The following is a 57,671-nucleotide window of genomic DNA, read 5'->3' as shown; positions in this document are numbered from 1 at the left end:
CGGGCGTCATCGCCGGTGTAGCACACGACGGTGCCATCGGAGGTGACATAAATATTGCCCGACTCGTGCTTGAAGCGGCCGGCGGAGGTGTGCTTGACGGGCACAGAGTTGGGATCAAGCGGATCGATTTCTACCAAGTAGCCAAAGCGGTTGATCTCATTGGGCTGCTTGGCCAGGTCAAAGCGTTCATGCAGGCGTTCCCACTGGCGCAGCGTTGGGCCTTCCTCGGAGCCGAGGCGCTCACAGTACTTCTTGGCCTGCTCATCTTTGACGTCTTGGTAGTTGGCAAAGTAAGGCTCGAAGTTTTCCTCACCGGAAAGGTAGGTGCCCCAAGGAGTCATGCCGCCGGAGCAGTTGGCAATGGTGCCAAGCACCGTGGTGCCCTGGGGGTCATCTTTGGTTTTTACATAATCGGTGCCGGCGAGCACACCCTGGATCTTCATGGGGGTGGTGGCGGTAATGCGGCGATTTAAGGGGCCAAATTCGCGCTTGAGCTCGCCTTTATCGCCAACCTTGGATACTTCGAGCACGCTTTGGCCGTGATTGGCCAGGCCGATATTGATTTGCTCATCGGTGGGATTATCCACGTCGTAGCCAGGGAACATGTGCGGCTCGGTGGTGTATTCGTGGGAGCACACATACACCATGCGGTTGTCGTCGCTGGGGTGATCCATCAGCCCGGCGAAATCATTATTAAAGCCGAATTGGCGCTCGGCATTGGCCGCGGTTTGGTTGTTGATGTCGAATTCCGGCACGCCCTCGAACATCGGATCACCCCAGGCGATCAGCACGTTCTTGTCGTAGCCTTCTGGTACAACAACCTCGTCTTTTTTATTGGGCTCAACCACAGGGAAGTTCATGCCCTGCGGAAGCGTGATTTCGGCCTTGCTGGTGTTTGCTGCTGCAGCGCTGGTGGTGCCGGAGCTGCTTTCAGATCCGCAGGCGGCCAATACCTGGGAGCTCGCAAAGGTGGCCACGGCGAGACCGGAACCCTTGAGCACCCCGCGCCGGGAAATCACGTTGCCAAAATATGGGTTATCCGATTGGTTGGTTGGTTCCCCCAAGCATGCGTTGCCGCACTTGTATTCGCAGGTCGTTGCGGATCGGCTGGACTTAAAGGTGCTCAGCAGGTTCAGGCCTTTGATCGCCATGAGGGGTGCTCCCTTGAGGTAGTTGAACTTGGTCCAGCCACAAACCTATGAGCGTTAGGTGTCATCCCAATGTGAAGAAGGTAAAAGCTCGGTGAACTTTTGAGCTTTTCGACGCCGCCCTACTCACCCCCGGCGAACATCACCGTATTATCCGGGCCGAACTCAATCCCTGCTTTGCTGAGGTCCGTGGTCACTGCCACGATGGCGGCGTCGAGCGCCGCCACGGTATCCATCTGTTTAGACCCTGACCAGAAGCGGACTTCCATCGTGGCCATACCGTCGGCCACTTGGCGCAGCACAGCAACTGGTGCCGGTGATTCGAGGATGCCTTCAACACGATCAAGCGCCTTCACAGCTACTTCGCGAGCTTTTTCGAAGTCTTCTGCATGCCGAATTTTCACGTCGAAGTTGGTGCGTACCCACTCATGCCGGGTTTGCACCGTCACAATGGAGGTGTGCACGGTGCCGTTTGGAATGAGCACCTGGCGCCCGGAGAACGTGCGCACCGTAGTGGTGGAGAGGTTGATGTCGGTGATCGTCCCGGCCACATCACCGATCTGGATCTGATCACCCACCAGCGGGGTTTCGCGCATCAGGATCACCAAGCCAGCGAAGGTGTTTCCCAAAACCGTTTGGAAGGCGATACCGGCGGCGATGGACACAACGCCCAAGCCGCCGATCAGGTTCACGGGCTTCACCGACGGGAAGACGTAGGTGATCGCGGCGGCGATGGCAAGCGCAATCACCACCCACTGAGCAATGGAAGAAAACGCCCGTGCTGATGCTTTGGTGCGATGCGCAATCTTGACGAGCGCCTTATTCAGAATGAATTTAACGATCCACCCGATCACGGCGCCGACGGCAATGATCACCACTCCGATGCCCAAATCGTGCCATGTGAGGGATTGCACGGCCTGTTGCACCTGGTCTGTGGGGTTATCTGCGGCAAGGATCAAAGACATGCCAGAATTGTAATATTTTTTCGATATTAAGCAGAAAGCTACCTGCACCGGGGGCGTCGAAAAGCTTTGGTGCAGGTAGCTAGCGAGGGCAAAAATTACTTCTGCCAGCCGATGTTTTCTAGGGGCACGTCGCCGAAGGCCATGGAGCCGTAGTTGGCAAGATCCTCCTTAACAGCGGCGAAGGAAATCTGGGTGAGCAATGGGATGGTGCCGAAGCGAGCGAGTGCATCGACCTCAATCTCATTGGCTCGCTTGATCTGTTCCTCGCGGGTAGGCAGCTTCTGCATCTCGCGAATCTGCTCGTCGATCTCGGGGGTGCCGGTGTGCGAACGGTTCAGACCGGAATCAGAGAGGTAGAACTGACCGAAGTACGCAACCTTGTAGGGGTCGGAGTCGGACACTGCCATGGGGAAGATATCAAAGTCGGTGCTCTGCAGGATCTTCGAGAACTCGCTGCCGGGATGGATCTCGATCTTCATGTCCACACCAACGTCCTTGTACATCTGCTGCAAAGCCTTGGCGCTGGCGTTCAACTGCTCAGACTCGCCAACCAGAACGTAGCGCACGCTGAGTGGCTTTCCGTCCTTCTCACGGATGCCGTCGGCGCCTTCCTTCCAACCTGCTTCATCCAGGAGCTGCTTGGCCTTCTCGGGATCGAAACCGGCAACCTTGGAGTAGTTGTCCTCGTAGCCTTCCTGGAAGGAGTACAGAGCGAAGGAGCCTGGTGCACCGTCTGCAGCCGGCAGACCCTGGTACCAAATCTTGGCAAGCTGATCGCGATCGGTGGCATCCGCCAGTGCCTCGCGAACCTTGACATCCTTCAGAATGTCGGACTCGCCGTTGAAGAGATTGAAGTTGATCTTCGGCAAACGTCCGATGCGGATGTCCACGCCTGGCATGTCCTTCACGCTGGCGTAATCGTCCTTGGAGCCTGCACCAACCGCGTCGATTTCGCCGTTCTTGAAGGCATTCACTGCGGCCTTGCTCTCCATCTGGCGGAAGATGCGCTTGTCCAGCTTGGGCTTATCGCCCCACCACTTCTCATTGGGCACGAATACTGCGGTGCCCTTGTTGAAGTCCACGCTTTCTACCTTGAAGGGGCCTGCACCCCACTCAGGGTGGAGCTTCTTCAAGTAGTCGTTGTAGTTCGCCGGATCAGCCAAGGCTGGGTGAGCGATGGTGTTGAACAGACCCTGCCACCAGGGGTAGGTGCGCTCGAAGGTCACCACGGCTTCCTTGTCGTTGGCACCCTTCGTCACAGACTCGATCTGCTCGTAGCCGTCAGTGGAGCTGGGCGTGTACGCCGGGTCCTTGCCGTTGTTAATCTTCCAGGTGGTTTCCCAAGCGCGCCAGTCGATCGGAGTGCCATCGTTGTAGGTGGCCTTCTCGTTGATCTTGTAGGTGAGCTTGGTCTTGCCGTCCTTCGTCTCCTCCTTGATGTCGGTGACGTAGTTCTTGTCGGTAGAGAAGTCACCTTCGGGGGAGTAGTGCACGGTCCAGGGGTTGTACCAGCGCCACAAAGTTGTGGTGTAGGCGGTGCCGTCCGCGTGGAATGGGTTTTCCTGTTCCGAGAGCTCACCAATGCCGGTGGTCAAGGTGCCACCGTCTTTGATGTTGTCGCGATCCTGGGGGTTGTAGTCCGCGGTTTGGATATCGGAGGCAGTCTTCTGATCAGAAGTACCGCCACCACCGCAGGCACTGAGCGCCAGGGCTGCGGCGGAGATGAGCGCCGCCAGCTTGGTGGCTGGTTTTTGAAGCTTCATAAACCTGCACCTTTCTCATTTGGATTGGACAAGAGGGGAAATGTTGAGTTGTGGGTTTGTCACTGCCGGGATATCCGGCAGCCGAGGCACCGGGTGCGATCAGCGGAAGTGACAAGCTTGGAAGTGGTCCGCGCCAACGGAGCGCATCTCGGGACGTTCATCCTGGCACCGCTGCTGCTCGGAACCGCTGAGTGTCTCCCGCAGCGGGCAACGCATCCTGAACGGGCAGCCCTGGGTTTTCTCTGCAGGTGAAGGCAAGTGATCGCTCAGCAAAACGCGTTCGCGATTGCGTTCCGCCTCCGGGTCTGCCAGCGGAATCGCCGAGAGCAGCGCCTGGGTGTACGGGTGCTTGGGGTCGTCGAAAAGCGCATCTGTATCGCCTTGTTCCACGAACTGCCCCAGATACATCACCGCGGCGCGATCCGAAATGTGGCGGATCACTGAGAGGTCATGGGCCACGAAGAGGTAGCTCACCCCAAGGCGCGCCTTCAGCTCGTCGAGCAAGTTGAGCATGCCCGCCTGGATGGAAACGTCGAGGGCGGACACTGGCTCGTCAAGCACAATGAGCTTGGGTTCCGCCGCCAGGGCGCGAGCCACGGATATGCGCTGACGCTGGCCGCCGGAGAAGTGTCCGGGGAATCGGTCAACGTGGCTGGGATTAAGGCCCACCAGTTCCATCAGCTCGTAGACGCGCTCGGTGCGGTCGCCTTTCCATTCCAGGGCGTCCAGCGGCTCACGGATAATGTCCGCCACGGTCAGACGCGGATCCAACGCGCCCATCGGATCCTGGAACACGATCTGAATGTCGCGTCGTAGAAGGCGGCGTTCCTTCTTGCTTATCGACGCCACGTCCTGGCCGCCCAAGGTGATCTTGGTCGGCTCGCTGGGGTCGAGATCCATGATCTCCAGCAGCGTGGTGGTCTTGCCTGAACCAGATTCGCCAACGATGGCGAAGCACTCACCCTCGCGAATATCAAAGGAAATGTCATTGACGGCGTGGACTTCACCCACGGTTCGCTTGAGAAACGCTCCCTTGACTAGCGGGAAGGTTTTGGTGAGGTTCTGCACGTCAAGCACCACATCGCGCTGTTCGCGTGGCACCTGGGCCAGGTCGCCTTCGAGCAGTGGTGGGGTGGGGAAGATTTCCTGGCCCGCGATCTTGCCTTTTTCGATTTCCTGAGCGCGCACGCAGGCTGCCTCGTGATCCTCGGCGACGGGAAGCAGCGGCGGCTCGGTGGCCAGGCACGCCTCAGTAGCCGCAGGGCAGCGAGGCGCGAAGGCGCACTCGTCCGGCAGGTTAATCACGATGGGCGGATTGCCCTCGATGGTGGTCAAGGCGCTCTTCTCGCGCTTGGTTGCAGAAGGAATGGAGCCGAGCAAGCCCACGGTGTAAGGCATTTTGGGGTTGGCGAAGAGATCATGAACCTCCGCCTTCTCTACCGGGCGGCCCGCGTACATCACCATCACTTCATCTGCGGAACCGGCCACCACGCCCATGTCGTGGGTAATCATGATGGTGGCAGCGTGGGTTTCTCGCTGCACCGTTTTGATGAGGTCGAGGATCTGAGCCTGAATGGTCACGTCGAGTGCGGTGGTGGGTTCGTCGGCGATGAGCACCGACGGATTATTCGCGATCGCGATGGCGATGACCACACGCTGGCGCATACCACCGGAGAACTCGTGGGGGAACGCCTTTGCGCGGCGTTTAGGATCCGGGATGCCTACCAAGTCGAGCAGTTCCACGGCCATATCCCATGCCTTTTGCTTCGACACTTTTTGATGACTGCGGATGGCCTCCACCAACTGCGTTCCCACATCGAACACGGGAGTGAGTGCAGAGAGCGGATCCTGGAAGATCATGCCGATTTCCTTGCCGCGGATGCCTGCCATCTCTTGGTCACTCAGGCCAAGGAGCTCACGGCCATTGAGCTTGGCGGAACCAGAGATCTTGGCATATTCGGGCAGCAGACCCATCACAGCCAGGGATGAAACAGATTTACCCGATCCCGACTCGCCCACGATGCCCAATGTCTGGCCTGGGTAGAGGTCGAAGGAAACTCCGCGGACGGCATTGACAGCACCGGCTTCTGAGGGGAACGTAACTTCAAGGTTGCTTACGGAAAGCACAGGAGCATTCATGATTTAAGCCTTTCCAGCAGCGGCGGAGTTGGGATCCAGGGCGTCGCGTAGACCGTCGGCAATGAAGGCCATAGAGACGGTCAAGAGCGTGAGCACGGCAGCCGGGAAGTAGAACTCCCAAGGCGAGGCAATGAGCGAGTTGGCGCCGGTTGAAAGCAGAGTGCCAAGTGAGACGTCGGGGATTTTCACACCGAGGCCAAGGAATGAGAGGCCGGTTTCGCTCATCACGGCGCTCACCACACCGAGGGTCATGTTGATCACGAGCAGGGATCCGATATTGGGGATCAGGTGACGCAGCACGATTTTGCTATTGCTTACGCCCATGTAACGGGCGGCTTTGACGTATTCGCGTTCGCGCACCGAGATGGACATGGACCAAATCACACGCGCTGCGTACATCCAGCCGAAGGCGATGAGCACGACGATTAACAGCTTCCAATCGCCGCCGGAGCCGGAAACTAGCAGGGCGATGATGAGGAAGGAGGGGATAACCAGCAAGAAGTGGATCGTGCCCAGGATGATGCGCTCGGGACGTCCGCCGAGCAATGCGGCGGTGGTACCAACGATTGCGGAGATGACCGTCGTAGCAACCGATACCGTCACGGCGATGGTGAGGGAGCGGCCTAGACCGTGGATCACCATGGCGTAGAGGTCATTGCCTGAGGAGCTGGTGCCAAACCAGTGATCGCTGGTTGGAGGGGAGCTCAGTGCCGTAAAGTCAGCTTCGTCGAAGGCGAACCTCGTGGTGAAGGGGCCGATGACGGCGAGCAATACCAGTAGGAAGAAGATCACTGCGCCCACAACTGCCATCTTGTTGCGCAGGAAACGCTTGAGGTAGAGCTTGTACTTGCTCATCGGGCGTGCACCGCCAACGTGAGCACGTTCGATTCCTGCCTGGGCACTGTTTACCTCGGACTCAGTGACGGTGGAGATCAAGCCCTGGTTTCCGGGATTGCTGCCGACGGTGACGTCGTTGGTTGGGATCGCGTTGGGCGAGAGGTCCTCGGCGCGGTCGGCGCCTTCGTTACGGTATTCCTTACGCATGATTAGTTCACCCGCACTCGTGGATCGAGGATGACAACGAAGATGTCGGAGAGGATGGCGCCGACGGCGGTCATCAATGCGCCGAAGGCGGCCACTGCGACCACTCCATGAATGTCGTTCTTCTGGATGGTGGACACGAAGTATTCGCCCATGCCCTTCCAGCCGAAGATGGTCTCCGTCATGATGGCGCCGGTGAAGATGCCCGGTATGGAGAAGGCCACGGTGGTTGCAACTGGGATGATCGAGGTGCGAAGCGCGTGGCGTCGAACGGCTTGGGCGCGAGTTAGGCCCTTTGCGCGAGCCGTTCGCACGTAATCGGCGTTGATGTTGTCCAGCAGCATCGAGCGCTGCAGAAAGTGGTAACCGGCGTAAGAAATGAACACCAGTGAGACGGTGGGCAAGATGAGGTGCTGGAGGAAGTCAAGAAGCCTGGGGAAGAAGCCCTCCACGCCCACTGAGCTTGAGCCGGTGACGTAGAAGATGTTGCTGCCCGTAGCTTGGTTGATCTTGATTGCCACCCACACCACCAGGATAGATGCCACTACAACGTGAATATTCATAGTCACGATCGAGGTGAACTGGAAGATGCGGTCGCCGGCCTTGTATTGGCGTGATGCGGTAAACACACCGATGGATACACCAATAATGACCGAGAGGATCGTGGCGAGCAGCAGGAGCTGGGCAGAAACCCAGATACGGTAGGAGAGCTGCTCATTGACTGAATCGCCAAGCGGCGACTTGCCCCAATCCCAGTGAAACAGAACGCCGCTGAGCCAATCCCACCAGCGGTGGAGCAGCGGTTCCTTATCGTTGAGATTGAGTGGATCGAGGATGCCGTCTACTCGTTCCTCAGGAATGGGCGGCCGCCTTCCGGCATAGTTCGTTCGCGGGTCGAGGAATGTTGATGCCAGAAAGTACGTGATATTGACCGCGACGAAGATCATGGCTACCCAGCCGAGGATCTTCTTTGCCAAGTACTTAATCATGGTGTGGTTACCTGTCTTTCACTGCGGCGAGGGTTTGCCGCCTGATGAGCTTGCGAAAACGAGAACCGTTACCTGGATCTCAGGGGCCAGATCCTGTGAGTTGCGGCATATCCATAGCGAGAAATCTACCAGGTTTCTGTGATGAAGGTTAAAAAAATGTGAATTAGCGAGGTTGTTGACAATGGTGTGGCAGCTCAGGTGATGAATAAATTTCACAACAATGTCGAGTGCCAAAATTCTGATGCGGAAAACGCGGTCAAAAGTCGAGAGTTTTTCAAGGGCGCGAGGCATGGAATATGAGAACGCCCGCGCGAAAGCCGCTGGGATCAGGGCTTTCGTGCGGGCGCTTTAAAACTGATTAGGTTGGCTGCGGTTGGAGGTGCCTAGTGGTGACGCTTACCCCACCATTGCTGCACGCTCATGGGCTTGTGACCGGTGAGTTTCTCAACATCATCGGTGACCTGCTCGAGCTCGCCCTTAGCGATAGCGGTGTAGGTGGAAATCCAAGCGTCTACCTCCCATTCTGGAGCACCATAGTGTGCGCGTGATGCACGGGCCTCCTGCAACGTCTCATCGACAAAGCGCACCGACTCGTCCAGGTGATCAGTGGCAATGGCGGCTACTTCCTCTAAGCTCAGCGCCTCGGGACCGGTGAGTGAGTAGACCTTATTGCGGTGCTCTTCCGAGCAGGAAAGTACCGCAGCCGCGCTTTCGGCAACGTCCTCTCGGGCAACGAATGCGGCTTTGCCTGAACCTGCCGGACCCCGAATGGCACCATCGACGATAAAGCCTTCCGTGGCCTCGGTATAGAAATTGTCACGCAGGAAGGTGAAGTCTATGCCCGACTCGCGGATGTACTGCTCAGTGGCGAAGTGCAGTCGAGCATGGTCAAACGTTGCGTCCGCTGCTGCGCCGAAAAACGAGAGATACACAATATGGCGCACTCCCGCTGTAACTGCAGCGTCAACGGCATTTCGGTGGAGCTGTTCGCGGTCGGCTCGTTCCGTGGTGGAGACGAGAAACACTACGTCCTGATTCTTGAATGCATCCGCGAGGCTGGAGGGCTCGGCAAAGTCTCCGTACGTCCAACCCTGCTCGTTGCGGGGTCTGCGTGAAAGTCGAGTGATGTTTGTTTTGGGCGAGAGTTGTTCTAGACGTTGAGCTGTCTGGCTGCCGATGAATCCACTTGCGCCCGTAATAAGAATATTTGTTGTCATGACAGCTAGGTTAGCGTCGAAAAGCTCTTTATGGTTTTTTGGGGCCACATCCCAGTGGGGTGGGGGTGAAAGTGAGGGGGAGTTACCCCCGTCATGGGAAATGCGATTGAGTAAATATCCATGGAAAGTTCGAGGAAAAGCACAGTTAGGTGCCCAGGATCGAGTGAGGGGGGATTGAAGTGGACTGGTGATGGGAAAAAAGTGATTGACCGAGAGGTAAGCCTTGCCTAACCTACTTGCTATGCGCGGCTAGGTAAGGCTTGCCTAAAATATCCTCCGCGCGTGTTTTCCGAAAGTGCGGTGCTATCGGCGCACTACGGCGGAAAAGAATCCCGTATCCCTCTCCGAAGGAGCACTTCGAAACATGAAGCGCACAAATTTCAATCGTCGAGCGGCAGCTGGACTCCTTTCGGCGACCATGGCCATCACGCCATTCATGGTCGCTGTTCCAACTGCAACTGCAGATGACACTCAACAGTGTGCCCAGATCAAGATTCGGCCGGGACGTGGTGCCGGCGAGTTGAGCATGGACATCTCGCGCAATTACAAGCCAGGCGAGGTAGTCACCATCAAGGGCAGCGGATTTGAGCAGCGTCCGGCTGAGGTTGGCTCGTTTGCTTTCAAAATCGACGACAACCAAAACAAATGGCCTGTCGAACAGCCCGATACTCGTTTCGACCGGATTGACACTCCCGCAACAGATATTTCGATCGATGCGGCATCGATGCTCTCTGCGGACGGAAGCTTTGAAGTCCAGGTCAAACTGCCTGAAAATCTGAAGGACGGCGCACACGTGATTCGTGCGCTCACCGGTAACGATGGAGGCACTGCGACTTCCGTCCCCATCACCTTCACCGTCAATTCTGGAGCAAACGACGGGCACTGCGGAACCCTCGTTGAAGGCGAACCCGCTACCGGGGACGAGTCCAAAGACACCGGATCCACGGAACAGCCCGCAGTTGAGCCCTCGGAATCTGCGGCCCCTACCTCTAAGCCGGATACTGGCGAGACTAAAGACCAGGACCAGACCTCCGCCAGCGCAACCGTGCGCGACGTAGCCAACAATGAACGGGCGAAGACGGTTACCGCCAATGTTGCCCTTGAAGGATTCGCACCTGGAGTAACCCTCACGGCCAAGGTCAATGGTCAGGCAGTCTTGTGGGGTACCGGCCGGAATGCAAGCGAGAACCCCATCGAGGTCGGTGCCGATGGCATGCTCGAAGCCGGTATTACGCTCCAGCCAGGTAGCGCGCCGGCGGGCAAACACACTCTGATCGTTACTGCTTCCGACGGCAAGACCGCCCAGGCCGAGATTGTGACGACTGCCGGAGTACAGCTTGCCTCCACGAGCGCCAATTCGGAAACGACCGTCACGGTCTACAACCTGCCCGATGGCGCAGTTGTGACCGAGATCGGCGCCAAGGGCAAGGTCTTCCACAAGGCGAATGAGGTGGAGGCCAAGAATCACATCGCAACGGTTGAAGGCGTAAAACTTCCCAAGGACGCACCCGTTGGTGAGCCTGTGTTCGTTCGCTTTGTTGTTGATGGCGAACAGCAAACTGCTACTGGTGCGAAAATCACCGCCGACAACTCTCCTGTGGCAGCGGACTCGTATTCCAGCACCTCAGCGCAATTGCCCACCGGTCTGTACCAAAGCGCGGTAAACGCCAGCACCAATGAGTTATTTGTAACCCGAGCAGTGGGGCGTCCTCCGATCAAGGAATCCACACTGTTCAAACTAGATGCCACCACGCTCGCTGTGAAGCAGCAGGCCACTCCCGCCGTAGTGGATGCCGATCATCCGGACAAGGGAGTTCACGCCGTGTACGGCATTGGTTTGGACAACCAACGAGGTTTGGTCTGGGTAAGCAACACTCGCTCGGGTTCGGTTGCTGTGTACAAGCAGTCCGACCTTTCCTTGGTCAAGCAATTCCCTGCGGGCATTGTTGAGCACGCGAGGGACATTGCCGTGGATGAATCCACGGGTAAGGCATACGTGTCTTCACCGACCGGTAATGGTGTCATTGCAGAAGTGAGCTTGGATGGAAGCGTTCGTACCATCGCAATCGGTGATGGGTTCGGCGGCACCATGGCTCTAGCGCTGGATCAAAGCTCTCGCACTTTGGTCACGGTTTCTCTGAACCAGCCAGCGGCTGCCTTGATAGATCTCGCTTCCGGCAACGTGACAAGGATTGACTTGCCAGAAGGGCAGGTAGATCGCGCATCAGGCGTTGCCTGGGATGCAAAACGTGGCAACATCTTTGTCGCATCACAAGGAAGCTCCAATGTTGTTGTCTATAACGTAAACGACAAGAAAGTCGTCGCCGAAGTTCCCACCGGCGCCGGAGCGCTCAACGCGGTGTACGACCCGGTCAATGACCGTGTGTACGTCACGAATCGCGTCGGTGGCACGGTGACCGTATTGGATGCCGAATCGTTTGAGATCTCTGCCAACCTGCCAGCGGGTGCCAATACAAACCACACCGCGGTAGCGAGCAATGGTGTGGTCTATACGGTGCAAAAGGGTGCAACCACTAATGAACAGGGTGAATCCGTGAACCTGGTGTACCGATTTGCACTCAATGAGTCGACTACGCCCGACGAAGGCAACAGCTCCACGACCGAGCCGACCACCCCGGGAGACAGTGGTAGCGCTTCGGAGCCCACCACACCTGGTGACGGCGGAACTTCCGAGACCGAAGTGCCTGACAACGGAAGCACGACTCAGCCAAAACCGCCAACTCAACCTGAGCCGGAGGATCCTGAAGGCGGTTCCAGCGTGTTCAAGCCTTCACGCATCCTGTCCTTCGTGGTGTCTGCAGTGTCCTCCTTCCTACCCATCAAGTGGGTAGTAAAGGTCACCGTTTCCTTCGGACTTCCCTCCTGGCTCACCCAGTGGTGGCCCCGCTAGTTCTTAAGAATTGAGCGCTACAACCAGCTCTCAGTATCGGCTCTAGCTGGTCACTGTCGCATCTGGCAGTGATCAGCTACGCGCCGTATTTCTTTAGCCAATAAATCTGAATTTTTAGCGAATGACGAAACAAATGACTATTTACAGCCGAATGCTTCCCCGTCCATTAGCCCTATTCATTGCTCTTTTCATTTCCAGTGTGCTCGTGGCATGCGGTGCCCCCTCCACGGATTCTGGTCCAACATCCAGTGGTGCGACGCGCGTGGTGCAGGATGCAGACGGAATCGACGTCATCGTGCCCGAGCATCCAGAAAAAGTAGTTACATTCTCGGAACCCACCTTGGATGCGGTTTTGGCACTAGGGGTCAGGCCTGCTGGAACGGTCGCCGGTCGCGGTTTGACCACGGTTCCGGCGTACCTCCAGGAGGCCGCCGGGGACGTCCCGATTGTCGGCAGCGTGGGGCAACCAAATTTCGAAGCCATCGGAGCACTAGAGCCAGACCTCATCCTTGTGGACGGTACGAGCGTGAATAACAATCCCGATGTCATGGAGGCGCTCGCCCAAATTGCCCCCACGGTGATGGCTGGGTACGCCGGCGGTGACTGGCGGAAGAATTTCGCCATCGTTGCGGACGCGTTGAATAGGAATGACGAAGGTGAGAAAGTCCTACAGGACCACGATCAGCACGTCGCTGAAGTATCCGCTCGTCTTGAACCATTCAAAGATAAGACCTTCTCGATTGTCCGCTGGCAGGGCAGCGGTGCCTCCCTCATCCTGAAGGAACTTCCTGCAGGACAGTCCTTAGAAGAATTGGGGCTAAAAAGACCAGCGAACCAAGACAAGTTCGGTGGAGGCCATTCGGAGCCTGTATCCAATGAGAATCTGGGTGAAATTGACGCTGACTACATGTTCTTCGGAACCCTCGGCGGTTCTTCGGTCGCTAACCCCAACGCAGGTGGCAACGCAGATGCAAACGCTGCAGATGTTTCGCTCGAAGATGCAAAAAAGGTGCCGGGATTTGAACAGCTCAATGCGGTTCGCTCAAATCACGTGATTCCGGTAGAGGGTTCTGCATGGACTTCAACGGGCGGTCCGTTGCTGGCTCAAAAAATTGTTTCGGACGTTGACGCTCTGCTGGTGCAAAACGAAGCTATGCAGCCCTAAAACGATTGGTCACATCAATGAAGATCGATGCTCAAAAATACCTTGCGCACGCGGTACACCCAACAGCGCTCAAGCGAAGTGCAGTGCTGGCAGTGGGCCTTATTACCGGAATGGCGACACCCGTCGGAGTCACGCCTTTAGGTGCCACCGCCCACGCTCAGACCTCCCAATGCCCGTCTGGAGACGCTCCAACGTTTGAGGCCGCAACTGAAGCGGATGCGAACAATGCTCTGCGAATCAAGGGTGCCGGTTGGTGCAATGCAGAGGGCTTGGGTGGCGCCAAAATTGCGGTTAAGCTGGACGAAGGCAGCATTAACCACCTGGATACTTCCCTGCACGAGAACACGACGATTTGGCATATCATCGAGGCTGGAACCGATGGCAGTTTTGATTTAGATATGCCCCTTCCGGATGGCACCGAGTCGGGAAAACGTGGTTCCAAACCAGCCTTTGGCCCCGGTGAACACTCAATTCGCCTGCTATCAGGCTCTCTCCAGGACGGCGATGTCCGAGCCACGCTGCCGTCGCCTGCACAAAAGCAAGAGGGCAAAGGCCGTTTTGTGCTCGGTGAATACAAGCCTAATGGCGTTCCTGATGTGGTCTTTCACTACGAAAATGATTTGACCACGGCGACAAAAAACGGTGTTAGCGTTCACCAAAAGGGCGATTCGCTGGAAGTGACCGTCGAATCCAGACCTGCCGGTGATTGGGTCTATCTGTCTGCTTACAACGAATGCGGCCAGACCAACGATCCCTATGGCGAGCAGTGGTTCCAATTGAAGCAAGGTTCGAAGGTACAAGTTCCCCTTAAGCCTGTCGACGCTCTTCGTGGCAACGTAAAAGTTACCGTTCAGGACGGCAACCGCGGCGGTGGACAGAAACTGATTGGTTGGGATTACCTCGATAAAACAGGCAAACGCCCTGGATGTGCTGAACCTGCTGCCCCAGGGAATGAACCGGCCGAAACAACGTCGGAAAAGCAACCACCTTCCCGTGCGCAGGAAACACCAGCAAGTCAAGATGAGGCCAAAGAAGAAGTTCGCTCCCAGCAGGCGAGTACGAACGATGGAGGCAATGCGGGGACGTCGAAAAGCTCTCAAATGCCAACAACGAACCCCGAAAATACCATCGTGCTCGGGCCAGAAGCAGAAGCCACGTACGGCGGCTATAGCGCCATCGATGATTCTTTCAATGGGGCAGAAGCTGGAAGTTCTTTTGATAGCGGAGGAAGCGGAGAATCTTCTGGCAGTGGATCGAACCCCAAGCCAGACCACGATCCGGTTGCTCCCGTTGCGCATGCGAAAGATCTCAACGACAACAACGCAGGCGAAATCGAGGCCAGCATCGAAGACACAATTCTTTCCCTCCATGCCCAAGAGATGGCAGCAGGAGATTGGGTGTACCTCCACTCCTACAACCCTGAGCCTAAGGCGCTCGGATGGGTGCAGGCAGACATCGACGGAAACGTTTACGTGGATATTGCAGCATTGCAAACGGGCTCGCCAAAAATCACTCTGACCAGTGAAGAAGATGAGCTACTTGGGTGGGTACTCATTGAACTCGACGATGCGCAGAATGCTCGTCGGGCTTCCGTGAAAACCGCTTCCTCTGACCTGCCGCTTATGGATGGTCGAGATTGGGCGCTCATCCTCGGGGCTTGTTTGCTCGTCGCAGTTGCAGCGGCTGGGCTGGCGCTTGGCCGTCGAACGCGAGGCTAGAACAACGGTGCTACGCAATTCCGCTTTCTAAGAAGGACGTTTAAACAACATGGAAATGAATTTGAAAGGGCTCGCCGCGCGGTTGCTGAACAACCTTTTTGCCATCTGCGCCGCCAGCCTATTGTTCCTCGCGCCCGGGCTGGTGCCAGAATCGGCAGCGCTACCACCCGGCGGCGCGAACAATTCCAACACGGGAAACAGCACTTCAAGCGTTTCTCCAACGACCGTGCAGCGTTGCGGCTCGATTAACTATCAACTTCGCAATTTCGCCCCCAACACAATGGTGAGCGTGAAATTCGATGATGGACAACTGTCCAGCCAAGATCAGTCACAACAAGGAGCCGGCGTGGTTGCCCGGCAAATGAGTGACGGCAGCGGAAGCGTCTCCGGCACCTTGAACATCAGTTGCGACTTCCCCACGGGAACTCACTGGCTTCGATTCCTTGCAACCGAACGCAAAGGTGATTCCGAGCGTGAAACGCTGGGGTGGAGCAATCGCAGTCCCAACTTCACGGTCGTGGACAAAAATGCTGGATCAGCCAACAAAGTTCCAGCACAACGGGGCAGCGCCAACGCAAACCAAGGCTCGGGTAACAAGGCTCCCTCGCGGGGAAACACGCAAGGAAGCAATAACCAACAGCAGCGCCAGGCGCAAACCAATGGCTCAAAGCAGAGCAACCAGAGTGGCAATGGAGCTGCTGCACCGCAAGCCAAAAATTCTGTGAAATTGCAGCGTGGTGGCGCAAATAGTTCGGGAGCCGCGTCCACTAGTGGGTCTGGTGCTAGTGCCGGAAGCCAGGGGAGTGGAGATGAGGGCGATGTGGCAGATGGGGATTCATCCTTGGCCGTGATCGAAGGTGACGCAGGCGACGCAGATCAGGCTGCTGCTGAAAACGTCAATGCCGAACTCAGCGCTGCCGCGAGCGGACGCAAAGACCGAGCGCCGCTCATGGGCTTCATTATCGGCATGGCCGTTTTGATCGTTGGATTCTCCGGCATCGCTGCTTGGTTTGTGGTGAGTGAAAAGCGTAGGCGCGCCGATGCAGCTCAGGCTCAGGCCTTTGCTGATCTGCAGAATATGGATGCTCAAACCGATTTCACGGTCCAAGGAACCGAGCGGGAGCCCACGCACCCCAGCACCGCGATGTTTGAACCCCAAACCTATGACCCAAACGCTGATTACGGGCCGCCTCGAGGCCACGATTCACGAGGCCGATGAACACTCAGCAAGCTGCAATGATCAGCCGCACTAGCAGCGGCCGAAAAGTGATGTCCGCCTGCGTGCTGGTGGCGCTTATTTTCGTAGGAATTGTGATCTCCATGACGGTAGGCTCGAACCGCTTATCGCTGACCACGGTGCTAAACGCACTGCTGGAACCTGACGGTTCGTTTGAATCGCTGGTAGTGACTCAGCAGCGATGGCCCCGAACGTTGCTGCTCATCGTGGTGGGAACGGCGCTTGGTACCGCCGGGGCTTTGATGCAGGCTCTCACACGCAACCCACTCGCGGATCCAGGCATCCTAGGCGTCAACGCAGGAGCTTCCCTTGCTGTGGTTGCTTCTGTCGCGTTGTTTGGACTTTCCTCTATCAGCTCTTACGTTTGGTTTTCCTTTATAGGTGCTGCCTTTGCATCCGTAGCTGTGTATCTAATAGGCAGCGCTGGCACAGGCAACGCTGGCGCAGGCAGCCCGACGAACCCCTCGCGATTGACGTTGGCCGGAGTTGCTATCACTATGGCGATTTCCGCCGTGGTGCAAGTGATGATCCTGACCAACCAGGCAGCGTTCAATGAGTTTCGATTCTGGGCTGCTGGATCCGCCCAAGGCCGAGGCTTCAATGTGCTCTACGCTGTGTTGGGCTTTATCCTGTTCGGCGTCTTCATAGCCATCGCTGTCACACCGGCTCTCAACGCAATGGCTCTCGGTGATGCAGCCTCTACAGCGCTAGGTGTGCGTGTGGGAGTTGTTCGTGGTGTAGTCATGCTCGCTGTGACGCTCCTAGCCGGAGCTGCGACTGCGGCTATCGGGCCGATCATGTTCGTGGGGCTAGCCGTGCCATTCTTGGCGCGCCTGATCGCAGGCGCAGATTGGCGCTGGATTGTCGCACTCTCTGCCCTGGCCGCACCAACTTTTTTGCTCTTCGCTGATGTATTGGCTCGGATCATTGTTGCGCCGAACGAGGTCGAGGTTGGGTTGGTGTCTGCGCTGATTGGTGGACCGATCTTTGTGTGGATTATCCGCCATTCGAGGGTGACCGCTCTATGAGCAAATACAAGCTTGTTGAAGTGAACCTCCGGCGCTCAAGCCCCTTCTTGCTCCGCATCGCCCCCCGCAGCGTATTCCTAATGACCGGGCTGTTTTGCGTACTGTGCGCACTGGGGGTTTCTGCTCTGCTGATTGGCGACTACGGCATTTCCGCCGTAGAAGCGGTGAGGGCGCTTTTTGGGCAATCGCAGGATCGCCTGGCTATCTACTTTGTCCAGCACCAACGAGCACCGAGGCTCATCGCCGGGATCCTCGTTGGCGCTGCACTTGGAGCTTCCGGCGCCATCTTCCAAACGCTCTCCGATAATCCCCTGGGTAGCCCTGACGTGATTGGTTTCAGCACCGGTGCGGCGACAGGAGCACTGATTCAGATCATCCTCTTTTCAGCGACTCCTACTGGTGTTGCTATCGGAGCAATGTGCGGTGGTCTGTTCACCGCATTGACCGTGTACGGGCTTTCACTCGAGCGAGGGGCGAAAGTTGGCGGGATCCGGCTCGTGCTGATCGGTATTGGAGTTTCTGCCGTTTTGCATGCGCTGAACTCCCTGCTGATTGTTCGTGCTTCCTTGGCAAGTGCACAAACGGCAGCTCTCTGGCTTGCTGGCAGTCTCAATGCTGTGCAACTCGATTCCATTGGGTTCTACATCGTGGTCATCGCGCTGGGTCTTCTATTTGCTTTCATGCTGAGCCGTCCGCTGGACGCGCTTACGAGTGGAGACGAGATTGCCACCGCAGTGGGCGTCGACGTGCAGCGAAGAAAGCCGCAGCTCATTGCGGTTGGAGTTGCATTGGTGGCGGCAGCAGTAGCGATTGCAGGACCAATAGCGTTCGTCGCACTATCAGCTCCCCAGATAGCAAGGCGCCTGTGCCGCTCCGGTACTAGCGAGATCTTTGCTTCCGCTTTGAGCGGGGCGGTGATTGTGGTCGGCTCAGATATTGCTGCCCAGCGCGTATTCGCGCCCACTCAATTACCCGTAGGGGCGGTCACCGGGGTCCTCGGTGGGGCGTACCTCGTTTGGCTATTGATCTATCAAACCAGGAGGATTCGTTGAAAGGCACGACACCATCGATATTCCAGGGGCAAAATTTGCGGAAACCTAGCAAGGCAGCCCCAGCAATCGCTGTACGCGGCCTCTCCAGCGGCTATGGCAAAGGCGTTCATGCGCGAGAGATCCTCCACGATATTAGTCTGGACATTCAACCTGGAAGCTTCACCGTTATTGTCGGGCCGAATGCTTGCGGAAAATCAACTTTGCTCAAAACTATGGCGCGCTTGTTGCCGGCTTCGGCAGGCGTCATTGAGGTTGAGGGCAGAAAGCTTGGCAGTTTTGGCACCAAGGAGCTGGCACGCGAAATGGCATTTCTGCCACAGTCTCCCATCACCCCTGAATCGATCGTGGTGAAAGATCTGGTGAGCCGAGGACGCTACCCCCACCAGGGGCTGATTCGGCAATGGTCGCGAGCAGACGAAATTGCAGTGCAAGAAGCGATGCGCCAGGCCGGGATTGTTCAGCTGCAGGATCGCCTGGTGCAGGAGCTATCAGGTGGCCAACGGCAACGAGTGTGGCTGGCGTTAGTGTTGGCGCAACAAACACCAATCGTGCTGCTTGATGAGCCAACCACCTACCTCGACGTCACCCATCAACTGCAGGTGCTAGACGTGGCCCGGGATCTGCAGCGCGCCGGGAAAACGGTGGTCGCTGTCTTGCACGAGCTTTCTCTAGCATTTCGTTATGCCACGAATCTTGTGGTGATGAAAGAGGGCAATGTTGTTGCATCCGGGCCGGTGGAACACGTGGTGAGCCCCGAACTCGTTTCCGACATTTACGAAGTAGATTGTGAGCTACTTTCGGATCCTCGCACAGGTCGGCCAGTCCTGGTTCCCTACACGCTGGGCCTTTAAAGGATTGGCCAAGCAGAAGATGCCACTTTTTCAACACCTGCTGCTTGGCTCAGCACCTCCTTAACTGCAATCCAAGCCCGAATCGTCCAGAAGTCTGGCAATCACTGCTAGCGTTCGTGGGTGCACCATTTCTGGGTGCGTCGCGTCGAGCGGATGTATGCACAATTGTGCGCAATGTTTGGTCCAGCGCTTCGGATCCCGCACACTCGCTGGTGCCAATTGCGCCCCTGGTGCTGGGTCGCCTGCGGCCTGGACCATATGCATGGTTCCAGCGTAAAAGCCGGTGCGATGTTCACGCATCAGTGAGGCATTATGTTGAACAACCTCGGTCACGATGCTGAGGAATTCCTCTGGCAAATGCGCAAAAGGCCCCCGGCTTTGTTGGAGTTCCGCCTGCAAGATCTGTTGGGCACGTTCCGGTTGGCCAGCGGGCAGTGCAATGTGGTCTAGTCCGGCCATGGTTGCGATCCCCTGGAGCTGCTCGATTAAGCTCGGTGGATCTAACCTCGCCCAACCCTCAGCAGGGTAGGCGTCGAGTAGCACCACTCGACGGCACTTCAGTCCAAATTCTTCGCTGCGGTGAGCAATTTCCTGTGCTAGCACGCCACCTACGGACCAGCCCACGAGGTCAATATCTTCGACACCGGTGCGCTGGCACATTGCGCGGATATCCTTTGCGGCGCGGGTGGCGGCGTCGCAAAGCGTTTTGGGCATCTGATCCAGGTGCTGGATTCCTGGAGCTTGGCAGGCATACACCCCGCGGGGCGAATCGAGGTGCGACACCAATCCGGCATAAGACCAACCTAGGCCACCGGCGGGGTAGAGGCACACTACGGGCACACCTGATTGATGCGCTCGAAGTTCCAGCCATGGCGCGGTGGCGCCCTCACTGAGCGAGGCGGCGCCTGCTGTAGAACGGATGAGGTTTGCTAGGCCTTCGACGGTAGGAGCTGCGAAGACGTGCGCAACCCGGATGCTCCCGCCGAGGAAATTGGCCAATTGGATAGCTTCAAGTGAGGTCCCACCCAGATCAAAGAAGTTTGCTTGAACAGCCACGGTTGGTAGACCCAGAATCTGGGAAAATGCCTGTTGCACCCGAGCAACGTGGGCATCATCTGAAAGCCTGGTGCCTTCGGCCTGCCGGATTGCAGGTCGCGGTAGTGCGTTCCTATCGAGTTTGCCATTCACTGTCAGTGGAAAGGACGTAACTTCCAAAACAAAGTTCGGCACCATATACGCTGGCAGCGCCTCTGTGCAGGCTGCTCGAACCACCGTGGCCAGCTCTGACGGATCGCGGTGCTCATTAGCGTCACGGACGATGTAGGTGACTAAGAGCTTGGAATCTTGAATTACAGTCGTCGCCTCTGCAACGCCATTGATTCGCTGCACCAAAGTGGTGACCTCGTCGAGTTCAAGGCGCTGGCCTCGCAGTTTCACCTGGCCATCATTGCGCCCCAAGTAAAGTAAAGCGCCGTCTTCCCGCCAACTTGCAAGGTCTCCCGTGCAATACATCCGCGGGGTCGAGTCATCGGTCTGCTGCTCAGCATTGAAAGGATCCGCGATGAAGAGTTTGGCGCTGAGTTCCGGTTGCCCTAGATACCCCTTGGCTACTTGCACTCCGCTGAGATACAGCACGCCTTGAGCGCCGGGCGGCAATGGTTGTTGCCACGGGTCGAGCACATAAGTCTTGGTGTTCCAGACGGGTTTGCCAATCGGGATTGTGGATTCTCCTGGCTCCACGGTGTGCGCCGTAACGTCGATCGTGGCCTCAGTGGGGCCGTAGAGATTGTGGACTTGAACCCCGAGCAGATCGATTGCAGCGTGTGCTAGATCCGCTGACAAGGATTCGCCAGAAGTGATCAGGTGCTGCAACGTGGGTATTTCGATTGCATTCGTTTTGACCTGGGCAAGAAATGCACTAAGCGCGCTCGGAACGAAATGGCAGTGGGTCACTCCGGCTTGATGCAGGTGTGCCGCAATAGCGCTTGGGTCATGGTGCAAGGTCTCAGGCAGGATCGCGCAAGGAACATCATGGATCAGGGGGAGCAGAAATTCCCAGATTGAAACGTCAAAAGAGCTTGGTGTTTTCTGGATGATCCTAGCCCCCGCTTCGCGGTACATTGCGTAGTAATCAACCATCCACGCCAATCGATTGAGCACCCCTCGGTGCGGCACTGCAACGGCCTTAGGGGTGCCCGTTGATCCGGAGGTGAACAACACATACGCCATGTCCTCGGGTGAAATCGGAAGCTCTTGTTCGAGCCAAGGTGGATCGTCGGGAAGTGGAGTCAAGCCCAGGCGGAGGTCATCGGTTTCAAGCACAAGCTTCTCGACGCCACCTCCAACGCCATCCATGCGAGGTGATCCCATCGCTGATGCCCGCACCACCATGAGCTGCGGTTCGGTGCGCTCCAGCATGAACTTTTGCCGCGCAATTGGTAATTCGGGATCAATTGGCACCCAAGAGGCGCCGATCAATAATGCAGCACCGATACTCAGGCTTAATGCTGGGCTGCGTGGTAGCCCCAACGCCAGCATATCGCCGGCTCGCACTCCCTTCGAATACATTTTATGGGCGATCCTTGTCATGATTCCCCATGCCTCAGATGCAGAAAGCTCTTCGCCGTTGTAGAAGAACAAGGTAGGGGAATCTTCATGTGCGCACTCGAGTGCCCGTTTCCTGTTACGCCGGGCTAGGTCGCACAGAGTGGCGTTCGGTTCGTACCCTAGTGGACGGTCCGTCTGATTGAACTGTTGTATCGTGAGGTCGATTTCATCGGGTTGGGCGATGCTGATTGATCCAAGTGGGGCCGAGAGCGAAAGCGCTGCGGCTTGCTCGAAGAATGCTGCCACACGTTCGACGTGTGCACGCACTCGGTCCGCATCATCTTTCGATCCTCTGGTCAGCAACAAGCAATCCCAACCTCCGTCCTGGGTTGACTGGAGGATCCACTCGCTTTCGGCAATCGGCCCCGCACTCAGGGTGCGAATTTGCGCAAGATGCTCACCAAAGTTGAACACGTCGGAAAAGGGGCGGAAATTCAGCGAGGGGCCGGTAATTCGTTGAGAGGGGTCACTGAGCCCGTGCAAACGGCGAATATCTTCGAGCCGCACGCTGGAATGTTTGCGCGCATCGGCAATCACCCGAGCAGCATCGGTGAGATTCTGTTCCAGTGAAGTTGGCGCGAAACTGCAATGGAGAGCAAGTGGCATCACGGTGGCCCGTGGTGCGAAGGCAACTTTGGGTGCTCCAAAGGGACGGTTCATCATTGGCAGGCCGAGGGTAATAGCCTTTGCATACGTCATCGACGCTGTGTAATGAGCAAGGAGTACACAAGCGATATCTAGTTCCGTGGCACCGGCCTGCGTGGCGAGCTCGCGCAATTGTTGGCGCACGCTGGAAGAAATATGTGTTCGTGCGCTCAAGCTTGAACTGCCATTGGCGCCAGCATTGAACAGTGCCGGAGGGTTGGCCTCCAGTGGCTGTTCTTTCCAGAACTTCAACGCGGAATCCAGAGCATCAGGCTTGGTATTTGGTTGTTCTGTGGGGCAAGCAAAGGGGTTGTCAGGCAATGCAGTATGGTCCGCGATCGCAGAGTAACAGCGGGCAACCCAGCCGATGAAAGTGTTAAGCGCGAACCCGTCTGCGACGATGTGATGGACCCGCAAGACCCAAACGACTGTCGCGGGTTCGTCGAAAAGCTTCTGCTGGCCCAGGAAATGTTGAGCGAGTCCGGCTCCGGATATCTCAGTAGAAGTGTCGGGTGCCTTGTCGAGCAACGTATGCGCCCAAGAGGCAAGATCTTCGATATTCATTTGATTCCGTAGCTCATCCTCATCGATGAAATCGATTTCCGGAGATTCTGCCCCGTATTCGACTCGTGGTTCTCCGTGCTCGGAGTAAAAACGCGCTTGGAATTCAGGAATCTGATCACTGCAGTACGTAATTGCCTGCGCCAAGATATCGATGTCAGCGCCTACCCAAGTGCCATCGCTACGACGCGATGGAGGAAGCACCACTAATTCAGCGCATTGGCACGCTTGTGGTGCGCTGAGATTGCTAAACCACAGAGCTTGCTGCTCAGGCGAAAGCGACGATTGCATGAAAACGATCCTTTTGTATCAGGCGGCTATTGACGATTAGTGAGTGCGCGAATCAGTAGTTCAATGAGGTTTTCTCGCCACCAGCAGTAGTCATGGCCGCCATCTTCGACAGTGGAGTGAATGATCCAACCAGCCCGCTGAGCAGCAAGTGCCAACAGGGCAACGCGAGGGAGGAGAGGGGTCTCGCGAGCCCCCACAGCGAGATAAACCTCGGGGGAATGAGCAGGTGCATCGACTGAAAACCGCTCACTGATCCAATCCACCGGCCGCACGCCAAGGCAGCCGGGATTGGCGTGCTGAGCAGGTTCCCACCACATGGAAGGAGACTGCGCAATAACCGAAGACACGGCTGCAGGGAACAGAGTTGCGCCAAGTAATGCGAGAATGCCCCCGAGGCTTTGACCTGCGAGTACCACCGGTGCCTGGACATTGATGCTGATTGGGGATGCTTCGGCGCTCAAAGTTTCCGATGCCCAGCGAGGAGCCCAAGCTAGGACGCGCTCAATGAAATCAACGTTTCCTCCTAAGACCTTCTTGCGGTCGGAAATGCTGTTCACCCCGATACCGACAACTGCGCAAGGGGGCAAAAGACCACTCGAGACTGCGGCGTCGAGGGCATGATGTAGCTCAAATCGCGTGAACCAGGAGTCTGCATCAAAGAGGATCACAAGCGACGAAGGATTGGCCGGCGCGAGTTCTGGTGCTGGCGTCCACAGGAACACAGGCCGGCATCCAAGCAGATCTTGGTTGTGTTCACGTAACGAGCCCGGCATCAACTCTGCTGTTTCAAGGCAGGCGGGTTGGGTGTCAGGCCATTCGGCGAAGAACTTGGGCTCGGATGCCCCAACGGCTGCGAAATGGGAGAGCCCGTAGTCCATTTGAGCCGTTAGGGGCAGCCTTTGAGCCTGCGGATCCCTAAGGAGAGATTCCTTCCCGTGGATTGAGTTCCTATGCGTAGGCGTTTGGTCATCGCCACTGACGCCGAAACCATATGAGCCTTGATACGTCGGTGCGATGGTCAATGTTCGCACCCACCAACTTGTTCCTGGAACGCGCCTCATCGTGCCTTGTTCAAACAGGTGCTTGTCTGTCAGCCGATTGAGAAAGAGGTGGACGTGCGGCTCACGCCCATCATCTCCGGTAGGGGTGTGCTGAAAGAGAAAGGTGTACCGGTTGCTCGAGGGCTGTTCTAAGGGCGTCCCCTGAGATGCAAGCACCTGGATGACGAGGTCCGCCAAGCGCGAATCGAAGGCAGCGAGCGCCAGTAGATCGGCTTCGTCCGCGAACGCTTGATGCTTCTTCAGCGAAATGCTTCGTGCCATTAGGTGCTAAGCTCCTCGATCCACGCCTTCGCCGTGGCTAAGGACATGAGAGTTTGGAAGTCCACGGTGATACCTGAAGCACGCCAGGTTTCGATCAGCGTGATCATTCGCAAAGAATCGAGTCCCTGCTCGGGCAGTGGGCGCTCCAAATCCAGTCGCTCCTCTGTGATATTCAAGAAGCGCGCAATGTCGCTGATGACCTGTTCTTTGGTCAAGTATTGGGGCTGTGATTGATTCATCAGGCGTCTCCAATCGAGGCGTTGTTCGTGACAGTTTTGGCCAATGCTTGGCGTAGCGCTTTTCGGCTGATCTTTCCCACAGCCGTAGTGGGAAACTCATCCAGCACACGAAAGGCATCAGGGATTTTGTAGTGGGCAAGGCCACGTGTTTGAAGATGCTGGCGCAAAGCTGTTTCCAGTGGTTTGGTCCCGTTCGATTCCATGTCGGTATCAACAGCTAACAAGATGAAGGCGCAGCTTTTTTCTCCAAGAAATGAGTCTGGGATCGCCACTAGCGCCGCGTCCTGCACCGATGGGTGAGTGATGAGGTGATCTTCTACTTCTTCAGCAGAGACCTTCTCGCCTCCGCGGTTGATTTGATCTTTGTCCCGACCCTCCACGACCAGGTAACCATCTTCTCGCAAGCGGACAATGTCGCCGGTGTGATAAAAGCCGTCGGACCGGAAGCTACTGGAATCCACTCCGCCCAAATAGGCCCGAATCGTATAAGGCCCACGGGTCAGCAGATGCCCGCGCTCTCCTGCGGGTACTCGGCCCCGGCGTCATCGACAACGAGAATCTCATCATCTGGACTGATTGGCCGGCCTTGGGTGTGAATCACGCGATTTTCCTCGTCGTCGAGGCGGGTGTAATTCACGAGCCCTTCCGCCATGCCAAAAACCTGCTGAAGTTTGCAGCCAAGTGTTTCTGATACCCTGCGGGCGGCCTCCGGAGGAAACTTTGCACCTCCGACTTGCAGGACTTCTAGGCTTGAAATGTCCTTCTGCAGCAGAGGGATGATGTTCATCCACGTCATTGCCAGTGGTGGCACCGCTGCCGTCATCGTGATGCCTTCAGCTTCGATGACGTCAGCCACTGCGGTTGGAGAAGGGTCAAGCGTGAACACGACAGTTCCTCCAGCATGCAACACACCAAGGATGCCGGGTGAAGACATAGTGAAATTGTGGCTGGCCGGTAGTGCCACGAGAAAACGAGTGCGCCTGTCCAGTGCGCAGATGTTGGCCGAAGCGCGCACCGAATATAGGTAGTCAGCGTGAGTACGGGGGATCAGCTTTGGCAGACCGGTAGTACCGCCAGAAACCTGCAAGAACGCCACTGCATTCGCCGCGACGCTGCTGGCAGGCACGTCTATTTGGTGTTCTTCAGCGTTAAATGAGCCATCATGGATCAGCGTCACGAGCTCGGGGTAGTCTTGGGACAATTTGAGGGCAAGTTCGCTGTGGTTGTACCCAGCGTGAGCAGTGGTGGTGATGAATGCTCGCGCGCCGCTTGCATTGATGAAGTGCTCGATCTCGCTGCGTCGATGAGCTATTAATGCGAAGACGGGCAGTGCTCCGATACGGAACAATGCCAAAACATCGATGAGGTACTCCACAATGTTGGGGAGCTGAACGACCACGCGGTCGGATTCCCGGATTCCAGCTTCAAGCAACGTTTCGGCACGCTGGTTGCTAGCAAGAAAGAGATCGCGATAACTCAAGCGGACGGCATTGCCGGTGCAATCTTGGCCGACAAGCGCTTCGGCATCCCCAAAACGCGCGGCCAAGTTTTCCGCGAGCTGCGAAAAGGTTTCTTCTGTCCAATATCCTGCTTCGCGATACGCGATCTCGAACGCCGATGGGTACAGCGATCCTGGTGCGGGGATTTGCACCTGAGGAATCTTCTTGGGGTATTGCGCGTGCGGCTGGCTCATGCGAACACGTCCTTGCGATTCTCGCTGATTTGTAGTTGCTCTAGATCAAGCCCCAATGCCCGAAACACCGGACCCAGTTTTGCCGTTGTTTCTTGGACCTCATCGTCAGGCAGGGAGGCAGCGACGATGCCGCCACCGGAGCGAGCATGGATCCGCACGGAAGCGTCCTCACCTTTCTGGGTAAACACCGTGGCGCCGCGGATTGCGACGCGCCAAGCGCCGTCTCCTCGGGCGTCAGTCCATCCCACGGCGCCGGCGTAGAAACCCCGGTGAGGCTCTTCATTTGTGAGGAACTCACAGGCGCTTTTCTGAGGGAATCCGGAAACAGCGGGCGTGGGGTGCAGCATCGCTGCGAGTTCCAATGCGGAGGCTGGTTCGCCCCTCAACGTTCCTCGAATCGGGGTGCCTAAATGCCAGGTATGGCTTGTGGCGGTGACGCACGGCGATGCTGGAACTTCAAGCGAGGTGCAGTAGTTACTCAACGTTTCAGCTATGTCGGCGGTCACGAATGCATGTTCGTGGAGATTCTTTGCAGAAAGTTGAAGCTCAGTGGCGCGAGCCTGATCCTGGACGGGATCCTTGCATCGTGGAACCGTGCCCGCCAAGGGCAGAGCCTCAATGTGTCGTCCCTTGCGCGCGATCAGCAGTTCTGGGTTGCTGCCGACAAAAAACGCACCGCAGTAGGGTTCACCGGCTGGCTCCAAGGTGACCATGTGCCCTTGGCCATTGGGGTTGCTCTGTAGAAAACGGCGTACCATCCACCAGGGGTCACTGACTCTTTGTGCGAGTTCGGACTCACACAGTCTGAGCTCAATTCCGCGGGAGAGCACCACCTTTTGCATCTGGCCGCTCAGGATTTTCTCGACTGTCGCTGCGATTCGATCCCGATGTTGGTTGGGTGTGAAGTCAAAGGAAACGTCTGCCACCGACGATCGCCGGGAATCAGTCGGCGGGAGGGAGGCGCTTTCGATACTTGAGGCGGGCAGGGGGCCTGAGCGGCGTTGAGAGTCTGGGCTGAACAAACTCACGGCATCTCCTTGGTGAAAGGGGAGCGCGCCTACGACCAGGGTCTCTTGCCCAGTCTTCAGAGCCTGGATCGCTGCTTCCACGCTGCTGAACTTTTGGGAAATGCCACGGGTGATCAGGGTTGAATGTTCATCGCAAAAGACAGCGGAGGGTGCGCTAGATTCAATAGATGCGCATGAGCTCACGATGCCGCTCCAGCCCGCGCCTTTGCGCCGAGGTGATCGAGCGCCTCTTGGCTAGCGATGACCTTGCCACACCTGCTTGCCACCCAATTCAGAGTGCGAGCGTGATCCTCTTCGCTAAAGTCTGCGATGGCGTCGCCCACGAGGAACGGTTGGATGTCATTCATGAAGGCATCAACCGCGCTGACTTGGCAGCCCATGTGCCCGTACACCCCGGTGATAATCAGTTGATCTCGGCCTTCGAATGCCAGCGCGTGACGCAAGTCGGTTCGTGCGAAGGCGCTGTAGCGCCATTTGGTGACGATGTGGTGATGTGCGACGGGGCTGAGCTCCGGGATAATGGCAGCCTCTTGCTCCGTTTGCATTCCCTCACCCCAGAATTCGCGCAAAAGACCTCGTCGTGGAGATTTTTGCTCGGGTGGCTGAACGGAATAAAAGACGGGAACTTCGGCGGCATCGGCTGCCGCGATGAGTTTTTGGATCGCCGGAATCACCGTAGCGATGGGCTCTTGCTCGCGACAATAGGCGTCGATGAAGTATTGCTGCATGTCATGCACGAGTAGTGCTGCGCGTGTTGGGTCGATACGCCAGTGTTCGGCGGTGTTCCGATTTTCGAGCAGAGCCAAGGGGTTGGAGGGGCAGAGCGGATAGCCATTTATTGGTGGAATGGGCATATTGGGGTGAACCTTTCTGAGAACGGTGAAAAGTTTGGCACTAGCTATCTAAAGGTGAAGATGGCCTCACCTAAGCGTCGAGGGTTGCGCCGCCGTCGATTCTGAGGTCGTGCATGGTGACGTGCTGGGCTTCTGGGCTGATGAGCCATGCACAAGCGCGAGCTATGTCTTCCGGAGCTGCGACGCGCTGGAGCGGAATTCCCAGGCGGAAATCGTCAGGGGAGCCCGCGATCACTTCCGCGTGACGATCCATTAACTCTGAGGCAGTGCCTGCTGGGTCATTCCATAGGCTTCTCAACATTGGGGTGTCTGTCGAACCGGGAGACACTATGTTGCAGCGCACCCCGAATGGGGCGAGTTCCAGAGCCAGAGTTTTGACCCAGTTGGTAGCAGCGGCCTTAGTTGCTCCATAGGTTGCCATTCCTTTGCGTGGCACCGAGCCTGCGTTGGAGGAAACGACCACGATTGCGCCGCTTCTACGTTCCTTCATCTGGCCAGCGATGGGTGCACATGTATTGATCACGCCCAAGAGGTTCACCGCGATACTGCGGTTGATCTGATCTCGATCTGGCAAAAGGGCGGAATCTGGCTCCAAGATGCCTGCAGTGTGAATGAGAAAGTCCACCGGCATGGGCAATTGTTCTAAGCCGAATTCGACGCTCAGGGGGTCGGAAACGTCGACATTGGGCAGATCCCAGCGGCTCACGCGGTATCCACACTCTTGGAGCAGCTTGCATACTGCGGAGCCGATGCCGCCGTTGGCTCCCGTGACGAGGCAGTGCGGTTTCTGCCGGGGAAGATCTGAAGGCTTCGATTGCATGAGGTTAGGCTAACCTATACATCTTTTGAATGAAAGGTGGGGAGGGTTCGATGGGACGTCGAAAAGCTCTTTGCACCTGGTGGGGTAGGTGTGGTTGAATGATCGGGTTGCCGACGCAGGTCGGTCATTTCCGCTGTTTTCCGGGTGGAGTGGCCGAGACCCCTCGACGCTGCGGGTGAAAGCTCAAAGTGTTCGCTGTAAGCGCTGCTTATGTGGAAGGCAAAAGAAGTACCCGACCGCGTGTGTCAGTTCGGAAATCTGCCACACATCAAATCCAGGTCAAGGAGACCCATAGTGATTCAGCAAGAATCGCGTCTGCGGGTTGCCGATAACACTGGTGCACGTGAAATTCTGTGCATCCGCGTCCTCGGTGGCTCCACCCGACGCTTCGCTGGCATTGGCGACACCATCGTCGCCACCGTGAAGGAAGCAACCCCCGGCGGCAACGTCAAGGCCGGCGAGGTTGTGAAGGCCGTGATCGTTCGCGCGAAGAAGGAAACCCGTCGTCCGGACGGCTCCTACATCCGCTTCGACGAGAACGCAGCCGTCATCATCAAGAACGACAATGAGCCCCGCGGTACCCGTATCTTCGGCCCAGTGGCTCGTGAGCTTCGCGAAAAGAAGTTCATGAAGATCGTTTCGCTCGCACCGGAGGTGATCTAATAATGAAGATCCGTAAGGGCGATATGGTCCTCGTCATTTCCGGCCCCGACAAGGGTGCCAAGGGCAAGGTCATCCAGGCTTTCCCCAAGGAAGACAAGGTCCTCGTAGAGGGTGTTAAGCGCATCAAGAAGCACGTCGCTAACTCCGCTCCGGAGCGCGGCGCTGAATCTGGTGGCATTGTGACCCAAGAGTCCAAGATCCACGTTTCCAACGTCATGCTCGTTGACGCAGAAGGTACCCCCACCCGCGTGGGCTACCGCTTCGATGAGGACGGCAAGAAGGTCCGTGTCTCTCGTCGTACCGGGAAGGACATCTAATCATGAGCGAGAACTACACTCCCCGTCTGAAGACCCGCTACCGCGAAGAGATCCGCACCAAGCTCAATGACGAATTCTCCTACGAGAACGTCATGCAGATCCCCGGTGTGGTCAAGGTTGTTGTGAACATGGGTGTGGGCGACGCTGCCCGCGACTCCAAGCTCATCAACGGCGCTTTGGAAGATCTCACCTTGATCACCGGCCAGAAGCCTGAGCTGCGTCGCGCCAAGAAGTCCATCGCGAACTTCAAGCTGCGTGAAGGCATGCCTATCGGTGCCCGCGTCACCCTGCGTGGCGACCGCATGTGGGAATTCCTCGACCGCCTGCTCACCGTCGCGCTGCCCCGCATCCGCGACTTCCGCGGTCTTTCTGACCAGCAGTTCGACGGCCACGGCAACTACACCTTCGGCCTGACCGAGCAGACCATGTTCTACGAAATTGACGTGGACAAGATCGACCGTCCTCGTGGTATGGACATCACCGTGGTCACCTCGGCCACCAACAACGAAGAAGGCCGCGCCCTCCTGCGCGAACTTGGCTTCCCCTTCAAGAAGAACGAGAACTAAGCTTCGTTGCACTGAAACCCCGCCCCGTGCGGGGTTTTCTTTTGCCTTTTCAAGCTTCTCGACGCCCCCGTGCCCTTCGCTTTTCGCTTCCAAGCACCGTGCGGGTAATGTACGCCTGCGTGTTACGCACCATGCTGAAATCCAAAATCCACCGCGCGACGGTCACCCAGGCGGATCTGCACTACGTGGGATCCTGCACCATCGACGCCGATTTATTGGAAGCCGCCGACCTGCTCGAAGGCGAACAGATCGACATCGTCGACATTGACAATGGCAACAGGCTCACCACCTACGCAATCAAAGGCGAACGCGGCACCGGCATCATCGGCATTAACGGGGCTGCCGCTCGGCTCATCAGCCCCGGCGACCTCGTCATCATCATTGGTTACGCGCAGTACAGTGCAGAAGACCTTGAAGATTATGCCCCGCGCGTGGTGTTCGTGGATGAACACAATCGCCAGATTTCACTGGGGGAGGACCCGGCAAACGCTCCCGAGGGATCAGGACTCAAGGACCCGAGGTTGCCGGAATAGCTCTTTGGCGCCCGCCTACCACATCGCTTGTTGTTCCGGGCTCAATTTCACGTTGGACATAGCGGGTTACCCCCGATAACTGTAAGGCGAGCGCTTCAAGGGGTTCGGGACGCCCGATTTTGTGCGCTGAGCATGGCAAAGGCCGCACTTTCGAATCGCCAACGCTGTTTGGAAGTGAGGGCCCAATATTTCTTGTAAAGCACCCCTCAAATCATGGCCTAGCAGGCAATACGCTTGAAACCGTGACCTCTTGCGCTTACTTTTCCATCCTCTGCCTTCCATCGAGGCATCAGGTAACTGTGCGCGTAGGTGGTTCACCCTCCAGGAATGAGAGCGCTTGCGCTGTCGCACTGTCCTGGCCACGTTTTGCTTCCACTTGAGATGTGAAGGGCGAATCCCATGTTCTCCAGCACTAGACCTCCTCTTTATAGTCCCAAGCGCAGAATCGCGATCAGATCTGCCATCGTCCTGGTGCTCGTGGCACCGCTGCTCGTGGCTGCTGCATGGATGTGGTCGATGTGGGATCCCTCCCACTATCTGGATGAGGTAAAGATCGCCGTGGTCAACGAAGATGCGGGCGTGGTGCAGGACGGTGCCAAGGTGAACTTTGGTTCTGATATTGAGCAGGGTTTACTGGACACAAGCTATCTCAACGTCGATGCCATCAGTGTTGAGGAAGCCGACAAAGGCATGAAAGACGGCGAGTATATCGCCACAATCTCCATCCCCCGCGATTTTTCGCGCAACGTTGCCACCGTGATTGATCAGAAGCCGAGGCAGGCCGAGGTAATTATTTCTTACAACGATCATTACGGCACCAACACACCGCTGCTGACCTCTGGGCTCATCCCCGGCATCCAAGCAGGCATCCAATCCGGTATTACGGAGGGCTACAGTAGCGAGATTCTGAAAGGAATGAATCAACTGGGCGCCGGGCTCAAGGAAGCAGCGGACGGTGCAGTGCAGCTGGATGATGGTGCGGGACTGCTCAAAGACGGCACCGAGCAGGGCATCGATGGTGCTCGCCAGCTCAAGGATGGCACGAGCCAGGTACGTGATGGCGCCGGGCAACTCGATGATGGCGTTGCGCAGCTATTAGATGGCACCCATCAGCTTGGCGACGGTGCCGCGCAAATCGACGCCGGCGTTGGCCAACTCACCGATCGGCTCATTCCTCTGGCCCGCCAGGCCGGCGCTGCGGCTGATCAAATACGCCCGGTGGTTGCTGCGCTACGCCAATTGCAATTGCACCAGGAGGCGGATCGGCTCCAAAACATTGTGGATTCGTTGGGCAACCAAAGCCCTCAGGGTGTTGCGAACCAATTGCAGATGCTCAAAGACGGCACCGCTCAAATGAGCTACCAGCTCAACAACCCCGGCGCGGAGTATCTCGGCGGGATGTTGCAGCTTAAAGATGGTAGTGCACAGCTTGCGCAAGGCACCGTGGAGCTCGACGATGGCATGGGGCTCATGCTTGATGGTACCTTCCAGCTTGACGACGGCGTACGCCAGCTCAAAGACGGCACCTCGCAACTGCGCACGGGCCTGGTCGATGGTGCTCAGCAGGCACCCAAGATCAGCGACGTCGGCGCGTCTTCACACCAGATGGCTATTCCCGTGGTATATTCGCAGGACTATCAGCACCCGGTGCAAACTCTCGCTGACATCAACGATCCCACCTCTAAACAGCTCTCCGGCGGCGTCACCTTTATCCTGATCCTTGTTTTCGGCTTCTTGTTCATGGTGCTGTTGAGCATGTTGCTGCCGCAGACGCTCGGGCGCGCCCGACGAGAGCGCGCAGCGGCTAAGGTTCTTGGCGGTTTCGCCATGGTGTCTGTGCTCAACACTGCGCTGCTGGGCCTGCTGGTATGGGTAGGTGCGCAACTCGGGTTCTCGGTGGCTCACCGCGCCGCCTTTGCCTTGGGTTTGATGATTGTGGCAAGTAACGCCACCGCTTTCTTCCAGATGCTTCGCATCACCTTCGGCCGGCTCATCGGCGGCACACTCGCGTTGGGTTTCTTTGCCTATGGTGTGTTCTGCTTTGGTGGCGTGTGGCCAATCCAGCTCACCCCGAAGCCCCTGCGCTTGTTGCATGATCTCCACCCGATGACTTACGCCCGTGAGATCTTTATCGCCGGTGTTGAAGGTGATATTGATGCCACCTACTATGGCGCGGCAGCAATCCTGGTGTTGCTTACCGTCGGCTGCTTGGTGGTCTCCGTGCTGTTGTTGCGGCGCCGGGATCGCGCAATTGCCGCGATGAACCCGACACAGGAAGGTGATCTGCTGAACGCTTGATGGTGTAGGCAAGCGGAAAGCGGCTGCGAGGTTTTCGCAGCCGCTCCTTCTCGCTACGGTCTAGGAATCAGGTACAACCCCGCGTTCTTTTCCACTGAATATTCGATGGGCAGAACGTCAAAGCGGTCTCCGTCGGCGTAGACGGGCATGTCTGGCATTTCGATGCGGATATGCTCCGCACGGTACTGGCTCAGTCCATCTTCGCCGCGAATATTGCCACTGTAGATCTTTGGAAATTTCCGGGCCACACTGTAGCGGTTCATCCTGCCGAGCACTGTGAGATCCAATTTGCCGTCGTTGTGGCGCGCATCGGGGCAAATCTTCATGCCGCCACCGTAGGATCGGGTATTGCCCACCGCAGCGAGGGTGATGGGCTCGTCTACCTCTAACGCACCGTCGAGGTAGATCTTGCAGGGGATGGAATGAAAGTGCAGGAATTCCAACACGATGGCGGTAACGTAGCGCGCCGAACCTTTTGGCCACGCAATGCTATTGGCGCGTTCGGTCACGATGGAATCGAATCCCTGGGTGACGCAGGTGCCAAAAAGCCGCTCACGCCCATCGTCAGTGCGCATCTTCCCGAGGTCGGTGCGAACCGCAACGCCATCCACGATTAGTTCCGCCGCGCGTTCGGGGTCTAGCGGAATGCCATATTCGCGAGCATGATCATTGCCCGTACCTGCTGGAATGATCCCCAGTGGCACATCGGTGTGCGCCTGTGCCTGAAGAGCGAGGTTGATGAGGCCGTCGCCGCCGCACACCACGAGGGCGTCGATACCGGAGGCGAGCGCTTCGGTGGCAAGCTGTGCGGAGGCCTCGGGGCTTGAACCTGCGATCGAGATGACGTCGACGCCTAAATCGTGGAATTTTCTTGCCGCTAGCGCTCCTTTCTCCTTCGCGCGTCCCTTGCCTGCGGCGGGGTTGGTGAGCAGGGCGATTTTGGAAATATCACGCTGGGAAATGTCGATGGTGTTCATGGCAGCAACTTTCCTGGATTGAGCACGCCTTCGGGGTCCAGATACGCCTTGATGGCTCGAAGCGCTCCCAGGCCAAGTGGGCCGATTTCTTGCTCCATGAACCGTGCGTGATCGGTGCCCACGGCGTGGTGGTGGGTGATGGTTCCGTTGTGCTCGGTGATTGCCTCCAGAATGCGCTGCTTGGCGTGGCGCCACTGCTCGATGGGCGTGGAGTCTTGTGCACCGAGGATGGTGAAGTACAGGGAGCAACCATTGGCGTAGACGTGCGAGACGTGGCAGAGCACCAGCGCCACCGAGTCGCCTTCGCCCAGAGCTTGGGTCACTGCTGCGGTGATGGCCTTTTTGAGCGCGGGCACGTTGGACCAATTGGTTGCGGTTTCGAAGGTTTCGCACAGCACGCCGGCGTCCAGGAGGGCGTCGCGAAGCACTGGGGCGCCAAAGCGACCCTTTTCCCACTTACGCACGGGTGCCTCGCCGAGGGAGGTTGCCCCCATGGAAAGCAGCAGGTCGCGGGTCTCTTCGTGGCGTGAGGTGACGTGGGCGCGTGTGCCTTCGTACATGGTGAGGCAGAGGCAGCCGTGCGGGGCGGCAGCGTCTTGTTCGCCGATAGCGTCGGTGGAGGTGAGGTTGGTGGCGGATTCGATTTCGTCGGAAAGCCGAATGACTGTTGGGCCAGTTTTGTGCTGTTCCACTGCGCGCACGGCGGCCACACCGCTTTGGAAATCGGGGAAGACAAAGGCCTCGTACGCCTTGGCTTCTGGGATTGGGTGGACCTTCAGGCGCACCTTGGTGATGATGCCGAATGCCCCTTCGGAGCCCAGGAATATCTCCTTCATGTCGGGGCCAGCGGCGGATGCGGGCGCGGCATTCCCCACCGTCATGATCCCCTTGGGGGTGACCACTTCCATGGAGGCAACCATTTCATCGAAGCGCCCATAACCTGCGGAATTTTGCCCGGAGGAGCGGGTGGCGGCGAACCCGCCGATCGTTGCGTAGGGGAATGATTGCGGGAAGTGCCCTAGTTGCAGCCCATGCTTGGCCAACGCGATTTCTGCCTGTGGGCCGGACATGCCAGCGCCTAGCGTTGCCTCTCCACTGATGGGATCCACATCTTCAATCGCGTCGAAGCGCGTGAGATCCAGGCTGATAACTGCCGGGAACGTTCCCCTCAGCGGTGTGATTCCGCCGACCACTGAGGTGCCGCCGCCGAAGGGCACCACTGCCACATTGCTTTTCGACGCCCACTGCAGCACATCAAACACTTCATCATTGGAGGCTGGTGCCACCACGGCATCGGGAACGTCGATGATCTGATCCACACGCCAATCCAGGAGATCAAAGTAGGACTTCCCGCGGGCGCGTGGGATGCGATGTGCACGATCGCAGGACACGAACTTATCGCCCACGATCGCCTGGAGTTCTTGCACATGATCTGCGGTGAGCTGTGAATCGGTGATGCGCACATCTGCCTGCGCGGGTGCCGGGCGCGGGGTGGTGTTGCCCACCACCTTGCTCACGAGTGATTGGATGCTCGAGCTGAGCGGTTTCGCTTCTTGCTCAGTACCCCAGATGGAAAAGGACATGGGAGGAAAAGGCAATGCGTTCATACTCTTAAGCTACAAGCGTGGCAGAGGTCCAAGAAGGGTGTGTGCTGGGGAAATGGCGTGGTGGGTAGGCAGGTGTAAAGTGCTTGCTTTTTGTTTTTAGTCATGCTGCCAGGCGAAAAGGTGCACTTCTGCATGTGGGGATCAAACATGTAAAGCAAAAACGCTTGACACCCCCGCCCAGTGCCCAGCCACAATTGGCATATGAGCAACGACGTAGACGAGGCAATCATGCTCGCTGCACGCCAGCAGGTTGTGCAGCTGGGTACGCGCCGCACGACTATGTCCTCGATCGCTCGTGGCGCGGGCATTTCGCGCCCCACGCTCTACGCACGCTTCAGTGGCAAAGATGCAGTACTGAGCAAGTTGCTCACCCACGAATTGCTGAGCATCGTGGCACAAAAGCACCGCAGGCCAGAATCGGGGGCCGCATTCATCGCAGTGCTCATGGAAGCCGCACGCAGCGTTGCCGCCAACCCTGTGGTCAAAGCGATCGTCGAAGAACAACCGGAACTCTTGGGCACCTACTTTTTTCGTCGGCTTGGCGAATCCCAAGTGCGCATCATCGCCACACTCGAACGTACGCTTCGACACATTCAGGCCACCGCACCGCAGAGCATCACCCACCGCGAACCCCACGCGGCGGCAACAATGTGCTGTTCAGTACTGCAGCATTTTGCCATCAGCGCCCGCATTTTCCAGCCCGTCCTGCGAGTAAAGGGCGCCCAGAGCACCTGGGATCAAGAACTCGAAGTCATGTTAGAAGGATATTTACTGCCATGAATACCGTACTGAATGCATCGCGCCGGGCTAACGATTTGGCCTACTTGGCCCAGAACCCCGACGATATTGACCTCATTGTCATCGGCGGTGGCATCACTGGTGCTGGGATCGCGCTCGACGCTGCAAGCCGTGGATTAAACACCGTATTGTTGGAACGACGCGACCTCGGCTTCGGTACCTCTCGTTGGTCCTCCAAGCTGGCTCATGGCGGACTGCGCTACCTCACCAAACTGGAAGTCGGCATCGCCTTGCACTCGGCCAAGGAACGCGGACTGCTCATGGAACACAATGCCCCGCACTTGGTGCGCGCGCTGCCGCAGGTGGCTTTGCTCGGCGCCGATACCAACTTGTTGCAAAAGGTAGCCATGCGCTTGGGCTTTATCGCCGGCGACATGCTCCGCATCGCGGCAGGCACTAGCTCGAAGGTACTGCCGCACTCACGCTACGCCACGAAGAAAGAGGCACTGCAACTGTGTCCCACGGCCGCCACCGAAAAGTTACGTGGGGCTTGGGTCAATTACGACGGCCAGATGGTCGACGACGCTCGCATTGTCACCGCCGTGGCGCGAACGGCGGCGGGGGAGGGCGCTCGCATCCTGACATACACCGAGGTCACCCATGCTGATGGCAATGCGGTTGAAGTTCAGGATGTTCTCGGTGGAACCAGCTTTCGGATCCGGGCAAGGGCCGTTATTAACGCCACGGGAGTGTGGGCAGGCACAGTGGACCAAAACATTCGGGTGCGCCCCTCGCGTGGCACGCACATTGTGGTGGATGCCAAGAAGCTCGGCAACCCCAAAGGGGCTTTGACGGTGCCACTGCCCGGATCGATCTCGCGGTATGTGTTCTTGCTTCCTCAGCAATTCGGCAGAGTCTTCATTGGGCTTACCGACGAAGACACACCCGGCCCGATCCCCGACGTTCCACCGACTCCCGAAGAAGACATTGATTTCATCCTGAACGCCATCAACGTGGGATTGGATATAAAGCTGCGGCGCAGTGACGTGATTGGCGCCTTCACCGGATTGCGGCCGCTCATAGACACTGGGCAAGGCGGCAGCACCGCGGATCTTTCCAGGAGGCACAGCACGATCGAAGCTGACAATGGGTTGATTTCAATCGTGGGCGGTAAGTACACAGAATTTCGCCTCATGGCAGAAGAAGCCATCGACGAAGTGCTCAAGCGCAAAGGCCTTCGCGCCGGGCCGTGCCGAACCGCGAAGTTGCCCTATGTGGGTGCACCGAACCATCCGGAGAGCCTGCATACAGAGCCAGATGAATTAGCGGGTCTACCCGAAACTTTGGTGCAGCGCTTCGGCTACGAGGCGCCGAAGGTGGTGCAAAGCGCGGGCATTGAACATCCACTGGAGAATGTAGCGGGACTGGATATTACCCGTGCAGAAATCGCCTACGCCGTCAGTCACGAGGGCGCGATACAAGTCGAGGACGTGCTGGATAGACGAACGCGCATCGGATTGGTGCAATCGGATCGTGACGCGGCCGAGCCGGAAGTGGCCGACATTGTTGAGCAAGTGCTGAGAAATCTGGAGGAATACTAGGGAATGAAGATGCAAAGTTTTGCCATTCGCACTGGACGGCGACTCCTGGGCAAGGGGCTTGCCTGGGCTCAGGTGAACCATCCAGAGCGGGTAGCGCGAGCAATCCAATTCGCTATCTCGCGGAAATCGTCTTCGAAAAAGCCAGCGATGTCCTCCGCGCCCAAGGTGGCGGGAATGGACGCTGCGATGCAGGCCGCAGGTGTGCCGGAATCGCTCCAGCTCAAGCGCAACAGTGGGATTCAGGCAGCGAGTGCGATTGCGGGGATCACTCCCGAGCAAGCGACGACGCTCGAAGAAGCCTGAGATTGAATAGGGTTGCTCCCGAGGAATGCAGATGTGATACCGGTTCGGGGGACGCCGAAAAGCAATGATATATTGCTATGAGCTTATAGTTAGTGAAGAAGGGGCGTCCCCATGAAAAACACCATGAAAATCCTGGCAGCACTTGTGATAGGTGCCATCATTGCTGTGGCCGGTTACGTCGGACTCATGAAAGCCGGTGTGATCGGTGACCCTGCGCGCACGATCACCTCAACCGGCATCGGAGGGCAGCTCGAAGATATTTCTGAACTCGCAGTTGAGCAATATAGCTACTCCAATGTTGGCAGGTTTGAGGAAGAAGGGATGAAAGCGCTCGGCATCCGCATTCCGCTGACCGGAAAGAACTTTCTGGTGGCCTACGACGGTGTGGTCAAGGCCGGAATAAAAGACTTTGACAAAATCGACGTTAATATCAACGACACCTCACGCACCATCACCGTCAAAGCGCCCAAAGTCCAAATACTCTCCAGCGAAATCGAGCCATCATCTGCGGTGGTGTACGACCAATCCTTCAATCCTCTGAACCAGATTAAGGTTGAAGACCTCACCGAATTCCTGGACACCCAAGAAAAGGAAGCCGAGAAGAAGGCGAAGGAACGCGGGCTGCTCGACCGGGCCTCGCAACGAGCCAAGACCCTGCTCGAGACCCAAACCGAAGCGTTCATTGAAGGCTCCGACAAACAAGACTACGAAGTCAGGGCCGAAACCAAATAACAACCCAAAATCACCCGAGCTCGGTTGGTGCCGCGCTCGGGCTTTTTGTTGTCGGTGGAAAGTGCCCCGGGTGTGCGGTTCCCCCGGCACGCGGTGTCGGTGGAAGGGGGACGGTGGCTTGGTGCCGGTGGAAAGTGCCCCGGGTGTGCCGTTTCCCCGGCGGTGGGTGTCGGTGGAAGGGGGACGGTGGCTTGGTGTCGGTGGAAAGTGACGCAAAGTGTGCGGTTCCCCCCGGCGGTAGACGTCGGCGGAAATGGAACAGTGGTCTGGTGCCGGTGGAAAGCGCTCGAGCCGCCCATGCTGCTTGGACCGCTCGGGTCGTCCGCCGCCGCGCTTTTCTTTCTGGTCCTCCGGGGACGAGGGGTTTTTCATTTCCGGTGGCATTTTTCGCACCAAACACACCCAAACACACCCTAATACCCCTGATATAGAAGGGCATTCACCATTTTGAGCGTCGGGCGAATGTTTGTGTGCTACTCCAAATTTCCATGTGACGCAACTCGCGCGAGGGGTAATAGTGTGACGTGGTGCTAGGCTTGGCTGGACATACTGAAAGCGCCCCTTTTGAATTTTTTGGATGGATTGGGGGCATGGGCGTCGAAAAGCTAGGAGATGAGCGCCTTGACCAGCAGTTTTCGCAACAAGGTGATCTATCAGATCTACCCAAAGTCCTTTTTCGATTCCGATGGGGATGGGGTGGGCGACCTGCGCGGGGCGATTGAGAAAGTGCCGTATATCGCCTCGCTTGGGGTGGATATGGTGTGGTTCAACCCATTTTTTGTCTCGCCAGGCCGCGACAATGGCTACGACATTGCCAACTATTACGAGGTCGATCCCGCGATGGGCACCATGGCGGATGCAGAGGAGCTTATCGACGCCCTCGCGCAGCACAACATCGGCGTGATGTTCGACATGGTGCTGAATCACACCTCAACCGACCACGAGTGGTTCCAGCGTGCCCTGGCGGGGGAGCGTGAATACCAAGACTGCTACATCATCCGCGACGCACCCCAGGGTGAATTGCCCACCAACTGGGTGTCCAAATTCGGCGGGCCTGCCTGGGCACCGTTCGGGGACACGGGCAAGTATTACTTGCACCTCTTTGATCCCACGCAGGCGGATTTGAACTGGCACAACCCGAAGGTGCGCGAAGAGGCAGCGAACATTGTGAACTTCTGGCGCGAAAAAGGCGTGAAGGGTTTCCGCTTTGACGTGATCAACCTGATCGGCAAAGAGCCCGAGCTGGAATCAGCACCAGCGGGCGTGGATGACCGCGTGATGTACACCGATGGCGTGCACGTGGATCGCTTCTTGCAGGAACTGAATCGCCGCAGCTTCGGGCAGGATGAGGATTCGGTGACGGTGGGCGAGATGTCTTCCACCAGTATCGAACGCTGTGTGGCGTACTCCAAGCCGGACAATCATGAGCTGGACATGGTGTTTAACTTCCACCACCTCAAGGTGGACTATGACCACGGTCAGAAGTGGTCCAAGGTGCCCGCAGATCTGCGGCAACTCAAGACAATCCTCAACGATTGGGCGCTGGGTATGCAAGATGGTGGCGGCTGGAATGCGCTGTTCTGGAATAACCACGACCAACCCCGCGCCATCGATCGCTTTGGCGATGCAGGTGAACTGCGCGTAGAAAGCGCCACCATGCTCGCCAGCGTGATACATCTCCTGCGCGGCACACCCTTCGTCTACCAGGGCGAGGAAATCGGCATGACCGATCCTCGCTACACCTCCATCGATGATTACGTGGACGTGGAGGCTCTCAACGCCTACCACGCCCTGGTGCAGGCTGGACATAGCGAACAGCGAGCTTTTGAGATCGTGCACTCCAAGGCCCGCGATAATTCGCGCACGCCAATGCAGTGGGATGCCAGCGAACATGCGGGCTTTAGTTCCGCCACGCCCTGGCTCAAACCCACCCGCCAAGATGAAATCAACGTGGAGCGTGAGCAGTCGGAAGGCAAGATCCTGCCCTTCTACAAGCGCCTCATCGAACTACGCCACGAGATGCCCGTCATTGCTGAGGGCAACTATGCGCCACATGCCTTGGAGCATGAGCAAGTATTTGCCTACTGGCGCCTTCTGGGCCAGGAGCGCCTGCTGGTGCTGGCGAACCTCACGGACAAGCCCGCAGAGGTTAGCGTGCCCGAGGAGATGTTGGGTGCCGAGATCCTCGTGCACAATTATGAAGACCCCAAGCCCGCTGCAAGTACCACGCTGCGCGCTTATGAAACTATCGCCCTCTATACCTCTAAGTAGAAAGATTTCCCCACATGAGTGAACATTCTGTGCGGTTGCTAAGCCCAGCAAGCGGCACCATCATCCCCATCGATAAGGTCCCGGATAAGGTTTTCGCCTCGAAGGGCGTTGGCGATGGCTTCGGCGTGGCCTCCCCAGCATCGGGTGAGATGCGCACCCCGGCAGCAGGCAAGATCACCATGGTTGCTAAGACCGGCCATGCCATCGGCATCCGTACCGAGGAAGGTCTGGACCTGCTGGTGCACTTGGGCATCGACACCGTCGAGCTCGAGGGCAAGCCCTTTGAAATGCGCGTTGAAAAGGGCCAGCAGGTTGAGGCGGGCGAAGTCTTCGCCACCATGAACACCAAGGCCATCGAGGGTGCGGGCAAAGACACCACCATCATCGTGGCCGTTACGAACTCCAAGAAGAAGCTCGATGCCATCGCCTTCGATGAGCACCAAGCCGATGCGGGAGAACTCGCAGTGGAGGCAGCTTTGAAATCTGAGAAGTCAGCGCAGCAGGATGACGCGGCCTCCAAGGCGGTGGCCACTCAGGCGCAGGCGGACGTCGAGAAGCAAAGGCCCGCCGAGCTCAGCGGTTTCGATGCCTTGGCCTGGGACATCCTGAACCTGATCGGCGGCAAGGAAAATGTGAAGTCGGTGACGCACTGCATCACCCGCGAACGCTTCTACCTCCACGATGAATCCAAGGCCAATGATGCCGCGGTTGCGGACCTGGACGGCGTGATCGACGTGGTTAAGGCCGGTGGCCAGTACCAGGTGGTGATCGGCCCCGATGTGGAGGACGTATACGACGCCATCGTGAAGCAACTCGGCGAAGACAAGGCGGCAGGAGAACAAGAGGTCGAGAAGAAGCCGCGCCCCGATTCCGCTTGGGGATGGGTCAAGCTCGGATTTAGCTCCCTGATCGGTGTGATTACCGGCTCGATGATTCCGATCATCGGCCTGCTCGCCGCATCCGGCATCATCAAGGGTATTCTCTCGCTGCTCACCACCTTCGAGGTGACCACGCAGGATTCGAATACCTTCCAAATCATCAACGCCATGAGCGACTCGGTGTTCTTCTTCCTGCCGATCTTTGTGGGCTTCACCGCCGCGAAGCGCCTGGGAGCAGATCCGATCATCGTGGCCATCATTGGTGGTGTACTCACGCACCCATCCATCGTTGAACTCTCCAAGCAGGATGCAAACGGCAGTTTCCTTTCTGTGCCGCTCAACGGCGATTTTTTTGGCCTGCCCATTAATATCGCCAGCTACTCATACTCAATCTTCCCGATCATCGTGGCTGCGTGGGTGGCCTCCAAGGTGGAGCCGTGGCTCAAGCGCATCGTGCCCAATACGGTGCGTATGATCTTTGTGCCTCTGCTTGAAGTTGTGATTGTGTCCCTCGCCATCCTGCTGATCCTCGGCCCCGTGGTCATGTTCATTTCTGGCGGCATCGCCAACGGCATCCAGTGGCTCTACGATCTCTCGCCAACCATCTCTGGCCTATTCATCGGCGGTTTCTACCAGGTGCTGGTGATCTTCGGTCTGCACTGGGCCGTGATCCCGCTGGTGGCTCAAGACATCGCCAACACCGGCCACTCCTACCTCAACGCCATCATTTCCGCGACCATGGTTGCCCAGGGCGGTGCAGCCCTTGCAATCCTGGTTAAGTCCAAGATCGCCAAGATCAAGGGCCTCGCTGGTCCCGCCACCATCTCCGCTTTCTGTGGTGTGACCGAGCCCGCCATGTACGGCCTCAACCTCAAGTACGGCCGCGTGTTCGCCATGGCTTCCGTCGGCGGTGCCGCTGGTGGTCTGCTCACTGGCTTATTCAACGTAAACATGTGGGGCTTCACCGGCTCACTCATCGGTTTCACCTCCTTTGTGAACCCCGATGGCCTGGACTTCAGCTTCTGGGGCTTCCTCATCGCATCCGGTGTGGCGCTGGCTGTGTCCTTCACCCTCACCTACCTCTTCGGCTTCAAGGACTCCGATGTGGAGCAGGCGCGCGAAGTTAAAAAGGTGCGCTTGGGCAACCGAGAGCCCGTGGCAAAGTAAGCTTTTCGACGCAAAACGCCCCGCGTGAGCGGGGCGTTTCCCATGTCCCGCACTGGTGGCGGGGGGGGAGATTGGAACCAGCGAGCTAGCCCATCATTGCTCGCAGCTCCACGGTGTTGCCGCAGGCTTTCGCAGCTTTCGCCGCGATCTCTTTGGCCTGCTGTTCATCCTCGGCCTCGATGATCCAGAAGCCGCCCAAATAATGTGATGCCTCAGAGGCGGGGCCTTGGCTCAGTGTTCCATCGGCGCTGGCCGCCCAGCCTTCTGCCAGGGGATTGAGGCCGGTGGCTGATACCCACCCGCCGGATTATTGAAGCCAGGCATTAAATTGCGAGACGCGCTCAAAAGCCTGCTGCATCTCTGCTTCGCTGGCTTACACGGTGCCTTCTTCGTGGGTGGTGGCTGGGTTGGAGACGGCCAAAATGAATTGCATGCTGCAACCGTACTCAGTTGGTGCATATGGTTTTGTGGTGTGGTGCTGGGTGAGCCATCAGGGGCTCCGGCGGAAACGCGACAGTGGTGGCTTTCCCTGCCGCTTTCGCCGCCGCAGTCGCCAGGAGCAACCCTTCCGGAGTTGTTACGGAATTCGTGATTGTTGTTTGTATGACACAATGGCGCACACGCTTCCCACCTCAAAAGAATTTTGGAGTTTTTCTATGCGTGTATCCCTTCATCGCCGTATCGCAGCCGTTGCGCTGGGTTTGGCGTGTGCCGCCGGTATCTCGGCTCAGCCAGCTAACGCCCAGGACCTTTTCGACGGCGGCCGCATCGCCGGCGGTTCCTCGCAGATCGTGCCGCGAGGCCTGAGCTCTAGCAATGAGCTCTCAGAGGTGAATAAAGCCGTCGATCTCGACCGCTATGCCGGCAAGTGGTACCAGGTTGCTGCGGTTCCGCAGCCGTACACTCTGCAGTGCTATCGCGACACCACCGCTGAATATGCGGTGACCGCACCGGGCGAAATCTCTGTGAAGAATTCTTGCGTCACTCCTTGGGGCACGCCGTCGGGGATTGAAGGTACCGCGACTGTGCGCGGCCAGGCGTCGCTTCGCGTGAATTTCCCAGATGTGCCGTTCCAGGATCCCAATGGTCCTGCGAACTACCGCATCACCTACCTCGCCGACGACTACTCGCTGGCCATCGTTGGCGACCCCGATCGCCTTTCCGGCTTCGTGCTTTCCCGCACCCCGCAGCTCAGCCAGGAGCAGTGGGATCTGGTCAAGCACACTGTTGATGAGCGCGGCTGGTTGCCCTGCACTTTCCTGACTGTTCCCGCCCAAGGCGGAATGGAGCAGATCAAGCCCGTCTGTACGCTGTAATTTTTTGCACGAGAACGCCCCAACGCTTCGCTAGAGCGCTGAGGAGTTGGGGCGCCACCGTCGAAAAGCTAAAGCAATTCGGCACTTTCAAGGATGGCTGAGATGGCGTGACGGGAGGGCTCGTCATCGATTGGTGCAAGCGGTTGGGACATGAGGTTGGATTCGAAGACGCCCATGAGCTCGAGGGCTGTCTTGAAGGAACCAACGCCCGCCGCGGGGCCTACCTTGCCGATCGGCTGGAACACGATCTCAAACAGCGCCGCCAAGCGATTCTGTTCGCGGCGCACATCCTCCCACTGGCCAGCCTGCGCCGCTTTCCACATGCGCACATAACCGTCGGGATCTACGTTGCCAAGGCCGGGGACGCAGCCGTCGGCACCCGCCAGGAACGCGCCATCGACGACCGCTTCGTGGCCGGTGAGCAGAATTAATGGGTGTCCCGCCGCACGGTTGAGAGCGACGAGGCGACGGAAGGAGACGTCGTCGCCCGAGGAGTCCTTCACGCCCGCGAGCACGCCTTCGCGTCCGAGCTGTACCAGCATTTCGGGGATGAGTTTGGTGTGGACGCACACGGGAATGTCATAGGCGATCACCGGCAGTTCAGTGGCGTCGGCAATTGCGCGGAAATGCGCGTCCACCTCATTCGGACCACAAATGGCGTAGAAGGGGGCGGTGGCCACCACGGCGTCTACCCCGGCTTCTTCCGCCTGACGAACGTGTTGCAACACGCGTGCCACCTGCATATCAATCACGCCGGCATAGACCGGCACGCGCCCGCCAACGCGCTGTACCACCGCGCGCAGCACTTCGCCGCGATCAGCGTCGCTGAGGAACGCCACCTCGCCAGATGAGCCGAGTGCGAAGATGCCGTCCACGCCGGCGTCGAGAAGCTTATCGACGAGACGCTCAAGCGAAGCAAAATCGACGCTCCGATCGGCGTGCAGCGGGGTGAGCAGGGGAGGGATGATGCCCTTGTTGATCTTCATAGTGTGTCCTTTCAGAGCAATGAGGGAGTAGCGGCCAGCAGGGTGGCGGTGTATTCCTGCTCGGGCTTGGCAAAGAGGTCTTCGGTGGGTTGTTCCTCGATGATCTCCCCGGCGAGCATCACGCACATGCGATCAGATACGTAGCGCACGGTGTTGATGTCGTGGGAAATAAACACCAGGCCAAGGCCTAATTCCTTGCGCAGATCGGTGAGCAGATTGAGCACCTGGGCGCGCACAGACACATCGAGGGCGGAGGTTGGCTCATCGGCAATGATGAGATCCGGTTCCAGCGCCAGTGCACGGGCAATGGCCACGCGCTGGCGTTGCCCACCAGAGATCTGCCGAGGCAGCACATCGAGTGCGGACTGGGGCAGACCCACCAGATCCAGCAGCGTGCGTACGCGCTTGAGCCTTGAAGCCTCATTGCCGATTCCGTGAACCTTCAGGGGATCCAACAATTGTTCTTTCACGCTCATGCGCGGATTCAGAGCCGTCGCTGGATCTTGGAACACCATCGACACAGCACGCCCCAGTTCTTTGCGCTGTGCGCCGCGGTGATTCAGTGGAGCTCCGCGAAACAGAACCTCGCCGCTGGTGGGCTTTTGCAGCCCCACCATCACCCTTGCCAGGGTTGATTTTCCGCAACCTGATTCGCCAACGATCCCGACTACTTCGCCTCGGCGTGCCACGAAGTTGATGTCTTTATTGGCGTGCACCGTGTCCGGGCGAAACAGTTTGCCCGTGCGTGTTTTGTGCACCACATTGACGTTCTTGAGCTCAAGGGTTGGTGGCTTTTGGGTACGAGTCTTGGGCTGGCTCATTGGGTAACTCCTTCCGAACCGCGGGCGGCGAGTAAAGCATCGGTGGCAGCGAAGGTGTGCTCAGCTTCTGTATCCACCGGCCTGAGGGTTGGGCGCTCGTCGACGCCAATGTTGTGGAAGCGCGAGCGAGGAGCAAAGCGATCTCCTTGAACAAATTCCCGAGGGCTTGGAACAGTACCGGGAACTTGATACAACCGCTTGGCGCCCGATTCGATGGAAAGCACTGCGCCGAGCAAACCGCGGGTGTATTCGTGTTGGGGGTTTGCCAACACATCTCGGGTCTTGCCTTGTTCTACAACCTGGCCTGCGTACATCACGGTGATCTTGTGGGCGAGCTTTGCCACCAGTGCAAGATCGTGGCTTACAAAGATCATGGAGAAGCCAAGCTGATCGCGCAGCTCATTGAGCAGATCAACCACTTGGTGCTGCACGGTCACATCGAGTGCGGTGGTGGGTTCATCGGCAATGAGCAAACGAGGATTGCGGGTGAGCGCCATGGCGATGAGTACACGCTGGCGTTGGCCACCAGAAAGCTCGTGCGGGTAGCTCTTGAGCGTGCGCTTTGGATCGAGGCCGACGAGTTCGAGGAGCTCTTCTGCGCTGCGGGTGCCACCGCGTCGAATAAGCTGGTTGAGCTGCGACTTAATTAGCATCGATGGGTTGAGCGAGCTCAAAGCATCCTGGTAAATCATGGCCATATCGTGCCCGCGTAGATTGTTGCGCTCTTCTGGCGAAAGATCGAGCAGGTTCTTGCCATCGAAGAGGATTTCGCCTTCAATGCGGGCATTCTTGGGCAGCAGGCCCATGATCGCCATGGAGATGAGCGACTTACCGCAGCCCGATTCGCCCACCAAACCCATGGTTTGGCCTGGCGCTACATCGAAGCTGACGCGATCGACAATATTGACATCGCCGTGGGCATCGGGGAATGCGATGCTGAGGTCTTTGACTTGCAGGATCGGTGCTTCATTGCGGGTGTAATGCAAGCGGCGGTCGTCGGCAAGCTCTGCATTGCGCAGCTTTTCCAAGGAACTATTCAGCGATGCCCGGGCCTCGTCTTCGGAGACCTGGCCAAGGGTGTTCTTGGTGGCAACCTGCTCGCCATCGGTGGTGGCTGCGGTGCGTTTGATGGTGGGCGAGGCCATTGCATCGGTAAGGCCTTCAGAAAGAATATTCAGTGCCAGCACCGTCAGCAGGATCATCAGACCAGGGAAGAAGGTTGGCCACCAAGCACCAGAAAGCAAGAGCTGCTTGCCGTCTGCCAGGATGTTGCCCCAGGAAGGATTCGGCGGCTTCACACCTGCGTTAATGAAGGAAAGCGATGCCTCAAAGACGATGGCATCTGCCACCAACACCGTGGCGAACACGGCAATTGGAGCAACCGTGTTACGGGCGACGTGCTTGATCAAAATGTGGGGGATGCGCGCGCCCATCACCTTCGTCGCAGAAACGTAATCTTCTCCGAACTCAGCCAAGATATTGGCGCGAACCACGCGGGAAAGCTGGGGTACGTAGAGGAAGCCAATCGCTAGCACAAGCACCGGCAAGGAATTGCCGAATACCGCCACGAATACAGCGGCGAGTGCGATGCCTGGGAAGCTCATGATGATGTCCAGCACACGCATGAGCACTTCCGACACTGCCTTGCCAGCAGTGGCGGCAATGGAGCCGAGCACTGCCGCGGCCAGCAGTGCCGCTCCCGTAGCGAGCAAGCCGATGATCAGCGAGGAACGGGCACCATAAGCTACGCGAGCGAAAATGTCGCGGCCGATGGCATCGGTGCCAAACCAGTGTTGTGAAGACGGGCTTTGCACCGGCTTTGTAGATTCAAGCGGACTGTATTGAGCAATCAGTGGCGCGAAAATGGCGAGCAGCGCGATGGCTATGAGGAAACCGAGTGCAATTTTTGAGGCGCGCGGCAGATTGCGGACGCCGCTGAACCTTTGGCCTGCACGTTGTTCGAGGTTATTGGTCAATGAACGTCGCATTAGATGCTCCTGATGCGCGGATTGACGAGGACGTAGAGCATGTCCACGATGATGTTGATAATGATGAATGCAATAGCAACGGTAAGCGTGACTCCCTGGACGAGGAAGACGTCATTGCGCGTGACGCCGTCCAAGATGAGTTGGCCCATTGCTTGAATATTGAAGATGATCTCGATGATCACGGCGCCACCCATGAGGTAGCCAACACGTAAACCGAGCACCGTGATCGGCGTGATCAGCGCGTTGCGCAGAACATTTCGTGAAATCACCTCCACCTTCGGCACGCCGGATCCGATGGCGGTACGCACGTAGTCTTTGTCTAGTTCTTCAACCATGGCTGTGCGCACCACGCGCGTCAATGAACCAGCAACAGGAACCGCGAGTGCGAAGGCGGGGAGGAACATGTTGTTGATGTACGTACCCGGATCTTCGCTAAATGGCACCCATTTGGTGATGAGCGCTGGGAAGAATCCCCAACCGCCCGGCACTGCGCCCACCCATTGGATGAGCAAGATAGCGAGCCAGAATGAGGGAGTTGCCAGCGCCGCGATGGAGACAACGCGAATCACCTGGTCCGGCCAGCGATCTCGATAAAGGGCTGCGATCACCCCAAAGATCAGTGCGAAAACCGCGGCAATGATGAGCCCAAGGAAGGTTAGTTGAAGCGTGATGGGAAATGCCTTGGCCACTACCTCGGTAACCGGTGCGTTACCTGTGGTGGTGCCCAAGTCTCCGTGGAGCATATCGCCAAGAAAACGACCATAACGAACCAGGAGTGGATCGTTCAGACCGTGAGTCTCCCGGTATTCCTCAAGGGCTTCCATGGACGCTGATTCGCCGAGCGCGAGCCGGGCAGGGTCGGCTGGGCTGAACGACATGATGAAGAAGACTAAGAAAGTGACGCCGAGGATCATCACGGGAAGGGCGAGAAGCCTTCTTCCGATTAATCGAAGGAGATTAGACATTGAGATTCTCCCGAAGAAATTGAGGTGAGTGTGCGGTGGGAACGGCAGTGGCGCGTCGTGCCGACGCTGCCCAGAGGGGGCTGCCTAGTCAATGGAGCCGACGTCGAGGAAGCGCAGCCCTGTCAGTGAAATTGGCTGGAAGTTCACAAGCGTGCCGGGGTTCCAGGCGGTGGGTGTTTTGCGGTGGAAAAGCGGGTAGAGGGGAACTTCCTCGCTGAGTAAGTCAAAGCACTTGTTCCACTGCTGTTGCTGTTCCTTCTTGTTCGGTGCGTACAGGGCACTGTCAAGCAACCGCTGCATTTTGGTGTAGGCCGGCTGCCCTTTCCAGTGCATGCGTGAATCTGTCCATGTGTCACCGGAGAACCACCAGCGCATCAGTAGGTCAGGATCATTGCCGAAAACGCTTGGATCGCCCGGTGCGATCACAACGTCATATGCCTCTGGTTTGCCATCGATGGTGTTGTAGACGTCCGAGGATTTCTTTTCGGTGAAGTCCACCTCCACGCCTGTGTCTTTGAGCGACTGCGCAATCAGTGGGGTGCACTTTTTAACCCAATCGTGATCGGTGCAGAGCATGCGCAGTGACTTAAGACCACTTGCCTGGAATAGTTGCTTCGCCTTGTCCACGTCGCGCTCGTACACCGTGGAGGCTCGGTGATAATTCGGGTGGTCCTCCTGCAGGAAAGACGTGGTCTTGCTGGCCTGATCCAGCATTGCTACTTCGATGACCTTGTCCATGTCGATGGCGTAGAGGAACGCCTGTCGGTTTCGCAGATCGTTGAAGGGATTGGATGGATCATTGTTAAACATGGCGAAGAGCAAGCCGAAGCCCTGCACCGATTCCACCTCGCTGGTGGCTTTGAGCTGTGTGATGGAAAGATATGGCACAGAGTCGATGGCCTGTACCGACTCGGACTGAATGGCGTTGCTTCGGGTTGAAGCGTCAGGAATGACCTGCCACACCATGTGCTTGGCCCGCGCCGGGCGAGAGCCGTTGTAGTCCTCATTTCGCTCAAAGCGGACAGTTTTTGAGGTGCCGCCATTGTCGGTCATTTTGTAGGGGCCGGTACCGATGGGGTTGGCGTCGAAGGCCGCCAGATCTTTCTCTACCGCTTGTTTTGGCACAATCTTGACCACCGAAAGGCGTTCGGGGAGCAGATTCACCGCTTTAGTGAGCTGGATATTCACCGCATTTGATCCGCTTGGTGTCACCGCTTGGATGAAGGGGATGAAGCTCGCGTACAGCGACTTGTTATCTGGGTTCAATACGCGCTGGAAGGAGTAAGCGACGTCCTCGGCAGTTACTGGCTGGCCGTTGTGGAAGCGTGCGCCTTCGCGCAGGCGGATAGTGACAGAAGTGCTATCACCCTTGGGGAGCTCTTGCGCCAGTGCCGGATAAACATCTCCACTGGCGGGGTCAATTTCAGTGAGACCTTCAAGCGTGTGCCAGTTCGCCGCGATGGTGAGCGCGGAGGTGGTGGTCATGGGAACGTAGCCATTAGTGCCCAGCTCATAGGAAATCGCAGCATCAATCGTGCCGTTTGGGTCGATCTCTTCGGGTTTCGCTGTAGGGAGATCGCCGAGTTTCACCCTGTCTTTCGGCGCACATGCCCCCAGGGCGCCAGCGAGTGCTGCCGAGGAGGCAATGGTTGCGGAGATTTTAAAAAAGTCCCGGCGTGAGTACTGGCGACGTTGGTAAAAATCCATTTCGATCCTTTCAACGCGTTTTGCGAGGCATCGAGGCTGCAATGTGCCGTGATGATGCCTACGTCGCTGGTTCAAAAAGTCAGCTAGTGCACATCTCGAGGCTTGATGTGACCTTCGCTTCCCAACCATACATCAGACGTCTGACAAGTGGAAGGGTTTGTGTTACACTTTTCCTAAAACAGTGGTTGATCTGCAGTCTCCCGCCCTGGGAAGCGTCTAGCCTCAATCGACGCTCAAACGATGAAAGCCTGCTTGCCCTTTCCGCAATCGCTCGCAGTTGCTCCTCATGGTGGAAGGTCTGGATCTACTGTGAATCCGTCGCAAGTGCGCCCGATGAAGTAGATTGAATAGGAGTGAAGATGCCAAAGCAGGTACCGCAGGAAGATTCATCCGCTCCCGAGAGCTCTGGACAGGTCCCCACGCTCACATCTCGCGCCAAGCGTTTCCTGCGAGACGATCAGCGGCATCCGGGCGTTGCGATCCCATCCCGCAACCCCACGGTGATTGCCATCGAGCAGTTCATCCGCGATAACAACCTCACCCCCGGAGATGTGCTCCCTTCCGAAGCGGCTCTGTGTGAGCGTCTTGGTGTCTCGCGTTCCTCGGTGCGTGAGGCGATCCGCACCCTCGCAAGCCTTGACGTGGTGGAAACTCGCCACGGTCATGGTTCCTATGTGGGCAATATGTCTCTCGCGCCCCTCGTCAATGGCATGGTGCTTCGCCTCACCTTGAATGAGGAATTGGCGCTGGAGAACCTTTCCCACGTGGTGGAAATGCGCGAAGCGCTCGATGTTGCCAACGCTGATGAGCTGGCGCGTTTCTACCAGGGGAAACCGATGAAGAAGCTGCGTGGCATCGTGGACGCGATGGCGCAGCGCTTCAACGAGGGGGAGTCTTTCGCTCAGGAAGATTTCGAGTTTCATGAGGAGCTCACCGACCACCTCTCCAATCCTCTCATGCGTGAGATGAGTCTGGCGTTCTGGGAGATTCACACTCGCGTGGTTCCGGTTCTGGGTCTGAGCGATCCGGAGGACGTGGAGGACACCGTCAAGGCGCACTCCACCATGCTTGACGCCCTCTACGACGGCGACGCCCCGCGCTATCGCGAACTCATTGCAGAGCACTACGGCCCACTGCGCCGAGTTATTGAGAAGAAGCGGGCCGCAAGAAACGCCCGCTAGCCTGCTAATCCCCCGGTGCAGTCACGGCAAGGAAGAATGATGCACTCCATTGGAATCGATATCGGTGGCACCAAAATTGCTGGCGGAATCGTCGGCAGTGACCCCACCAAAGTGCTGGAACGTAGCACCCTGCCCACACCTTCCGCCGACGTCATGGATCAGGTACTCACGTGCCTTTCCGAGCTTCTCGACGCCACCAGCGCCCCCATCAGTAGCATCGGCATTGGTGCGCCCGGGGTGATTGATCCCTCATCTGGCACGGTGCTATCCGCAGGCCCGACCATGCCGCATTGGGCCGGCACAGATATCCGAACCGCAATCAATCGCGAATACCCCGGCATATCGGTGGCTGTGCACAACGATGTGCGCGTGATGGGCTTGGGCGAGGCGCTCTTCGGTGCGGGCCGTGATTATGGCAGTGCACTGTTTTTGAGCCTCGGCACCGGCGTTGGTGGAGCAATCGTTCGCGATGGGAAGCTCCAAGCCTCCCCTCATCACACTGCAGGTGAGCTGCGCTGTCTCGTTGGCAAGCTGCCAAATGGCCAAGCTGGAACCATCGAATCCTTTGCCGCAGGCCCTGGCCTTGCTCGTGCCTACTGTGAGCGCAGTGGCGAAGAGAGACTTGATCTGCGGGCCATCATGCGTCGCTATCACGAGGGGGAGGCGAGGGCACATGCGCTCATTGATGAGCACATGGAGGCACTCGGTGAGTCCATCAGTGGCTTTGTTGCAGCGATCGATGTGGAGGTGCTGGTTGTTGGCGGGGGAGTGGGCAACATTGGGGCGCCCATCATCGAGCCACTGACTTGCGGTTTCCGCCGCGGAGGCATTGCGCCGGCGAATCGCATCCCCGTGCTCCAGGCGCACTTGGGAACCGACGCCCCAATCATCGGTGCTGCCGCCCTTGGAAGAACTGTCGAACATTGTGAAGGAACACCCCATGCAAGCTGAAGCTTTCTTTGATCGCGTTCGGGACTCGCTCATCGTCTCTGCCCAAGCCCCCGATGGGCATGTGCTGCGCGATACGCCAACCATCGCCATGCTGGCAAGAGCTGCAGAATTAGGTGGTGCCACTGCTATCCGAAGCGGTGGGTACGGTGGGCTGGACGATATCCGCGCGGTGCGCCATGCGGTGGCGGTGCCGGTGATTGGCCTGACCAAAGAGGGGGATACCGGGGTCTACATCACCCCCACGGTGGCGAGTGCGGAGGCAGTGGCGGAAGCGGGAGCCGACGTGGTGGCCATCGATGCTACGGATCGCCCGCGCCAAGATGGCTCCACTTTCCGCGAGCAAGTGGCAGCCGTCCATGCGCTCGGAAAACTTGCCATGGCCGACATAGCCACTGCCGAAGAAGCGCTTGCAGCACATCGCGACGGTGCGGATCTGATCTCTACCACCTTGGCCGGATATACAGAGCACCGCGAAAAAACCGAAGGCCCAGACCTCGAGCTCATCCGCGAGATTCGCGCAGCCTTGGCGCAAGAAACAGACGGGGCCGGTGTGTTCCTCATTGGTGAGGGCCGCTTCCACACCCCAGAACACGTTGCTCAAGGAAAAGCTGCCGGTGCTGATGCCATCATCGTAGGCACGGCGATCACCGACATTGTCTGGATCACCAGCCAATTCGCCGCCAAGGCAGGTGCGTTGTGAACGCCCGATCACTCACACTCGAAGGCACTATTCTCACCGAGCAGGGATTCATTAAAGGTGAACTCACCATCAAAAACGGCGAGATTGCCAGCATTAACCGCAGCGATACTCAAAGCAATGAACTGATCCTTCCTGGATTTGCCGATGTACACAATCACGGCGGCGCCGGGTTTTCCTTTCCCACCTCGGATCAGGAAGAGTGCGCGGAGGCTGCCCGGCATCACTTGCAGCACGGCACTACCACGCTGCTCGCTTCTACTGTGTCCATGCGTGAGCCTGAGCTGCTGCCACAACTGGGGATGCTCGCAGAACTCGCGCAAGATGCCCTCATTGACGGTATCCATGCTGAAGGCCCATTTGTGAATGCATGCCGCTGCGGTGCGCAGGACCCGGCGGCGATTATTGAGGGCGATCCGGAGCTCTTCAACAAGATGCTCGCCTCGGCCAAAGGTCACCTGCGCTCCATCACCCTGGCGCCGGAAACGGCCAACGTAGAGAAGCTAATCGACGCCTGCGTGGAGCACAACGTCATCGTGTCTTTCGGGCACACCGACGCCTCCTATGAGCACACCGCAGCAGCGATTCGCTACGCACGCCGCCGCGGTGCGAAAGTGACTGCCACGCACCTGTTTAATGCCATGCCTCCTCTGCACCACCGCAATCCTGGGGCAGCGGCCGCTTTGATTGAGGCGGCGGCCAGGGGTGAGGCAACGCTCGAGCTGATTGCCGATGGCGTCCACCTGGCGGATTCCACGGTGGACATGATGTTGAGCACCGTCGGTGCGCAGCACATCACCTTCGTCTCTGATGCGATGGGTGCCGCGGGCAAGGCCGATGGCGATTACATGCTCGGTGCGCTCGCCGTTCGAGTGCGCGATGGTGTGGCGCGACTGCGCACTGAAGGGGGAGAAGAAGGCGCCATCGCAGGTGGCACCTCGCGCATTATCGATCAGGTGCAACGGCAGCTTCGCTGCGACCGCCCCTTGCTGCAGGTGCTCCAAGCGGCCACCACCGGACATGCGCTCCTGGGCAAGCCCTCGGTCCTTCGCGAAGGCGCACCGGCGGATGTACTGCAGTGTACGGAGGAACTTGAGCTACTCCAGGTGTTCAAACGCGGCCAGGCGCAACGCCACTGATAGAAGGAGAACAATCGTATGGAAATCGTGATCGTCGAGAACAAAGCAGAGGCAGCCACCATCGCTGCGGACATCGTTGAAGCTTATGCCCGCGAAGGCAAAACACTTGGATTAGCTACGGGCTCAACCCCGGTGGGAACGTACCAGGAGCTCATTCGCCGCCATCGTGAAGCGGGTCTGAGCTTTGCTGATTGCCAGGCCTTCCTCTTGGACGAATATGTAGGACTGCCGCGCGAGCATGAGCAGACCTATTATCAGACCATTCGCAGGGAGTTCACGGCGCACATCGACATTGAAGATGCCAAGGTGCACAGCCCCGATGGCACTGCCGAGCACCCAGGCGAAGCTGCTCGCGCCTACGATGCTTCAATTAAGCGGGCGGGTGGCGTAGACGTGCAAATTTTGGGCATTGGCTCCGACGGGCACATTGGCTTCAACGAGCCCACCAGCTCACTTGTCAGCCGCACGCGAATCAAGACGCTCCACCCCGACACCGTTCGCGACAACGCCCGTTTCTTCGACGGCGATGAATCAAAGGTGCCGCATCATGTGATGACTCAGGGCATCGGCACGATCCGCGAGGCACGCCACCTGCTGCTTTTGGCATTCGGCGAGAACAAGGCGGAAGCCGTGGCCGCCATGGTGGAAGGCCCTGTGTCTGCCATGTGCCCTGCGTCGGTACTGCAAATGCACGAGCACGTCACGGTGATCGTGGATCAAGCCGCAGCCGCTGGACTTGAGCACACGCAGTATTACGCGTATGCGCTGGAGAATAAACCGGGCTGGCAGCGTTTCTAGCTTTTCGACGCCAAAGGCGGCCGCTGAAAAGCGGCCGCCTTTGTTCTTGCGTGATTATTCGGAGCCGAGCTTCTTGTCGGCGGCGTCGCGAGCCTTGTCGATCTTGTCGGCCTTGTCCTCGCCGAGCTTGTTCTTGGCCATATCAGCGGCCTTGTCCAACGCCTTGTCGGTGTTTTCTTCGTTGTTGATGAAGTCCTTCGCCTTGTCCATGATTCCCATGAAATTCTCCTTAATCACGTATGAGGGATTGAACAATCTGTGAGTCTAACGGAAAGCCCCTTGCCCGACGCAGTGGGGTTGGGCGGTGGGCGTCGAAAAGCTTGCAATCCCGGGGCGCTATCCCGTAGTGTTGCACCTTGGACTTTTTCGCGAAGTCCGAAGTAAAACGTACATCACCTACTTTGTTGTAGGCCTCCCGCCTTTTGCGACCGCGCGGAACAGTGGCAGCGAGCCCCTAGAACTACTGAGTTCTAGGAGCGTTCAGTGGCCCGAGAGCGCGCGGTGACGTTTCAGGTGGGCACAGGAACCGCAACGAGAAAGGCGCAAGGTCACTTCTTATGACCATGACCGATCCTATTGCCGACATGCTGTCGCGCGTGCGCAACGCAAACCACGCGCACCACGACACCGTGTCGATGCCTTCCTCCAAGCTCAAGGCAAACATTGCTGAGATCTTGAAGCAAGAAGGCTACATCGCTGACTACAAGGTAGAGGACGCCAAGGTTGGCAAGACCCTCTCCCTGGACCTCAAGTACGGCCCTAACCGCGAGCGCTCCATCTCTGGCCTGCGCCGCGTGTCCAAGCCGGGTCTGCGCGTGTATGCAAAGTCCACCAACCTGCCGAAGGTGCTCGGCGGCCTGGGCGTGGCGATCATCTCCACCTCCCAGGGCCTGCTCACCGACCGCCAGGCTCACGAAAAGAAGGTAGGCGGGGAAGTCCTCGCCTATGTCTGGTAAGAGAAGGGGGACTAGAACATGTCACGTGTAGGTAAGGCACCTATCGCTATCCCGTCCGGCGTAGACGTCAAGATCGACGGTCAGCACGTTGAGGTCAAGGGCCCTAAGGGCACCCTGAACGTCGACGTTCCGGCTCCGATCAACGTTGCTGTTGAAGACGGCCAGATCGTGGTCACCCGTCCGGACGATCACCGCAAGAACCGCTCGCTGCACGGTCTTTCCCGTTCGCTC

48 protein-coding genes and 1 pseudogene (2 of these 49 running past the window's edge) are annotated in these 57,671 nt (G+C 57.8%); 26 read left to right on the top strand and 23 right to left on the bottom strand.

From position 1 onward, the window contains the following. The 7 genes from CGERO_RS09105 to CGERO_RS09075 all read right to left on the bottom strand — a co-directional run. Positions 1 to 1,151 carry the 5' portion of a PhoX family protein gene (locus CGERO_RS09105; RefSeq protein ID WP_123935267.1) on the bottom strand. 925 nt of this gene lie to the left of the window's left edge, so the window shows 1,151 of its 2,076 coding nt (coding positions 1–1,151); its start codon is at positions 1,149 to 1,151; the stop codon falls past the left edge of the window. A 119-nt stretch (positions 1,152 to 1,270) separates the two neighbouring features. Then, positions 1,271 to 2,113 carry a mechanosensitive ion channel family protein gene (locus CGERO_RS09100; RefSeq protein WP_123935265.1) on the bottom strand — a complete coding sequence of 281 codons (843 nt, stop codon included), beginning with the start codon at positions 2,111 to 2,113 and terminating at the stop codon, positions 1,271 to 1,273. Positions 2,114 to 2,208: 95 nt separating this feature from the next. After that, positions 2,209 to 3,876, bottom strand: coding sequence for an ABC transporter family substrate-binding protein (locus tag CGERO_RS09095; protein ID WP_123935263.1), 1,668 nt, complete (start codon positions 3,874 to 3,876; stop codon positions 2,209 to 2,211). A 99-nt stretch (positions 3,877 to 3,975) separates the two neighbouring features. Continuing rightward, the gene (locus CGERO_RS09090; RefSeq protein ID WP_123935261.1) at positions 3,976 to 6,015 is read right to left on the bottom strand and encodes an ABC transporter ATP-binding protein; all 2,040 of its coding nucleotides are present in this window, start codon (positions 6,013 to 6,015) and stop codon (positions 3,976 to 3,978) included. A 3-nt stretch (positions 6,016 to 6,018) separates the two neighbouring features. Continuing rightward, positions 6,019 to 7,059, bottom strand: a complete 1,041-nt coding sequence (locus CGERO_RS09085) for an ABC transporter permease (protein ID WP_123935259.1) — start codon at positions 7,057 to 7,059, stop codon at positions 6,019 to 6,021. 2 nt (positions 7,060 to 7,061) lie between these two features. Continuing rightward, positions 7,062 to 8,045 carry an ABC transporter permease gene (locus tag CGERO_RS09080; RefSeq protein WP_123935257.1) on the bottom strand — a complete coding sequence of 328 codons (984 nt, stop codon included), beginning with the start codon at positions 8,043 to 8,045 and terminating at the stop codon, positions 7,062 to 7,064. Between the two features lie 383 nt (positions 8,046 to 8,428). Further along, positions 8,429 to 9,262, bottom strand: a complete 834-nt coding sequence (locus tag CGERO_RS09075) for an SDR family oxidoreductase (protein WP_123935255.1) — start codon at positions 9,260 to 9,262, stop codon at positions 8,429 to 8,431. A gap of 364 nt (positions 9,263 to 9,626) precedes the next feature. Here CGERO_RS09075 and CGERO_RS09070 point away from each other — a divergent pair, with 364 nt between their 5' ends. The 7 genes from CGERO_RS09070 (at position 9,627) to CGERO_RS09040 (ending at position 19,224) form a co-directional block, all read left to right on the top strand. Further along, positions 9,627 to 12,173 carry a YncE family protein gene (locus CGERO_RS09070; RefSeq protein ID WP_123935253.1) on the top strand — a complete coding sequence of 849 codons (2,547 nt, stop codon included), beginning with the start codon at positions 9,627 to 9,629 and terminating at the stop codon, positions 12,171 to 12,173. Between the two features lie 262 nt (positions 12,174 to 12,435). Then, positions 12,436 to 13,338 (top strand): ABC transporter substrate-binding protein, encoded by a 903-nt coding sequence (locus CGERO_RS09065; RefSeq protein WP_245998821.1) that lies wholly within the window; start codon positions 12,436 to 12,438, stop codon positions 13,336 to 13,338. 17 nt (positions 13,339 to 13,355) lie between these two features. After that, entirely contained in the window at positions 13,356 to 15,056 is a 1,701-nt protein-coding gene (locus CGERO_RS09060) for a hypothetical protein (RefSeq protein WP_123935251.1), read from the top strand. A 49-nt stretch (positions 15,057 to 15,105) separates the two neighbouring features. Further along, a complete protein-coding gene (locus CGERO_RS09055; protein ID WP_123935249.1) occupies positions 15,106 to 16,275 on the top strand; it encodes a hypothetical protein in 1,170 nt (389 codons plus the stop codon). A gap of 17 nt (positions 16,276 to 16,292) precedes the next feature. Continuing rightward, a complete protein-coding gene (locus CGERO_RS09050; RefSeq protein WP_123935247.1) occupies positions 16,293 to 17,321 on the top strand; it encodes a FecCD family ABC transporter permease in 1,029 nt (342 codons plus the stop codon). Next, positions 17,318 to 18,373, top strand: a complete 1,056-nt coding sequence (locus CGERO_RS09045) for a FecCD family ABC transporter permease (RefSeq protein ID WP_164470297.1) — start codon at positions 17,318 to 17,320, stop codon at positions 18,371 to 18,373. The genes CGERO_RS09050 and CGERO_RS09045 overlap by 4 nt, the downstream gene beginning before the upstream one ends. Before the next feature lie 35 nt (positions 18,374 to 18,408). Further along, entirely contained in the window at positions 18,409 to 19,224 is an 816-nt protein-coding gene (locus CGERO_RS09040) for an ABC transporter ATP-binding protein (protein ID WP_123935245.1), read from the top strand. A 60-nt stretch (positions 19,225 to 19,284) separates the two neighbouring features. Here CGERO_RS09040 and CGERO_RS09035 read toward each other — a convergent pair whose 3' ends face one another. The 7 genes and pseudogenes from CGERO_RS09035 to CGERO_RS09005 form a co-directional block, all read right to left on the bottom strand. Further along, positions 19,285 to 23,328: a non-ribosomal peptide synthetase gene (locus tag CGERO_RS09035; protein WP_123935243.1), complete on the bottom strand. Its 4,044-nt coding sequence runs from the start codon at positions 23,326 to 23,328 to the stop codon at positions 19,285 to 19,287. Positions 23,329 to 23,354: 26 nt separating this feature from the next. Continuing rightward, positions 23,355 to 24,650, bottom strand: a complete 1,296-nt coding sequence (locus CGERO_RS09030; protein WP_123935241.1) for an alpha/beta hydrolase-fold protein — start codon at positions 24,648 to 24,650, stop codon at positions 23,355 to 23,357. Next, positions 24,650 to 24,889, bottom strand: a complete 240-nt coding sequence (locus tag CGERO_RS09025; RefSeq protein WP_123935239.1) for a phosphopantetheine-binding protein — start codon at positions 24,887 to 24,889, stop codon at positions 24,650 to 24,652. Before CGERO_RS09025 ends, CGERO_RS09030 begins: the two co-directional genes overlap by 1 nt. Further along, a pseudogene (locus CGERO_RS09020) lies at positions 24,889 to 26,582 on the bottom strand ((2,3-dihydroxybenzoyl)adenylate synthase). Before CGERO_RS09020 ends, CGERO_RS09025 begins: the two are co-directional and overlap by 1 nt. Continuing rightward, positions 26,579 to 27,610 carry an isochorismate synthase gene (locus tag CGERO_RS09015; RefSeq protein ID WP_164470296.1) on the bottom strand — a complete coding sequence of 344 codons (1,032 nt, stop codon included), beginning with the start codon at positions 27,608 to 27,610 and terminating at the stop codon, positions 26,579 to 26,581. Before CGERO_RS09015 ends, CGERO_RS09020 begins: the two are co-directional and overlap by 4 nt. 179 nt (positions 27,611 to 27,789) lie before the next feature. Continuing rightward, positions 27,790 to 28,464 (bottom strand): isochorismatase family protein, encoded by a 675-nt coding sequence (locus CGERO_RS09010; RefSeq protein WP_123935235.1) that lies wholly within the window; start codon positions 28,462 to 28,464, stop codon positions 27,790 to 27,792. Between the two features lie 70 nt (positions 28,465 to 28,534). Beyond that, the gene (locus CGERO_RS09005; protein WP_123935233.1) at positions 28,535 to 29,284 is read right to left on the bottom strand and encodes an SDR family NAD(P)-dependent oxidoreductase; all 750 of its coding nucleotides are present in this window, start codon (positions 29,282 to 29,284) and stop codon (positions 28,535 to 28,537) included. A 294-nt stretch (positions 29,285 to 29,578) separates the two neighbouring features. On the opposite strand from CGERO_RS09005, the gene rplN reads away from it, so the two are divergent. The 5 genes from rplN (at position 29,579) to CGERO_RS08980 (ending at position 33,661) form a co-directional block, all read left to right on the top strand. Further along, on the top strand, positions 29,579 to 29,947 hold the full coding sequence (gene rplN, locus CGERO_RS09000; RefSeq protein ID WP_123935231.1) for a 50S ribosomal protein L14: 369 nt from the start codon (positions 29,579 to 29,581) through the stop codon (positions 29,945 to 29,947). 2 nt (positions 29,948 to 29,949) lie between these two features. Then, positions 29,950 to 30,264, top strand: coding sequence for a 50S ribosomal protein L24 (rplX, locus tag CGERO_RS08995; RefSeq protein WP_123935229.1), 315 nt, complete (start codon positions 29,950 to 29,952; stop codon positions 30,262 to 30,264). A 2-nt stretch (positions 30,265 to 30,266) separates the two neighbouring features. Next, on the top strand, positions 30,267 to 30,830 hold the full coding sequence (gene rplE / locus CGERO_RS08990; protein WP_123935227.1) for a 50S ribosomal protein L5: 564 nt from the start codon (positions 30,267 to 30,269) through the stop codon (positions 30,828 to 30,830). Between the two features lie 119 nt (positions 30,831 to 30,949). Continuing rightward, positions 30,950 to 31,363, top strand: coding sequence for an aspartate 1-decarboxylase (gene panD / locus CGERO_RS08985; protein ID WP_123935225.1), 414 nt, complete (start codon positions 30,950 to 30,952; stop codon positions 31,361 to 31,363). A gap of 399 nt (positions 31,364 to 31,762) precedes the next feature. Further along, on the top strand, positions 31,763 to 33,661 hold the full coding sequence (locus CGERO_RS08980) for a YhgE/Pip family protein (protein ID WP_123935223.1): 1,899 nt from the start codon (positions 31,763 to 31,765) through the stop codon (positions 33,659 to 33,661). Between the two features lie 53 nt (positions 33,662 to 33,714). Here the strand turns inward: CGERO_RS08980 and CGERO_RS08975 are convergent, their stop codons facing one another. Together CGERO_RS08975 and CGERO_RS08970 are read right to left on the bottom strand one after the other, a co-directional pair. Then, positions 33,715 to 34,638 (bottom strand): diacylglycerol kinase, encoded by a 924-nt coding sequence (locus CGERO_RS08975; RefSeq protein ID WP_123935221.1) that lies wholly within the window; start codon positions 34,636 to 34,638, stop codon positions 33,715 to 33,717. Further along, a complete protein-coding gene (locus CGERO_RS08970) occupies positions 34,635 to 36,221 on the bottom strand; it encodes an FAD-binding oxidoreductase (RefSeq protein WP_123935219.1) in 1,587 nt (528 codons plus the stop codon). The genes CGERO_RS08975 and CGERO_RS08970 overlap by 4 nt, the downstream gene beginning before the upstream one ends. A 225-nt stretch (positions 36,222 to 36,446) precedes the next feature. Between CGERO_RS08970 and CGERO_RS08965 the strand changes: the two genes are divergently transcribed. The 6 genes from CGERO_RS08965 (at position 36,447) to CGERO_RS08940 (ending at position 43,935) form a co-directional block, all read left to right on the top strand. Further along, a complete protein-coding gene (locus tag CGERO_RS08965; protein ID WP_123935217.1) occupies positions 36,447 to 37,025 on the top strand; it encodes a TetR/AcrR family transcriptional regulator in 579 nt (192 codons plus the stop codon). After that, positions 37,022 to 38,584 carry a glycerol-3-phosphate dehydrogenase/oxidase gene (locus tag CGERO_RS08960; protein WP_123935215.1) on the top strand — a complete coding sequence of 521 codons (1,563 nt, stop codon included), beginning with the start codon at positions 37,022 to 37,024 and terminating at the stop codon, positions 38,582 to 38,584. Before CGERO_RS08965 ends, CGERO_RS08960 begins: the two co-directional genes overlap by 4 nt. A 3-nt stretch (positions 38,585 to 38,587) precedes the next feature. Further along, positions 38,588 to 38,887, top strand: coding sequence for a hypothetical protein (locus CGERO_RS08955; RefSeq protein WP_123935213.1), 300 nt, complete (start codon positions 38,588 to 38,590; stop codon positions 38,885 to 38,887). A gap of 111 nt (positions 38,888 to 38,998) precedes the next feature. Beyond that, a complete protein-coding gene (locus CGERO_RS08950; RefSeq protein ID WP_123935211.1) occupies positions 38,999 to 39,619 on the top strand; it encodes a DUF4230 domain-containing protein in 621 nt (206 codons plus the stop codon). Positions 39,620 to 40,231: 612 nt separating this feature from the next. After that, positions 40,232 to 41,890, top strand: coding sequence for an alpha,alpha-phosphotrehalase (gene treC / locus CGERO_RS08945; protein WP_123935209.1), 1,659 nt, complete (start codon positions 40,232 to 40,234; stop codon positions 41,888 to 41,890). 14 nt (positions 41,891 to 41,904) lie between these two features. Continuing rightward, a complete protein-coding gene (locus tag CGERO_RS08940) occupies positions 41,905 to 43,935 on the top strand; it encodes a PTS sugar transporter subunit IIABC (RefSeq protein WP_123935207.1) in 2,031 nt (676 codons plus the stop codon). A gap of 85 nt (positions 43,936 to 44,020) precedes the next feature. On the opposite strand, the gene CGERO_RS10825 is transcribed toward CGERO_RS08940, so the two are convergent. Then, positions 44,021 to 44,206: a YciI family protein gene (locus CGERO_RS10825; RefSeq protein ID WP_123935205.1), complete on the bottom strand. Its 186-nt coding sequence runs from the start codon at positions 44,204 to 44,206 to the stop codon at positions 44,021 to 44,023. 385 nt (positions 44,207 to 44,591) lie between these two features. On the opposite strand from CGERO_RS10825, the gene CGERO_RS08930 reads away from it, so the two are divergent. Then, positions 44,592 to 45,251: a lipocalin family protein gene (locus tag CGERO_RS08930; RefSeq protein ID WP_123935203.1), complete on the top strand. Its 660-nt coding sequence runs from the start codon at positions 44,592 to 44,594 to the stop codon at positions 45,249 to 45,251. 68 nt (positions 45,252 to 45,319) lie between these two features. On the opposite strand, the gene CGERO_RS08925 is transcribed toward CGERO_RS08930, so the two are convergent. From CGERO_RS08925 to CGERO_RS08905, 5 genes are all read right to left on the bottom strand, one after another. Next, positions 45,320 to 46,237, bottom strand: coding sequence for a dihydrodipicolinate synthase family protein (locus CGERO_RS08925; protein ID WP_123935201.1), 918 nt, complete (start codon positions 46,235 to 46,237; stop codon positions 45,320 to 45,322). Between the two features lie 11 nt (positions 46,238 to 46,248). Beyond that, entirely contained in the window at positions 46,249 to 47,058 is an 810-nt protein-coding gene (locus CGERO_RS08920) for an ABC transporter ATP-binding protein (RefSeq protein WP_123935199.1), read from the bottom strand. Continuing rightward, positions 47,055 to 49,046 (bottom strand): dipeptide/oligopeptide/nickel ABC transporter permease/ATP-binding protein, encoded by a 1,992-nt coding sequence (locus CGERO_RS08915; RefSeq protein ID WP_123935197.1) that lies wholly within the window; start codon positions 49,044 to 49,046, stop codon positions 47,055 to 47,057. The genes CGERO_RS08920 and CGERO_RS08915 overlap by 4 nt, the downstream gene beginning before the upstream one ends. After that, a complete protein-coding gene (locus CGERO_RS08910) occupies positions 49,046 to 50,011 on the bottom strand; it encodes an ABC transporter permease (RefSeq protein ID WP_123935195.1) in 966 nt (321 codons plus the stop codon). Before CGERO_RS08910 ends, CGERO_RS08915 begins: the two co-directional genes overlap by 1 nt. 84 nt (positions 50,012 to 50,095) lie before the next feature. Continuing rightward, positions 50,096 to 51,718, bottom strand: a complete 1,623-nt coding sequence (locus CGERO_RS08905; RefSeq protein ID WP_123935193.1) for an ABC transporter substrate-binding protein — start codon at positions 51,716 to 51,718, stop codon at positions 50,096 to 50,098. A 359-nt stretch (positions 51,719 to 52,077) separates the two neighbouring features. On the opposite strand from CGERO_RS08905, the gene CGERO_RS08900 reads away from it, so the two are divergent. From CGERO_RS08900 to nagB, 5 genes are read left to right on the top strand one after another with little or no spacing between them, the layout of a single operon-like run. After that, complete coding sequence (locus CGERO_RS08900) at positions 52,078 to 52,899, top strand: FadR/GntR family transcriptional regulator (protein ID WP_123935191.1); 822 nt, start codon at positions 52,078 to 52,080, stop codon at positions 52,897 to 52,899. A 36-nt stretch (positions 52,900 to 52,935) separates the two neighbouring features. Continuing rightward, positions 52,936 to 53,850, top strand: coding sequence for an ROK family protein (locus CGERO_RS08895; RefSeq protein WP_123935189.1), 915 nt, complete (start codon positions 52,936 to 52,938; stop codon positions 53,848 to 53,850). After that, the gene (locus CGERO_RS08890; RefSeq protein WP_123935187.1) at positions 53,840 to 54,550 is read left to right on the top strand and encodes an N-acetylmannosamine-6-phosphate 2-epimerase; all 711 of its coding nucleotides are present in this window, start codon (positions 53,840 to 53,842) and stop codon (positions 54,548 to 54,550) included. The genes CGERO_RS08895 and CGERO_RS08890 overlap by 11 nt, the downstream gene beginning before the upstream one ends. 29 nt (positions 54,551 to 54,579) lie before the next feature. Then, positions 54,580 to 55,686 (top strand): amidohydrolase family protein, encoded by a 1,107-nt coding sequence (locus tag CGERO_RS08885; RefSeq protein ID WP_377017599.1) that lies wholly within the window; start codon positions 54,580 to 54,582, stop codon positions 55,684 to 55,686. 18 nt (positions 55,687 to 55,704) lie between these two features. After that, a complete protein-coding gene (gene nagB / locus CGERO_RS08880; RefSeq protein ID WP_123935183.1) occupies positions 55,705 to 56,484 on the top strand; it encodes a glucosamine-6-phosphate deaminase in 780 nt (259 codons plus the stop codon). Between the two features lie 54 nt (positions 56,485 to 56,538). Here nagB and CGERO_RS08875 read toward each other — a convergent pair whose 3' ends face one another. Next, entirely contained in the window at positions 56,539 to 56,703 is a 165-nt protein-coding gene (locus tag CGERO_RS08875; RefSeq protein WP_123935180.1) for an antitoxin, read from the bottom strand. Positions 56,704 to 57,041: 338 nt separating this feature from the next. Here CGERO_RS08875 and rpsH point away from each other — a divergent pair, with 338 nt between their 5' ends. Both rpsH and rplF read left to right on the top strand, forming a co-directional pair. Beyond that, positions 57,042 to 57,440: a 30S ribosomal protein S8 gene (gene rpsH / locus CGERO_RS08870; protein ID WP_123935178.1), complete on the top strand. Its 399-nt coding sequence runs from the start codon at positions 57,042 to 57,044 to the stop codon at positions 57,438 to 57,440. An 18-nt stretch (positions 57,441 to 57,458) separates the two neighbouring features. Next, positions 57,459 to 57,671, top strand: partial view of a 50S ribosomal protein L6 gene (gene rplF, locus CGERO_RS08865; RefSeq protein WP_123935176.1) — the 5' portion only. The gene runs 324 nt beyond the window's last position; 213 of the gene's 537 nt are visible here — the first part of the coding sequence; it begins with the start codon at positions 57,459 to 57,461; its stop codon lies off the right edge, out of view.

Origin of the sequence: Corynebacterium gerontici (assembly GCF_003813985.1) — a bacterium.
In the GTDB taxonomy this organism is placed as follows: domain Bacteria; phylum Actinomycetota; class Actinomycetes; order Mycobacteriales; family Mycobacteriaceae; genus Corynebacterium; species Corynebacterium gerontici.
This window is presented reverse-complemented; position numbering and strand designations above follow the sequence as displayed.

Bases quoted from the DNA above. Each gene is read 5' to 3' on its own strand.
- CGERO_RS09100 (WP_123935265.1), bottom strand. From the start codon at position 2,113: ATGTCTTTGATCCTTGCCGCAGATAACCCCACAGACCAGGTGCAACAG.
- CGERO_RS09095 (WP_123935263.1), bottom strand. From the start codon at position 3,876: ATGAAGCTTCAAAAACCAGCCACCAAGCTGGCGGCGCTCATCTCCGCC.
- CGERO_RS09090 (WP_123935261.1), bottom strand. From the start codon at position 6,015: ATGAATGCTCCTGTGCTTTCCGTAAGCAACCTTGAAGTTACGTTCCCC.
- CGERO_RS09085 (WP_123935259.1), bottom strand. From the start codon at position 7,059: ATGCGTAAGGAATACCGTAACGAAGGCGCCGACCGCGCCGAGGACCTC.
- CGERO_RS09080 (WP_123935257.1), bottom strand. From the start codon at position 8,045: ATGATTAAGTACTTGGCAAAGAAGATCCTCGGCTGGGTAGCCATGATC.
- CGERO_RS09075 (WP_123935255.1), bottom strand. From the start codon at position 9,262: ATGACAACAAATATTCTTATTACGGGCGCAAGTGGATTCATCGGCAGC.
- CGERO_RS09070 (WP_123935253.1), top strand. From the start codon at position 9,627: ATGAAGCGCACAAATTTCAATCGTCGAGCGGCAGCTGGACTCCTTTCG.
- CGERO_RS09060 (WP_123935251.1), top strand. From the start codon at position 13,356: ATGAAGATCGATGCTCAAAAATACCTTGCGCACGCGGTACACCCAACA.
- CGERO_RS09055 (WP_123935249.1), top strand. From the start codon at position 15,106: ATGGAAATGAATTTGAAAGGGCTCGCCGCGCGGTTGCTGAACAACCTT.
- CGERO_RS09050 (WP_123935247.1), top strand. From the start codon at position 16,293: ATGATCAGCCGCACTAGCAGCGGCCGAAAAGTGATGTCCGCCTGCGTG.
- CGERO_RS09045 (WP_164470297.1), top strand. From the start codon at position 17,318: ATGAGCAAATACAAGCTTGTTGAAGTGAACCTCCGGCGCTCAAGCCCC.
- CGERO_RS09035 (WP_123935243.1), bottom strand. From the start codon at position 23,328: ATGCAATCGTCGCTTTCGCCTGAGCAGCAAGCTCTGTGGTTTAGCAAT.
- CGERO_RS09030 (WP_123935241.1), bottom strand. From the start codon at position 24,650: ATGGCACGAAGCATTTCGCTGAAGAAGCATCAAGCGTTCGCGGACGAA.
- CGERO_RS09025 (WP_123935239.1), bottom strand. From the start codon at position 24,889: ATGAATCAATCACAGCCCCAATACTTGACCAAAGAACAGGTCATCAGC.
- CGERO_RS09010 (WP_123935235.1), bottom strand. From the start codon at position 28,464: ATGCCCATTCCACCAATAAATGGCTATCCGCTCTGCCCCTCCAACCCC.
- CGERO_RS09005 (WP_123935233.1), bottom strand. From the start codon at position 29,284: ATGCAATCGAAGCCTTCAGATCTTCCCCGGCAGAAACCGCACTGCCTC.
- rplX (WP_123935229.1), top strand. From the start codon at position 29,950: ATGAAGATCCGTAAGGGCGATATGGTCCTCGTCATTTCCGGCCCCGAC.
- rplE (WP_123935227.1), top strand. From the start codon at position 30,267: ATGAGCGAGAACTACACTCCCCGTCTGAAGACCCGCTACCGCGAAGAG.
- CGERO_RS08980 (WP_123935223.1), top strand. From the start codon at position 31,763: ATGTTCTCCAGCACTAGACCTCCTCTTTATAGTCCCAAGCGCAGAATC.
- CGERO_RS08975 (WP_123935221.1), bottom strand. From the start codon at position 34,638: ATGAACACCATCGACATTTCCCAGCGTGATATTTCCAAAATCGCCCTG.
- CGERO_RS08970 (WP_123935219.1), bottom strand. From the start codon at position 36,221: ATGTCCTTTTCCATCTGGGGTACTGAGCAAGAAGCGAAACCGCTCAGC.
- CGERO_RS08965 (WP_123935217.1), top strand. From the start codon at position 36,447: ATGAGCAACGACGTAGACGAGGCAATCATGCTCGCTGCACGCCAGCAG.
- CGERO_RS08960 (WP_123935215.1), top strand. From the start codon at position 37,022: ATGAATACCGTACTGAATGCATCGCGCCGGGCTAACGATTTGGCCTAC.
- CGERO_RS08955 (WP_123935213.1), top strand. From the start codon at position 38,588: ATGAAGATGCAAAGTTTTGCCATTCGCACTGGACGGCGACTCCTGGGC.
- CGERO_RS08950 (WP_123935211.1), top strand. From the start codon at position 38,999: ATGAAAAACACCATGAAAATCCTGGCAGCACTTGTGATAGGTGCCATC.
- treC (WP_123935209.1), top strand. From the start codon at position 40,232: ATGAGCGCCTTGACCAGCAGTTTTCGCAACAAGGTGATCTATCAGATC.
- CGERO_RS08940 (WP_123935207.1), top strand. From the start codon at position 41,905: ATGAGTGAACATTCTGTGCGGTTGCTAAGCCCAGCAAGCGGCACCATC.
- CGERO_RS08930 (WP_123935203.1), top strand. From the start codon at position 44,592: ATGCGTGTATCCCTTCATCGCCGTATCGCAGCCGTTGCGCTGGGTTTG.
- CGERO_RS08925 (WP_123935201.1), bottom strand. From the start codon at position 46,237: ATGAAGATCAACAAGGGCATCATCCCTCCCCTGCTCACCCCGCTGCAC.
- CGERO_RS08920 (WP_123935199.1), bottom strand. From the start codon at position 47,058: ATGAGCCAGCCCAAGACTCGTACCCAAAAGCCACCAACCCTTGAGCTC.
- CGERO_RS08915 (WP_123935197.1), bottom strand. From the start codon at position 49,046: ATGCGACGTTCATTGACCAATAACCTCGAACAACGTGCAGGCCAAAGG.
- CGERO_RS08910 (WP_123935195.1), bottom strand. From the start codon at position 50,011: ATGTCTAATCTCCTTCGATTAATCGGAAGAAGGCTTCTCGCCCTTCCC.
- CGERO_RS08905 (WP_123935193.1), bottom strand. From the start codon at position 51,718: ATGGATTTTTACCAACGTCGCCAGTACTCACGCCGGGACTTTTTTAAA.
- CGERO_RS08900 (WP_123935191.1), top strand. From the start codon at position 52,078: ATGCCAAAGCAGGTACCGCAGGAAGATTCATCCGCTCCCGAGAGCTCT.
- CGERO_RS08895 (WP_123935189.1), top strand. From the start codon at position 52,936: ATGATGCACTCCATTGGAATCGATATCGGTGGCACCAAAATTGCTGGC.
- CGERO_RS08890 (WP_123935187.1), top strand. From the start codon at position 53,840: ATGCAAGCTGAAGCTTTCTTTGATCGCGTTCGGGACTCGCTCATCGTC.
- nagB (WP_123935183.1), top strand. From the start codon at position 55,705: ATGGAAATCGTGATCGTCGAGAACAAAGCAGAGGCAGCCACCATCGCT.
- CGERO_RS08875 (WP_123935180.1), bottom strand. From the start codon at position 56,703: ATGGGAATCATGGACAAGGCGAAGGACTTCATCAACAACGAAGAAAAC.
- rpsH (WP_123935178.1), top strand. From the start codon at position 57,042: ATGACCATGACCGATCCTATTGCCGACATGCTGTCGCGCGTGCGCAAC.